Consider the following 51,468-nt stretch of genomic DNA (forward strand, 5'->3'; position numbering starts at 1 on the left):
CGCTCAGCCGGAAGACGCCCTTTGCCATGCCTTACCCCTCGAGATTGAGGCGGATCGCGACCGACCGCGCATGTGCATCCAGCCCTTCGGAATTGGCAAGCGCGATCGCCGCCGGCCCAAGCGCGCGAAGCTGCTCCGGCCCAAGCCGCAGGATCGAGGTGCGCTTGACGAAATCGAGCACCGAGAGCCCGGACGAGAAACGCGCCGAGCGGGCCGTCGGCAGCACATGGTTTGAGCCGCCGACATAATCGCCGATCACTTCGGGCGTATGACGGCCGACGAAGATCGCGCCGGCGTTACGAACACCGGCCAAAAGCGGCTCGGGATCATCGACCGCAAGTTCCAGATGCTCGGCCGCGATTCTGTTGGCAAGCGGTATCGCCTGCTTCAGATCGGAGACCAGGATAACGGCGCCGAAATCCCGCCAGCTCGCCGCCGCCGTCTGCGAGCGGCTCAGCCGCTTCAGCTGCCGCTCGACCGCCGCCTCCACCGCCCTGCCGAATTCGGCATCGTCGGTGATCAGGATCGATTGCGCGCTTTCGTCATGTTCAGCCTGAGCTAGCAGATCGGCGGCGATCCAATCCGGATCGTTATTCTTGTCGGCGATGACAAGCACTTCCGACGGGCCGGCGATCATGTCGATGCCGACGGTGCCGAACACCTGGCGCTTGGCTGCCGCCACATAGGCGTTGCCGGGCCCGGTGATCTTGTAGACCGGCTTGATCGTCTCGGTGCCATAGGCAAGGGCCGCGATCGCCTGCGCACCGCCGATACGGTAGATTTCCTCGACGCCGGCCATGCGGGCGGCGGCAAGCACGGCCGGATTGACGGCGCCGCCCATTGTGGGGACGGCGATGACGATACGCTCGACGCCGGCGACCTTGGCCGGCACGGCATTCATCAGCACCGAGCTCGGATAGCTCGCCGTGCCGCCCGGCACGTAGAGGCCGACGGCCTCGATCGCCGTCCAGCGCGACCCCAGGCCGACGCCGAGATCGTCCTCATAGATATCGTCCTTCGGCAGCTGCCGGCGGTGATGCGATTCGATGCGGGTAGCGGCAACCTTCAGCGCGCCAAGCACTTCAGCCGGAACGGCCGCGATCGCAGCGTCGATCTCGGCTTCGGTGACACGCATCGGCGTTACGGCAAAATCGACGCCATCGAATTTTTTGGAATAGTCCGCAAGGGCTGCATCGCCGCGCGCCCGCACATCATCGATGATGCCGCGCACGACCGCATTCACATCCTCGGACACTTCCCGCTTGGTCGTCAGGAATGCGGCGAACTGCTGCTCGAACCCTTCCGACGCCTGATCCAGCCAGATAGCCAAACTGATATTCCTCTTTCACTGCGGCCGCCTGCGGCGGCAAAAATCCAACCGTTGCTATCTATTCGCCCGCGTCGGGATGTCGAGGCTTATGGGCCGTTTCCCACGCGCCGCCAATATCCGCGAGCTGGGCCTCGATGCATTCGACATCGAGCGCAATCGTAGCGTTGGCGGCAAGGGCAAGCTCGATCGTGCCGTCCGGGCCCTCGCCCTTCTGCTCGAAGCGGATTGCGAGCAGCGACAGAACTTCGTCGCGGTTACGCCGGTCGAAGCCGTTGGAACGCACGGCCTGCACACGCTTGAACACCAGCGCGGAGCGATGGCGTTCGTAGGGCTTGCTGCGCTGGTCCGACTGCTCCCAGACGAAACGATTGGCCGCGAGCGAAAACTGCTCCTGCTTCGGCGCAAAGGACATGTCGCCGACCTTGAAGACGCTATCCTGCATATAGGCAGAAATGACATCCAGGTCCTCGGTGTCGAGTGCCATTAGCTTGAGATCGCTCATTCGTCCTTTTATCCCTAATCACGCCAGTCAAACGGCCGGCAAGTGCCATTGCCGAGAATTCCTTGTGATGGACATAAAATGCGAGCGCAAAAGACGCAACCGAAGAAAGCGGGCTTGCCGGCTCTCTTCGCGCCGACGGATGGAAATAAGCCCGATCATCCAAAATGCTGTCGCGCTTTTGCGACAGCGGAATGCTGAAAACCGGAGAACTGTCCGGCGAGAACGCGACGAACTTAGTCGCTGATGCGCTCGACGATGGCGCCGCAGCGCGTCAGCTTGTCTTCCAGCCGCTCGAAACCGCGATCCAGGTGATAGATGCGCGACACCAGCGTCTCGCCTTCGGCGGCAAGGCCGGCAATGACGAGCGAGACGGAGGCGCGAAGGTCGGTCGCCATCACGGGCGCGCCCTTCAGCTTCTGCACGCCTTCGACGCGGGCGGTCTGACCGGAAAGAGAGATCTTGGCGCCGAGGCGGGCGAGCTCCTGCACATGCATGAAGCGATTTTCGAAGATGGTCTCGGTGATGTTCGAGACGCCCGACGAGCGGGTCATCAGCGCCATGAACTGTGCCTGCAGGTCGGTCGGGAAGCCGGGGAATGGATCGGTGACCACGTCGACCGGCTGGATGCCACCGCCATTGCGCATGACGCGGATACCGTTGTTGGTCGGCGAAACCGTAGCACCGGCGCGGCGCAGGCTTTCGAGCGCCGTGTCGAGCAGCGCCACATCGGTATTTTCGAGTGTGACGTCGCCGCCGGCCATGGCGACGGCCATGGCATAGGTGCCGGTCTCGATACGGTCGGGCAGCACGCGGTGACGCGCGCCGGAGAGCGAGGTGACGCCCTCGATGGTGATCGTGCTCGTGCCGGCGCCGGAAATCTTGGCGCCCATGGCGATCAGGCAGTTGGCGAGATCGACGATCTCGGGCTCTCGAGCCGCATTGCCGATGATTGTGGTGCCGCGGGCAAGCGTGGCGGCCATCATCAGCACATGCGTCGCGCCGACGGAAACCTTCGGGAAGTCATAGCGGGCGCCGATGAGGCCGCCCTTCGGCGCCGTGGCATTGATATAACCGCCGTCGATTTCCATAGTGGCGCCGAGCGCCTGCAAGCCTTCGATGAAGAGATCGACCGGACGCGTGCCGATGGCGCAACCGCCGGGCAACGACACGCGCGCCTGACCTTCACGGGCGAGCAGCGGCCCGATGACCCAGAAGCTCGCGCGCATCTTGGCGACGAGCTCGTATGGTGCTGTCGTATCGACGATGGTGCGGCAGGTGAAATGGATCGTGCGGGAATAGCCGTCTTCCTGGCGCTCGCGCCGGCCGTTGACGGCGACATCGACGCCGTGATTGCCGAGAATGCGCATCAGGAGCTCGACATCGGCGAGATGCGGCACGTTTTCGAGCGTCAGTGTATCGCTTGTCAGCAGCGAGGCGATCATCAGCGGCAGGGCGGCATTCTTGGCGCCGGAGATCGGAATGATACCGTTGAGCTCATTGCCGCCGACAATCCTGATACGATCCATATAAGCAATACGGGCGAAGCCCGCCTTTCCTGATAGTTCCGAGCGCCCAGGTTGCGGGCGCCAAGTTTCGTGCACCTTGGTAAAAGGCGCTCTTTAGACGAAATAGATTAACGCATCAATTCGTTTGATGATGGGCGACATCAATCATTGCGATTCGTCCCTTTTTACGGCGGTTTCAGCACTATCCACAGGCTTTGCGGCCGACAAACCATCCGTCTCGTCCGCCTGGCCTGCGCGCCGCGCCCGCACCTGCTGCTTGCGCCGAGACAGATTCTCCCGCAGCTTCTGCGCCGCCCGCTCGCGCCGCCGATCCGCTTCCGTGACCTGCCTGCCGCCCACGGGCTCGCCCGCCTCGTCGCCGACCCCGCTTGGAGCAGAACCACCCTGCAAAGCCTGCCCGTCATCGATTTTCGTCTTGTCCGCACCCATGGCTTCCTCATAGCGGAAAACCTTAGGCGCCAAAAGACCGACACATTTTTTCCAACGATCTTTCAAAGAACTTTCAATTTGCGGCTTGCACTCGGCCCCGACCTATGGCAATAGCCGCCTCGCCCAATATGGCGCACCAAGCGGCGCCACGGATTGCTGCTATAGCTCAGGGGTAGAGCACTCCCTTGGTAAGGGAGAGGCCGAGAGTTCAAATCTCTCTAGCAGCACCAGTTTTTTCTCCGCTACTTTTCATCACTCAAGGCTCTTTGGCTTTTCAGACACCGGTTTGCTACAGCCGTTACCCGAGGCTCTAACGTTCCGCTTAACAACCGAGAACTTTAGGGCGGTACAAATTGCTGAGACGCTACCACCTTACGGTTAGTTTGGTATAACCTTGCGCAAGCGGACCAGCCGCTTGTAGCAGACAGGAGTGACCGGGCATGGCCTTGGAGATTGTGGTAACTACCAGCCGTTGGAAGAATGATCCGACATCCCGAGCGCTGGTCGGCTATCTTCAAGAAAATCAATCCGTATTAGGCCTCAACGATGCCGTTATTTATTACGATTTTCCAGCATATGTTGACTATGAGGCCTCTCTTTTTCGACCGGATGTGCTCATTCTTTCGCCCTCACATGGCTTTGTTGCAGTGCGGGCTTTGGACAACTCAATGTTCCAACGATCGAAGGAGACACTTAATGAGATCGATGCCGCACTCGATGACTTTTCAAGTAACTTGCATTCTCGCCTCATCCGTAGCCGCGAACTTCGTCGCAGCCGAACATCGTCCGTTGTCGAGATCCACACAATAATACTCCTTAGTCCTGACATTGGGGTATCAACCGCTGAAAGCGACAGTATAGAATCCACAGTCTGCGCGAGTTTGGAATCCCTTGCTGAGGTTCTCAAACGCGTCAGAGGAGAGCCGCTCGATGCTCCCATTGTTGCAGAGGTACGCTCTGTCGTAGAGGGAGCAAAGGCTCTAACGAAACCGTCAAAGCGGATCATCGAAGATGCAGTAAAGCAGCCGCTTGCAGCAGCGTTAGCTAGGCTGGAAAATGAGATAACGAACTTCGATGAGAAGCAACGGCGTATTGCGCTGGTGGACGTTGGCGGGCCTGCGCGCATAAGAGGGCTTGCGGGTTCAGGGAAGACGGTCATCCTAGCGATGAAAGCCGCTCACATCCATCTCACTAATCCCGACAGCTTAATCCTCATTACTTTTTATACGAAAAGCCTCCGAGCGACCATCAAGACGTTGGTCACCAAGTTTTATAGACTCTACTCTGACAGCGACCCGGATTGGAAAAAAGTTCAGATTCGTCACGGATGGGGTGGTGCTAGCGTACCCGGCGTTTATTCAGATGCCTGTATGCGGAGCGGGCGACCAGCTCTAACATTGCCCGAAGCGAAACGCCTAGCAAAACGTGGCGAGACCGCATTTGGAGCCGCTTGTGCGGACCTCTTGAACAGCAATGCGGTTCGCCCATACTACGACTACGTCTTGATCGATGAGGGACAAGATTTTCCCGACAGCTTCTATCGGCTCGCGTTTCACCTCGCGAAGGGAGAACGAGACAAAAAATCGGTTATTTGGGCTTATGATGAACTTCAGGACATCTTGAATGTGAAGATTCGCCAGCCGATCGATCTATTTGGGCGGGATGAGAATGGCATACCTCTAGTTGATCTAGACAGAACATCTAACCAGGTTCCGCCTGGCGCAACTAACGACGCCGTGCTTAGCAAAGCATATCGAAATCAACGGGACGTTCTGGTTTCGGCACACGCCTTGGGGTTTGGCGTTTACAGCAATAGCGTCGTACAAATGCTAGAAAGCGCTGAGCATTGGGAAGATGTCGGGTACGAAGTACTATCCGGTCCTCTCCAAACCGGTAAGCCCGTTGAAGTCCTCAGGCCCGATCGAAATAGCCCTCTCAACATCGCAGACATTCCTGGCTGGCCTACTATTGAAACCTTCGTTGCAAGAAACCTCGAAGAAGAAGTTGATTGGGTTCTTGCACAAATCGCTTCATTCATTGGCGGAGGCCTAGAGCCTGATGAGATTCTGGTGGTTGCCCTCGATGACCGTCATGCGCGAGGATACCTCACTCGGATCGCCGAGGGATTATCATTAGTCGGCGTGTCGTCAAACAACGTAATTGCAGACCCTTACAATGAACCACCCTTTACAATTTCAGGCAAAATCACGCTATCGACTGTTTATCGAGCGAAAGGCAACGAAGCTGCGGCTGTGATTGCGGTCGGTATTGACGCCGTCGAAACGAGATTAAGAGATGGGCGAAACAAAATCTTTACGGCCTTTACACGGTCAAAAGCGTGGCTACGTGTCAGCGGCGTGTTTCGGGCAGGGGCACCGATCATAACGGAGCTGCAAACCGCCATCGCGAACGCTCCGAAAATAAGCTTCGTTATGCCTGACTTGAACGAAATCGAAACAATTCAGAGAGGATTCAGTAAGAAGCAAACTGCTGCACGGGCAGCGAGAGAGCAATATCTCAAAAAGCTTAGAGATGCCGGATTCTCCGATGACGAGATAGAGGAGGAAATGCAGCAAGGGCTTATAAATGAATAAAGCAGAATGGATGGCGCAAATCCGCAAGGTCTGGGACTATACAAAAGCCTTGCATGTTGACGAGATTTTTTCTGGCCCCGTAGCTCTTGAAGTGTCTGAAGACTTCAAAAGGGTAGCCGTCGATCCAAACTCGACTTACGAAGACCTTTATCTGATCGGACTTCGCGAATCCCAGTATAATATTCTGCTCAGGGATTACTCCTTCTTTCAATTCGGAGTTGGTGGTAACGACGGGGTTCGATTTGCGTACTATCCTAATCCGTTTTTCGGCGCATCCAAGACTGCGGTAGCTGAACTAACGGAAATGCAAGAATTCGTAGCAGAAGGGATCATCGACGTTGATGAGTTTCTTCACCGTGCTTCAGAAGTTAGGCGCCCCCAACATCCTCCTTTGGTCCGGTATGATTATGCGTTGGATCAATATGTCGAAGCAACGCATCCTTGTTCACATCTCCATCTCGGATTTCACGGGGAAAACAGATGGGCGGTCCGGCGGTACCTCACGGTTACCGCCTTTGCGCTGCTCGTATTTCGGCTTTTCTATCTCGAGCACTGGATGACGGCCGAACTGGTGCGGAGCGGTGAACAGGAATTAACGATGGATAGGCTTCTTGAAATCGCTAAGACCGAATCCCGACTGCTTTATGCCAATGAATTTTCCGAAGCTGAGGGACGTCGTTTTCATCTAGCTTAACGTCTTCCAAAAGGTCGTTAACACGATCGCCGAGCCGTGTCTTATCTTCGTGGCAATTGAAGCGATATTCAGCGCAAACAAAGATGTTGTTGGCACTGGGCAGATTCTCCACCCCAATTCCGCTGCAATCCCCCGTTTACCCTTCTCCCATCACATCCATCCTGGCCCGGGAGAAAAGCCTCAATGTCGAAACTACGCGTCGCCGTTCTGTTTGGCGGTCAGTCCAGCGAGCATGAGGTTTCCGTCATGTCGGCCCGCAATGTCGTCAAGGCGATCGATCGCGCGAAATATGAGATCGTGCCGATCCTGATCGATCGCGCCGGGCGCTGGCTGCTGGTCCAGGAAAAGGGCGGCGTGCTGCCGGAGCCGATTGCCTATGAGGGCACAGAAGTCTGCCTGGTTCCGGGCGGCAAGGGCCGGCTGATGGCGCTGGAAGGTGCCGGGGCGCGCGAGCTGCCGGCGGTCGACGTGCTGTTTCCGGTGCTGCATGGGCTGAACGGCGAGGATGGCTCCATTCAGGGCCTTGCCCAGATCGTCGGCCTGCCCCTCGTCGGCTGCGGCATTCTGGGCTCGGCCAATGCGATCGACAAGGATATGGCAAAGCGCCTGCTGCGCGAGGCCGGCCTGCCTGTTGCCCTCTCGGTTACGCTGACGCGTGGCGAAAAGCCCGATTTCGATGAGATCGTGAGCGCGCTCGGCTCACCCGTCTTCGTCAAGCCCACGCGCCAGGGCTCGTCGGTCGGCGTCAGCAAGGTGCAGGATGCCGCAGCCTTCGAGAGCGCGCTGGCCGAGGCCTTCCGGCATGACTGCAAGGTGCTGGTGGAAGAATTCGTGCGCGCCCGCGAGATCGAATATGCGGTGCTGGAGCAGCCGGATGGCACGCTCTTCGTCTCCGTGCCGGGCGAGATTGCGACGGCCGCGACCCACGGCTTCTATTCCTACGAGGCGAAATATCTCGACCAGCATGGCGCCGTCGTCACCGTGCCGGCGGATATTCCGGCCGGGACGGCGGAGGCGATGAAGCGCATGGCGGCGGATGGTTTTCGCGCGCTCGGATGCGAAGGGCTGGCGCGCGTCGATTTCTTTTTGCGGCCGGATGGCAGCGCCGTCATCAACGAGATCAATACCATGCCCGGCTTCACCAATATCAGCATGTATCCCAAGGCCATGAGCGCCTCGGGCATTTCCTATCCGGAGCTCATCAGCCGCCTGATCGAGCACGGGCTTGCGCGGGCGCGGCAGGGCTAAATCAGGTAACACTGCCCGCCGTCAGACCTTTTCCGTCTTCTTCACCTTGACCTTCGGCTCCACCGGCGCATCCGGCGTCGGCGCCAGGAGCTTTCTGAGCGAGGCGATCTTATCCTTGACCAGCGGGCGGAAGCGGCTGGCGCGATAGGGCATGTCGGCGGCGCCATAGCCTTCCGGCCCGTCGTCATTGCCGCGATGGATTTCCTCCAGCTTCACGCCGATGAAGGTGCCGTCGACATAATGCGTGTACTCGCCGACCCAGCGGATGGTGTAGATCGTCCCCTTGCGGATCAGCTGATCGATGCTGACATGCTTGAATTTGTCGTCGATGCAGACGACCTTCTGGCCCACATGGAAATCGTAACTCACCCTGCCCTCCTTGAAGCGACCGAAGCGATCCGCCGCGCCGTTCACTTACAAGCATATCCGCATATGCGCCAGTGGGTAAACGCGGGCAGACGTCGCAGCCCGGGTGGATGAAATGGCAGGCAGTTGCATATGGACAGATGAGCCCCTCATCCGTCCTCTCACAGTTTCGCTTCGCTCAACTGCTCTAGTCCACCTTCTCCCCGCCCCTTCGACAGGCTCAGGACGGGGCGAAGGGGCTTGGCGGGATCGCCCCCTCTCCCTGTCAAAACGGGGAGAGGGTTGGGGTGAGGGGCATTTTTATATTTCATATCCGACGGCCCGACATGACTCGGTGACAAAGCAACCCGTTGACATCCTTCATGGAAGGCTGAAGATTGCGCTTCGTCCGAGCCGCCGCAAGGTCTCACGTCCATTTCCATATCCGATACCCGCAAGGCCCGCTGAAGGCTTTTCCGCCAATGCCCACTCTCCGCCTCATTGCCGACGATTTGACCGGCGCGCTCGATACCGCCGTCGAATTCGTCGGTGTCTACGGGCCAATCGCGGTCGAGCGCAGCGATGCTCTTTCCGCGAAGCTGCCGGATTGCCTGGCGATCGACAGCGGCACCCGAGAGAAAACAGCCGCCGAAGCAGCTGATATCGTCGCCGGCATTGCGCCGCTGCTGCAAGGCGCCGATCTTGCCTTCAAGAAGGTGGACAGCCTGTTTCGCGGCCCCTGGGCGGCGGAATTGGCCGCCTGCTTCCGGCTCGGCCACTGGCGGCATTGCATCCTCGCGCCGGCCTTTCCGCATCACGGGCGGCATACACGCGGCGGCCGGCAGGTGCTTTATGCCGGCAAGGACGCCTGGCGCGACATCAGCGGCGATCTCGTCACGCATTTGCGAGCCGAGGGATTGCCGGCCTTCAACACGACGCTCGATAACCTCGAAAACCAGCCCATTCCGGATGGCATCCATGTTTTCGATGCACATACGGATGACGATCTCGATGCCGTCATCGCATGGGTATCGTCGCAGATGGAAGGGCCGGTCCTCTGGAGCGGCACCGGCGGTCTCGCCCGCGCTCTGGCACGCAATATCGACCGGGCAATGCACCACCGCTCTCACGCCAGGAAGAACGAGAGCAAACGCTACCCAACGCTATCGGTCCCCATCTCGCGCAAGCTGCAAAGGCCGGTGCTTGGCCTGTTCGGCTCGGATCAGCCGATCACGTTGGCGCAGCTCCAGGCTTGTGGCCCCAATTGGTTGAAGCTCGGCGAAGGCGCTGATGCCGACGCCATCGACAATCAAATTCAGCAAAGTGGCGTCGCCATGGTAAGCCTCGATCTGCCGACAGGGCTTGAGCGCGATGATGCTGCAAGACGGATCGCGGCGAGCTTCGGCGGCATGGCCAAGACGCTGCCGGCCCCAGGCACATTGATCGTCGCCGGTGGCGAGACCCTGCGCAATCTCTGCTCGGCGCTCGATGTGGCAGCCCTCAGCATCACCGGCCAGGCCGCACCCGGCCTCCCCCGCTCGACGATTGTCGGCGGTGCCTGGGAAGGAACGACCGTCATCTCCAAATCGGGTGCCTTCGGCGGCCCGACCCTATGGCGCGACCTCCTGAATGAAAACGGGCTGATTGCCGGAGGAGAAGAACCATGACGCGGCATCTGGCGATCACCATGGGCGACCCCGCCGGCATTGGCCCGGAAATCATCGTCAAGGCAGCAGCCCGCTTGAAGGATCGGCTTGGACAAGGTAAGTTAAAACTTACAATTATCGGCAGCGGCCCGGCCCTGCGGCTCGCCGAGCAGCAGCTTGGCCTCGATATCGAGATTCCCGAGACTGAGATGCAGGGCGACTGGCCGAACCTCTGCTTCATCCAGGCCGATGCCGAAGGAGAGCCGATCCTGCCTGGCCGGCTTTCCAGCGATGGTGGCCGCATGGCGTTCAAGGCAATTGAGAAGGGCGTCCAACTCGCCATGTCAGGCAAGGTCGGCGGCATCGTCACGGCGCCGCTCAACAAGGAAGCGCTGAACAAGGCCGGCTTTCATTATGCCGGTCATACCGAGCTGTTGGCGGAACTGACCGGCGCGCGCGGCTCTGTCATGATGCTCGCCCATGGCAATATGCGCGTCAGCCACGTCACCACCCATGTCGCGCTGGAGGATGTGCCGAAGCGCCTGACGCCCGAGCGACTGCGGCTCGTCATCGATCTCACGCACAAGGCCCTCAAAAACCTCGGCATCGCCAGCCCGAAGATCGCCGTTGCCGCGCTTAATCCGCATGCCGGCGAAGGCGGTCTCTTCGGCCGGCAGGATATCGACATCTCCGCGCCGACCATCGCCAAGGCAGTCACCGACGGGCTCGATATTGTCGGTCCCGTCCCCGGCGACACCGTCTTCGTCAAGCTGCGTGCCGGCCAATATGACGCCGTCATCGCCATGTATCACGATCAGGGCCATATTCCGGTCAAGCTGCTGGGTTTCGAGATCGATCCCGCGACGGGCAAATGGATGGATCTTTCCGGCGTCAACATCACCCTCGGCCTGCCGATCGTGCGCACCTCGGTCGATCACGGCACCGCCTTCGACATCGCCGGCAAAGGCATCGCCAATGAACGCAGCCTGATCGAGGCGATCGAGTTCGCTGAGAGGTTGGCGATGAACGATTGAGCTTGGTGCCGCATCGGCCAAATACCTCTCTCGCCTATCGCACCCCTGATACCCCCCTCTGTCCCCTTCGGGACATCTCCCCCACATGGGGGGAGATCGTTCGGAGTATGTCGCCCCGTTTCAGCTAAAACAACAAGAACACAGCAATCAGCAAATTTAATGCTTGCTTGAGGCAGGAAAGTGCAGCGAGTTACCAATCTCCCCCCTTGTGGGGGAGATGTCCCGAAAGGGACAGAGGGGGGCAGCGCGCCCTCCGCGAGTTCACAATCGATATCTAAAAGACAATTCTGCCCGCCTGCATCGCGTTGAAAGGCATTTTTCAGAGCTCGGTGTCGGCATCCTGTTTCCTCAGACGTCCTCCGGCAGCTTAGCTGGAGAAGTCCATCCGAGAGAGGAGCACCCAATGTCCAAGATTGCCCCATGCCTGTGGTTTGCGCGGGAAGCCGAGGAGGCTGCGAATTTCTATGTCTCGCTCTTCCCCGATTCCCGGATCGACCACGTGCAAAAGAACATTGTCGACATGCCCTCCGGCAAGTCCGATGAGATTCTGGTCATTACTTTCACGCTCGCCGGCCAGCGCTTCATGGCATTGAACGGCGGCGACCGCATCGAATACAATCATGCGATCTCGCTGGAGGTGGATTGCGCCGACCAGGCTGAGGTCGACCGCCTTTGGGACGGTCTTGTCGATGGCGGCACTCCGGTGCATTGCGGTTGGGTGACGGATCGCTACGGTGTCTACTGGCAGATCGTGCCGGCGGTGCTCCGCAAGTATATCGCCGATCCGGATCCGGCAAAGGCCGCTCGCGTCATGCGGGCCTGGATGGGCATGGTCAAGCTCGACATTGCCGGGCTCGAAGCCGCCTATCGCGGCTGAGCATCTTCGCTGCCGGGAGGCTGCCCAAGTATGGCCTTCCGACAATACCGTGAAAATCCCTGCAATTTCAGCGGTTCAGACCAATGCCGACGCCCGTAAGACTTGCAGCAACTCGAAGCTTGGAATACCGTCCGTTATAGGCTCGTCCAAGGCGGGTTTCTCGACACCATTCAAGCGATTGGACTGCCGCGCCGTTGAGGCACGACCCGGCAGGAAACGGCGGATTCCATGCAGCAGCAAAGAGACCGCATCGATCTCACCGGACGCGACTATGCCGCGATCTATGCGCTGAGCGACATCCACGGCTCCTATGACGAAATGGTGGAGGCGGAAAGGCGCATCGTTTCGGACGCCCGCAATCTTCCCGGCCGAAAGCTCCTGATGTACCTCGGCGATTACGTCGATCGCGGCCCGCGCTCCGGCGATGTGCTCGCGCATCTCAGCGCGCCGCCGCCCGAGGGCTTCGACCGCTACGCGCTTTGCGGCAATCACGACGATGTCTTCCTGCGCTTTCTCGATGATCCCGAGACCAACAGCCACTGGCTCGAATTCGGCGCGCTGCCGACATTCGCATCCTACGGCATAGACGCCAGACATCTTCTCTTCGATCTAGGGTATAGTATCCGGCAATTGCGCGACATGACGCTGAACGCGATGCCGCCGGCGCATGTCGATCTGCTGCGTTCATTGGCTGTAGCCGTCATTTTAGACTCGACGCTCTTCGTGCATGCCGGCATCAAGCCCGGCATCCCCTTAAGCATTCAGACGGACGAGGATCTGATGTGGATCCGCGAACCCTTCCTGTCGGAAGGGCCGCAACTGCCGCTGCTGGTCATCCACGGCCACACACCGCATTCGCACGCCACCTTCGGCTTGGGCCGCATTGGCATCGACACCGCCGTTTCCATGGGCGGAAGCCTGACGATCCTCAAGATCGCCGACGGCAGGCCGACAATCCTGCAGTCGATCTGAACGGTTCAAACAAATATCCCGGCTCGAAGCCGGGATATTTGTTTCTTTCAGGCGCCCTACTCCGCCGCCACCGCCGGCGGCAGCTGAACCGTATTGCCCTCTTCCTCGTCGGCCTGCTCGCTGACAACCGGCTCCGCCGATTTGCTCTTGGGATCGCGGCCGAAGAACAGGGCATAGCCGGCGGGCAGCACGAAGATCGTCAGCACGGTCGCAACCAGGATACCGCCCATCATGGCGTAGGCGAGCGGCCCCCAGAAGACACCGCGCGAGATCGGGATCAGCGCCAGAACGGCCGTCAGCGCCGTCAGCATGATCGGCCGGAAACGACGCACGGCCGAGCCGATGATCGCTTCCTTCCTGTCCATGCCTGCCGCGATATCCTGGTCGATCTGGTCGACGAGGATGATCGAGTTGCGGATGATGATGCCGAGCAGTGCGATGACGCCGAGGATCGCAACGAAGCCGAAGGGCGCACCGCTGATGAGCAGAGCCCCTGCCGCGCCGATGATGCCGAGCGGGCCGGTGGCGAGCACCAGCATCGCCTTGCCGAAATGCTGCAGCTGCGCCATCAGGAGCACGACGATAATGACGAGCATGATCGGCGCCTTGGCGGCGATCGAGGCCTGGCTTTCGGCGCTATCTTCGGCACCGCCCTGGATTTCGATCTTGTAGCCGGCCGGCAGGCTGCTCCTCAGATCGGCCATGTCGTTGTAGAGCTTGGCTGTCACGTCGTTCGACTGCACGTTATCAGGCAAGGTTGCCCGCACTGAGATGGTCGGCAGGCGGTCACGGCGCCATTCGATGCTCTGCTCCATGACGGGCACGATCTTGGCGACCTGCGACAGCGGCACGAACCCGCCGCTATCGGTCGGAATGTAGACCGAGTTCACCGAGGTCAGCAGATGACGGCTCGCGTCCGGTTCGCGGGCAACAATGCCAACGGTTTCCTCGCCTTCGCGATAATTGTCGAGGGTGAAGCCGGACATCGAGGCCTGCAGCATCTGGCGGATGCGCTGTGAGGTGACGCCGAGAGCGCGGGCACGGTCCTGATCGATCACCAGTTTCATGGCCGGCACCGGCTCGAGCCAGTCGTCATGGATGGCGCCGAGCAGCGGGTTTTGGGTAAAGCGCTGCTTCACCTCGTCGGCAATACGGCGAACCTCCTGCCGGTCGGGACCCATCACGCGCAGCTGTACGGGCCAGCCGGTGGGCGGACCGAGGAACAGGCGGTCGACCTTGCCACGGACGGAGGGGAAATCCGCCGCCAGGATACCGCGCATCTTGGTGATCAGCCGCTCGCGGGCCGGCTCGTCCTTGGCCATGACCAGCATCTGGGCATAGTTCGGGTTGGTCAGCTGCTGATCGAGCGGCAGGAAGAAACGCGGCGCGCCCTGACCGACATAGGTGGCGATGAAGCGCTTGTCCGGATCATCGGCCATGCGTGCCTCGAGCGCCTGCGCCTGGCGCTCGACTTCCTTGATGCTGGTGCCTTCGGGCAGCCACAGGTCCACGAGGATTTCCGGCCGCGAGGACTGCGGGAAGAAGTTCTGCGGAATGAACTGGAAGGACCAGAGGCTGCCGACGAAGGCTGCAAGCGTCAGAAGCAGAACGATAACGCGGTGGCGTACGGCCCAGGCAACGGAAGAATGCAGACGGCGATAGAATCGCGTGTCGAACACATCATGATGCTCACCGGCATGATGCCGCTGCTTGAGGATCATGTAGCCGAGCCATGGCGTGAAATAGACGGCCACGAACCAGGAGACCACAAGCGCGATGCCGACAACGTAGAAAAGCGAACGGACATATTCGCCTGCTGTCGATGCCGCAAATCCCACCGGGATGAAGCCGGCGGTGGTGATCAGCGTACCCGTCAGCATCGGGAAGGCGGTCGAGGAATAGGCGAAGCTGGCGGCATCGAGCTTCACCAGCCCCTCCTCCAGCTTGCGCTCCATGAGCTCGACGACGATCATGGCGTCGTCGACGAGCAGGCCGAGCGCGATGATGAGGGCGCCGAGCGAAATGCGCTGCAGGTCGATGCCGAGCTCGTACATGATGGCGAAGGTCGCGGCCAGCACCAGCGGAATGGCGATGGCGATCACGAGGCCGGAACGCCAGCCGATCGACAGGAACGAGACGATCAGCACGATGACAAGAGCTTCGCCGAGCGCGTGCATGAATTCGCTGATCGCGTCGGTGACGACATCAGGCTGATTGGCGATCTGATCGACCTGAACGCCGACCGGCAGCGAGGCTTCGAAGCGCTTATAGGTTTCCTCGACAGACGTACCGACATCGGTCACCTTGAAGCCTGGAGCCATGACGACCCCGAGCTGCACGCTTGGATGGCCGTTGTAGAGAAACTTGGCCGTATAGGGGTCCTGCAGCCCGGCGGTGACGGTGGCGATATCGCCGAGACGGGTCACCTGGCCACCGGCGTTGAGCCGCAGGTTCTTGATATCCTCTATCTTGTTGACATCGCCCTCGACCGAGATGCGCACGGAGCGGGTGCTCGTATCGACATTACCGGCCGGATCGACGTTGTTCTGCCCGATAATAGCGTTCTTCAGGTCGTTGAGCGTCAGCCCACGCTCGGCCAAGACCTTGGACGAGACGTCGATATAGATCTGCTCCGCCTGGTCGCCGATGATGGTCGCCTTCTCGACACCGGGCGTCGAAAGCAGCATGTCGCGGGCCTGAATGGCGAATTTCTTCAGCTCGGGATAGGTATAGCCGTCGCCGCTGATCGAATGCAGCGTGATGAAGGTATCGCCGAATTCATCGTTGAAATAGGGACCAAGCAGGCCAGACGGCAGCTCGTTGCCGATATCGCCGACCTTCTTGCGGATCTGGTAGAAGGCGTCCTTCACCTCGGCCGTATTGGTATCGCCCTTGATCTGGATTGTCGTGATGGCAAAGCCGGCGCGGGTATAGGATTTGACCCAATCGAGATGCGGCGTTTCCTGCAGCTTGCGCTCGATCTTGTTGACCACCTGGTCTTCCATGTCCTGCAGCGAGGCACCGGGCCAGACGGTCTGCACGACCATGACGCGGAAGGTGAAATCCGGGTCTTCCTTCTGACCCATATGGGTCAGGCCGAGCGCGCCGGCGATGATGATGAGCCCGAACAGAAAACGAGCGATGCTTGGATGGGCGATCGCCCACCGCGACAGGTTGAAACGCTTCCTCTCACCGGAGGTGCTATTGATGGACATAATCTCGTCCCCCTCGATCCGGGTCAGCGTACAATATCCGCCGAGGCGGCGTTGATTTCTGCGGAAGCCTGCTGGGCTGATGCAGCCGGAAGCTTGACCTTCATGTTCTCGGTCATGAATTGCGTACCGGCAGCGACAACGACATCGCCGGCTTTCAGGCCATCGGCGACCCTCACGCCGTCATCGGCGAAATCGGCAACCTGGATGGCGCGGGAATGAACCGTGCCGGCACTGCGATCCACCAGCCAGACGATCTGCTTTCCGTCCTTCTGCGCGAGTGCGCTCAGCGGAATGGAAACATAGGACTGGGTATTATCGGCAAGCGCCTCGATCGTCGCAGTCATGCCGAGCAGCACCCGCGGATCGTTCGGAACGCTGACCCGTACGGCGAAGGTGCGCGATTGATCGGCACTGCCGGACACTTCCCGCACCTTTCCATTGAGCACGAGGGCGGCGTCGGACCAGAAGCGCGCCTTGACGTCCTTGCCGACCTTGAATTGGGCGATGTCCATTTCCGGGACAGCGACTTGCACTTCCTTCTCGCCATCGACGGCAACCGTGATGACGGGTGTGCCGGAACTGACCACCTGGCCGACATCGGCATTGATTGCGGTCACGATACCGTTCATGTCGGAGGTCAGATCGGCATAGGCGACCTGGTTTTTGGCTTCGGTCAGGGCCGAGACAGCAGAATCCCGGGTCGAGACGGCCTGTTCATAGGAAAGCTCCGCTTGCTCGAGCTGCGACTTGGAGGTGACATTCTTGCTGAAGAGCGTCTGCGCACGCGTGCGAGCAAGCTCGGTCGTCTGCACCTGCTTTTCGGCCGCATCCAGATCCGCCTGCGAGCGACGCACCGCGAGAATATAGTCGGTAGCATCCATGCGGGCGATCACATCGCCGGGTTTTACCCTCTGGCCGATATCCACCTTGCGCTCGACGATCTTACCGTTCACGCGAAAGCCGAGATTCATGTCCGTCCGCGCACGGACGGCTCCGGAATAATCAAGCTTGCGCGTCGTGTCGGCTTGAGCGATTTCAACGACCTTGACCGGCCGGACCACCTCCGCCGTCTCTTCTTTCTTCTCATTGCAGCCTGTGAGCCCAAGTCCGAAAGCGGCAAAGAGTGCCGCACCGGCAATGGTCCGTAAGGTGTTGGTCGTCAGCGAAACCATGTCGCTCTCCTAAAGTCGAACAAAAAGTGAGCGCACGCCGGGCATCCGGAGCGCGTTGTTATTTCTTCAAAGCCCTGATGACGAATTCGATGATATCTTCGGGATCGGCCTGGTAGGACTTGGCAAGGCATTGTGCTACCATCTGCGGATGGCAGAGATCGACGGTGGTCGCAGCGAAGCATTTGGCCGCGAGATGCGGGTCCTGCTCCGCAAATTCGCCGGCAGCAATTCCTTCGGCAATGATTTCGGCGACCAGCGCCTGCGTACGTTCGATATGCTTTTCAATGACATGCCAGTCGCGCTCGATGGCGACGATGACCATCTCGTGAACCTTCTGCTCATCGAGCATGGTCTCCACTATCATCTTGTACTGGGATAGCGCGTAGGTCCGCAGCCGCTCGGTCGCGCTGATCGGCTGATTGCGGATACCAAAGGCCATCTGATAGCTCAGCTCCAGCATGCGTCCGCAAAGAGCCTGGTGGATCTCCACCTTGGAGCCAAAGAAACGATAGATATTCGCCGTCGACATGCCGAGATCGCGCGCGATGTCGGCTACGTTCGTCTTGCTGTATCCGTAGTGGCGAAACAGCCTTTCAGCGGCATCGAGAATGCGCGTGATGTTTTCCTGACGGGCAGGATCGGCGTTGACATCGGAAAGCTCGAGCATAAAGGAAGCCTGATAGATTACGAGTGACGATTTTCAATTTTCGTCACTCGTAATCTATCAGAGTGCCGATGTCAAGAAGCCGCCCACAACCGTAGGCAGCTTCAGATGCTACTGAATAAACCGATGATGCGGCGAAGAACTTGAAACAACAGTTAAACCTTCAACAACGCTCCTTGCGGAACGGGCTGAAAGTGTCCGGCATTTTGTCGCAGGCGGATCGCGGTGCGATCAGGCACCCACCAGTGTCGGATGGAAACGACGAAGGCTCAAAAAGCCGACGAAGACAATGACCACCAAAAGCGCCACCTGCGCCGCAAGGATCGGCGGCTCGTTACCGGTAGGCGCCAGCGCATTGAGTGCCGGTATCTTCTGGAACGATTGGATGATGAGCACCAGGCAGTTGAAGAACAGCAGCACGAGCGCACCGATCACGAAGACGGCACGCCATAAGCCGGCAAGGTGGAATGTATAACGCGCCAGTGCCGTCGGAATGAAGATCAGCAGACAGATGATGCCGACGATGATCGCCGGCGTCACGCCATGAAACGGGAACAGAAAACCCGTCAAGCTGGTGAGAGCCGTCGTCAGCATATAGACGAGCGTCGAGCGGTTATGACGGTCGGCGGTGAGAAAGCCGTAGGCTACCACGATGCCGCTGATGATGGCGACCAAGCTGATGACGACGTGAATCAAGAGAATTCCAGACATTCGCCCCTCCAAGGGGCATTGCATTCCGATTGAAATGACAGCCCAACGCCCCGAATGCGGAATATATACGAAACGCGCCGCGCCAGCCAGCGCGACGCGAAGGCCTGAAAAGGCCACTTAGGCGGCGTGAACTTCCAGAGAAATCGGAACGGAGGCAAGCGCCTTGGAAACCGGGCAACCGGCTTTCGCCTTGTTGGCAAGCTCAGTGAATGTGGCCTCGTCGGCGCCGGGGATCTTGCCCGTCAGCGTCAGGTGGATGGCGGTGATGGCGAAGCCGCCTTCGACGCTTTCGAGCGTCACCTTGGCCGTCGTCTCCATGCTTTCGGCGGTGAAACCGGCCTCGTTGAGGATCAGCGACAAGGCCATGGTGAAGCAACCCGCATGAGCCGCGCCGATCAGCTCTTCCGGATTGGTGCCAGCAACGCCTTCGAAACGGCTGGCGAAGCCGTAAGGATAGTGATTGAGTGCGCCGCTTTGAGTCGAGATCTGACCCTTGCCGTCCTTCAGACCGCCCGACCATTGAGCCGAACCCGTACGATTGATCTGCATGTCGTTCTCCTTGTCGTTGAATGAACTTGGGGAGGCGGTCCCGCCTCCCGATAATGATCGACGGCAGGCGGAATGGCCGCCTGCATCGTCACCATAATCCTTCTATCTCTCGAAGACGACGCCGCAGTAACAGCAGGGGCGCCGACTTTGAAAAGCCTGGTGGCGGCGGCTTGTTCCCAAACGGCTGGAACGCAGTAGCCTAAATCATCATACAAGAATATTGCCAATGTATGATGATTAGCGTATCTTCACCTCAATGCGAAAAGGGAAGGGGCCAATACGCCCAGCTCCTTCGCAGCGAGAGGTTTCCGCAGAGAATGCGGATGATGCGGAGGAAAAAGCGTGGAATCGCTGCAACGGCAGGAGCATGGCGCGTCGGTCAAGCCCGAGCGTCGTCCGCGTGTGCGTAAGAATGTGACGGCGGCAATCGCCGAAGACATCTGCGCCGAACGCTATCCCTCCGGCTCGACCCTGCCGCGCGAAAACGATCTCTGCGAAATGTACGGCGTCAGCCGCACGGTCATCCGCGAATCCCTCAAGGTGCTGGAGTCCAAGGGCCTCGTGCGCGGCAAGCCACGCATCGGCACCACTGTCTGCGATAGGGATGACTGGAACATTCTCGACCAGGATGTGCTGGAGTGGATGGGCCCTTATATCGCCGATTTCGATATTCTCGGCTCGATCCTCGAAGCACGCCGCACCATCGAACCCGCTGCTGCCGAATATGCGGCGGAACGAGCGACAGCACGCGAGATTGCCGATCTGGAAAACGCCTGGGAGCGCATGCGCGACAGCGGCGATGATCCGGAAGGCTTTACCGAAGCCGACGTGACCTTTCACAAGCTGCTGCTCAGCGCCAGCCACAACCAGGTGTTCCGGCGCCTCTCCAGTGCCATGCACGCCGGCCTCAAATATGCGCTGCACGCTTCCAACGTCGCCGCCGACAGCCGCGACGAAGCAATCGCCGTGCACGGCGAACTCGTGGAAGCGCTGCGCCTTCGCGACCGCGATGCAGCGCGCGCCTGCGCTCACCGTATGCTCGATCTTGCCGCCCGTGATCTCGCCGTCGAACGACGGCTGGACAAAGGCCGGAAAACAAATCCCGAAACCCCGAGATCTGCGGTCTCACGCCGCTGACACAACCCAAAGCCAAACGGAATCATTCCCATGAAAATCACCAAGCTCACGACCTATATCGTTCCCCCGCGCTGGCTGTTCCTGAAGATCGAGACCGATGAAGGCATCGTCGGCTGGGGTGAGCCCGTGGTCGAGGGCCGTGCGCTGACCGTACAGGCGGCGGTGCACGAGCTGGAAGATTATCTGATCGGCAAGGATCCGTTCCTGATCGAAGATCACTGGAACGTCATGTACCGCGCCGGCTTCTATCGCGGCGGCGCCGTCCACATGTCGGCCCTGGCCGGCATCGACCAGGCGCTCTGGGACATCAAGGGCAAGGCGCTGGGACAGCCGATCCATTCGCTGCTCGGCGGCCAGGTGCGCGACAAGATCAAGGTCTATTCCTGGATCGGCGGCGACCGTCCCTCGGACGTTGCCAACAATGCCAAGGACGTCGTCGCCCGCGGCTTCAAGGCGATCAAGCTCAATGGCTGCGAGGAAATGCAGATCGTCGACACCTATGACAAGGTGGAGAAGGCTGTAGAAACCATCGCCATCATCCGCGAGGCGATCGGCCCCTGTATCGGCATCGGCGTCGATTTCCACGGCCGCGTCCATCGGCCGATGGCCAAGGTACTCGCCAAGGAACTCGAGCCCTACAAGCTGCTCTTCATCGAAGAGCCGGTGCTGTCGGAAAACCGCGAGGCGCTGAAGGAAATCGCCAATCATTGCTCGACGCCGATTGCGCTCGGCGAGCGCCTTTATTCTCGCTGGGACTTCAAGTCGGTCCTGTCGGACGGCTATGTCGACATTCTGCAGCCCGACCTGTCGCACGCCGGCGGTATCACCGAGTGCCGCAAGATCGCGGCCATGGCCGAAGCCTATGACGTGGCGCTTGCCCCGCATTGCCCGCTCGGCCCGATCGCGCTTGCCGCCTGCCTGCAGGTCGATGCCGTCAGCTACAATGCCTTCATCCAGGAGCAGAGCCTCGGCATCCACTACAACAAGGGCAATGACATCCTCGACTACATCTCCAACAAGGAAGTGTTCCAGTATGCCGACGGCTTCGTTTCGATCCCGCAGGGTCCCGGCCTCGGAATCGAGGTCGACGAAGCCTATGTCATCGAACGCGCCAAGGAAGGCCATCGCTGGCGCAATCCGGTCTGGCGCCACGAGGATGGCAGCGTCGCAGAGTGGTAAGACCACGCTCGTCCCGTGACGGACGAGAAACCGCATATCTCCAATGATGAAAGGCCCGATGGCAGCAGATCTGCGCTATCGGGCCTTTTCTTTAGATGGCGCTCTCTTAATCCGGCACCCTCCCCTTTGCCGCCAGGCGGCGAATAGCGCGGCACATCCGGTGTGCCGCTCTCCTCAAAAAAGTTGCGCCTGCAGTATCGGCGCAGATACTGCAGGCGCGTCATGCGTCTCAACAAGCCCCCAGGGAGACGCATTACCGGAGCATGATCACCAAAGGCGTGGAGTGCCCTTCAGCTCAGACCATGCTCAAGCGTAATTCCAACTACTCCCGCTCGCCGGTGAAGTTCAGCAGCAGCTGGAAGATGTTGACAAAGTTCAGGTAGAGCGACAGGGCACCGAAGACGGCAAGCTTCTGCTGCGATTCCTGATCATGGTTTTCGGCATACTGTTCCTTGATGTTCTGCGTATCCCAGGCGGTCAGGCCGACGAAGACCACGATACCGATGACCGAGATGGCGAACTGCAGCGCGCTCGAACCCAGGAAGATATTGACAATGCTGGCGATGATCACGCCGAAGAGGCCCATCATCAGGAACGAGCCGATGTTGGAAAGGTCACGCTTCGTCGTGTAGCCATAGAGGCTCGTCGCGCCGAACATGGTCGCGGCAATGAAGAAGGTGCGTGCAATGCTCGTGCCGGTGAAGACCAGGAAGACCGAGGCCAGCGACAGACCCATGACCGCGCAGAAGGCCCAGAACATCATCTGCGCCGTTCCCGCCGACATCGACTGGATGCGGAACGAGAAGAAGAATACGAAGGCAAGCGGCGCCAGCATGACGACCCACTTCAGCGGGCTCTGGAAGATCGGCACATAGAGCGCCGGCGTCGTACCGACGATCAGCGCGACGATTCCCGTCACGACAAGGCCGATACCCATGTAGTTGTAGACGCGCAGCATATGCCGGCGCAGCCCCTCGTCGAAGAGCGCCTGAGAGCCGGCGCCGGCTCCGTAGCCGTATCCCGGATTGGTCTGGTTCATGGTCGTTCTCCTTCAATCCAAACTAGTAGAGGCTGCGGGCAAGCTTTTCGGCATCGCCGTCAAGCTGACCCGCCTTGCCGTTGCCGATCAGCGCATAGGCGACTTCACCGATCTGCCAATAGGCAGCCTGGACATCGTCACGCTTGATGTGACTGACATCCTGGACGGCGAAATTGCCCGGGCGGACGGCAAACAGTGACAAATGTCCGTCTTCGCCGGCATCGACCATCATTTCGACGCTCGGACCGAATTCGGACGGATAGATTTGCGCATCGGTGACGCGCCAGCCACCCGGCAGCTCCGGCAATATGATTGCCGTGGATGCGCGGATTTCATCCGGATTGTAATTTGCAGCCGCCGACTGCGGCTTGAGCTCCTCGCGCACGGCCGTCGCCTTGTAGGCGCGTACCGCGTCATCGACGAAGGCCGGTGGCCGTGTCGACGCACTAACCTCGCTCGCCGTGAAGGCGCCGAAGGACGTATGCGCAACCCAGCCGGTGGTCACCAGCACGGCGATGGCGGCGGCACGCTGAAACGAGCCCAGCACCCGGCCATAGGCCAGCCCGCGCTCCAGCCGCCGTGCGGCCTCCCGCGTTTCGGCCCGGACTACATGGCCTTCTCCGGCCAGAGCCATGCGCAGCTCGCCGCGGATGCTCATGTCAGCCATTACTTTCGCGGCAATCTCCGGATGCTCCGAAAGATAGGATTCCACCTCGACACGGCGCGCAAGCGTGAGCTCGCCGTCGACATAGGCGTCGAGATCGGTATCGATGATCGGATCAACGATTTTCATTGCCGCCTCCCTCGATAAGCCTGAGATGCGAAACCTTGGAGGCGGTCTCCTCGAAACTACGCAACGTCGCGCGAGCCCGCGCGATGCGGGACATCAGCGTGCCGACGGGAATGCCAAGCGCTGATGCCGCCTCCTGATAGGAGAGGTCCTCGATCGCCACGAGATGCAGCGCCTCACGCTGCTCCTCGGGCAGACTGAAGAAAGCTTCGCGGACCTGGTTCAGGCGAACTGTGTGATCCTGCGATGCCGGCAACGCCGTTTCGAGGTCGGCCGCAGCCTCCTCGTGACGACGGCTCAGCGACTTTTTCTGGCGCAGGCGGTCAATATGCACATTGTGCAGGATCGATAGCAGCCAGGTGCGCAGATTGCCGTCGCGCCTGAAAGAGGCCTTACGCTCATACGCCTTGACCAGCGCGTCATGCACCAGATCCTCGGCCTCGTCCGCATTGCGCACAAGCGAGCGGGCATAGCGTCTCAGCGAACCGAGCTGCCCCAAAACATCGAATGTGCGTCCTTTGCGTTCCATACACCTATATACGGAAGCACTCCGGATTCTATTCCATCGCCCGGCGAATATTTTTTGCAGATTTTTTACATCAGCAGGAAATCCTTGGGCTGTGGCAGCGGCGGCAGATCGGTTTCCCCAAGCGCTTCGCGCAGATTGATCTCGATCGTATCGGCAAGCGCGCCGATGGCGAGCGCATTGGGGCGCTTGCCGAAAGGGTCTTCCAATTCGTCGCCCAGCGCATCGAGGCCAAAGAAGGTGTAGGCGATGAGCGCCGTAACAAAGGGCGAGCCCCAGCCGAGCGTATCGACATAGCCAAAGGGCAGCAGGAAACAGAAGAGATAGGCGGTGCGATGCAGAAGCAGCGTATAGCCGAAGGGCAGCGGCGTGTTGCGCAGCCGCTCGCAGGCCGCCTGCACCGCACCCATCTGGCCGATCGTGATATCCAGCATCTGATATTGGATATCCGAGATCGTGCCCGATGCCTTCAGTCGCGCGAAATCCGCGGACATGAGACGCAGAATGAGATCGGGCTTGTTGCGGGCCGCATGATAGAATTCCGCCTCGCTCGGGGTCAGCAGCCGTAGCACCTTGCTCTCGTCGCTGCCGGGTCGCAGAAGACAGACGAGCGCCTGTGTGAAGGCGATGGTCAGGCGCAGCAGGTTGTTGCGCGCCTCGATACCGGCCTCCCCTGCACTCTCCAGCACCAGCGTCTGCCGGGCGAAGCCGCGCGCGAGATGAACTAGCTGCCCCCAGTCACGCCTGCCCTCCCACCAGCGGTCGTAGCAGGCATTGTTGCGGAAGCCGAGGAAGATCGAAAGCGCGATGCCGAGCAGCGAAAGCGCCGAGCCGTTGAAGGAAACGATGAGGTTCGGCCGCGCCTCATGACCCCAGACGATCAGCGCCGACAACAAGAAGATCGCGATGATCTGCGGCAGGATACGCCGGATGATCGACCCGCGGACGATGAAGAAAAGCTGGAAGAGATTCGGCCGGTCGCGGACGATCATGACGAAGGACACTCTCGATGACTATCTGGTGAGGCAGCAATACACCAGACGCGCCGGGAGTAACGAGCATTTCTTGCAAGGCGGTCCTGACCGGCTGAATCGCTCGCCGGGCCAGGGCAGGCCATCATTTCACACTGGCGCTTGCCGTCACCAGAATCGGGTCGGCGCGATAATCGCCGGGAAAGAGATGTTGCAGGTTTTTGATCTTGGGCAGGTCGTTGATGACGATATAGGGGTAGTCCGGATGCGTCGTCAGGAAATCCTGATGATAGGCCTCGGCCGCATAGAATTGCCGCGCCGGCTCGATCTTGGTGACAACAGCCGCGTCGAAGACCTTGGCGTGGTTGAGCTGCTCGATATAGGCCTTGGCAATGTCGGCCTGCGACTGGCTGGTCGGGAAGATCGCCGAGCGATATTGCGTGCCTGTATCCGGCCCCTGATAGTTCAGCTCCGTCGGATCATGCGCCACCGCGAAATAGATCTGCAGCAGATGCCCATAGCTGATCTTATGGGGATCGAAGACGATACGTACGGATTCGGCATGGCCGGTATCGCCCGTACTCACTACTTCATAATGGGCCGCATCTTTGCTGCCACCGGTATAGCCCGAAGTCGCGCTGATCACGCCGTTAACGTGCTGGAATACGCCCTGCACGCCCCAGAAGCAGCCGCCAGCAAGCACCGCTGTCTCCGTGCCCGATGAACCTGCCTTTTCATCCATACCCGGCGGCGGGATGACACGCGCATCCTCGGCCGATGCGCGGCCGACAAATTGCAGTGCGATGGCGCCGACCAGCACTGCGGCCGCCGTGAGTCCGGCAAGGCGCGCAACCCGCGCTGAACCGATGCGGATCATATCTGTCGATGACGTCTTCATGACACTCTCCTCTCGACCGCCATTCTAAACTCTTCGGTCACAAGGAGATACGGGAAGGCGAGGCTCAATGTTACATACGGCCGCGTGTAACACCGAAACGTGAACGACGTGGCGACCTTATCAGTAGTGCGGCGGCTTGGTGATGGCCGGTGCGTCGAGCGACTGCTCCTCCAGCGTCAGAAACCGCTCGGTCAGCCGGTCGAGCTTCTGCCTGGTCTGCTCGACCACCTTCCATTGCTCGGCAAGCTGATCGGAAAGCTCCTCGATCGTCTTGGCCTGGTAGGCGACCGTTTCCTCAAGTTTGGTGATGCGGCTCTGTTCGTCTGACATGTCTGATCCCTTTCGCAACGATCTACAGCACCGGTACCGCCGCGTACAGCCCTTCCATTCCGCATGAGGCGAGCTGCAACGTCGTTTGACGGTAATGTGACAAAACTGAAAAACAGCTGAAAAGACCCGTTACCTAAATGACATGGCGGCCTTCTAAAGAGAGCGCAGAGACGCGCCGGTTTTGAAGGCCATTCCTTCCGCGGCGCACCCTTTCTGAAGACTGCGGAGAAGCGCCTTGAAGATCATCCAGATCACCGACACGCATTTGAGCCCCAACAAGCCGCATTTCAACGGCAATTGGGAGCCGTTGGCGAAATGGATCGAGGCAAGCGGCGCCGATCTCGTCGTTCACACCGGCGACCTCAGCGTCGATGGTGCCGACAAAGACGAAGATCTCCTCTTTTCCATGGATCTGATGCGACAGGTCTCCGTGCCGATGCTGATCGTTCCCGGCAACCATGATGTCGGCCACCTGCCCGGCTCCTATCAGCCCGTCAATCCCGAGCGGCTGGCGCGCTGGCGCCGCCTCGTCGGCCCCGATTATTGGGCGAAGGATATCGGTAACTGGCGACTGATCGGCCTCAACAGCCTGCTGATGGGCTTCGAGGATGCCGAGGAGCAGAGGCAATTCGACTGGCTGCAGGATATGCTCGAAAGCCGCGGCGACCGCCGTGTCGCCATTTTCGCGCATAAGCCGCTCTTCGTTGATGCGCCGGATGAGGGCGATACCGGTTACTGGAGCGTTCGTCCGGCACAGCGCCGCAGGCTCTATGATCTGATCGCGGCCCATGACGTGGCTCTCCTCGGCAGCGGCCACCTGCACTGGACCTGGGAAGGCCGCCTCAACGGCACCAGTCTCGTCTGGGCGCCACCCGCAGCCTTCATCCTCGGCGAGATGGAGCGCGAAATGCCGGGCGAACGCCTGATCGGCGCAGCAATTCACGAACTTGGCGAGACGGTATCGACCGAACTCGTCGCGGTACCCGGCATGACCGCCTACTTCCTCGATGACGTCGTACTGGAAGTCTATCCGCAGGCCGCCCCCAAGGCAAAGGAGCCGACAGAATGAGTGCGCTTTCGCTTCGCGGCATCGCCAAATCCTTCGGCGGCAACGCCATTCTCAAAGGCGTCGATCTTGATGTCCAGCCGGGCGAATTCATCGCCCTCGTCGGCCCGTCCGGCTGCGGCAAAAGCACGCTTCTGCGCATCCTCGCCGGCCTCGACCATGCCGACAGCGGCGAAATCATCCTCGGCGGCAGCGACGTATCGGGCGTCGCGGCGGCGGACCGCAACATCGCCATGGTCTTCCAGTCCTACGCGCTCTATCCGCATCTGACCGCCTCGGAAAACATTGCCGTGCCGCTCGCCATGCGCCGCCTGTCGCGTGTCCAGCGTCTGCCCTTCATCGGCTCGCTGATCCCCGGCCAGCGCGCCGCCCGTTCCGGCATCATCCGCGATGTCCGCGAAATGGCCGTCTCGCTGAAGATCGACCACCTGCTCGACCGCAAGCCCGGCCAGATGTCCGGCGGCCAGCGTCAGCGCGTGGCGCTTGCTCGCGCCATGGTGCGCCGCCCCGCGGTCTTCCTGATGGACGAGCCGCTCTCCAATCTCGATGCTAACCTGCGCGTCCATGCCCGTGGTGAGATCGTCGACCTGCACCGCCGAGCCGGCGTGCCAACGGTCTACGTCACTCACGATCAGGCCGAGGCGCTGTCGATGGCCGACCGCGTCGCCGTCATGATCGGCGGTCAGCTGCTGCAGCTTGCCTCTCCCCAGACGATCTATGACGACCCGGCCCATGTCGAAGTGGCCCGCTTCGTCGGTCAGCCGCGCATCAACCTTTTGCCGGCGCTCGCCGAAAACGGCATCGTCGCTTTCGGCGGTATCCGGCTTGCGCTGGAAGACGGCAGCTTTGCCGGCAACAACGTCACGCTCGGCATCCGTCCGGAATTCGTGACCCTCACGCAGAACCGGCAGGATGCGCTTGCCGCCCATATCGAGCGGATGGAGTTCCTCGGCTCCGAAGTCATCCTCTACGCTAAGCTCGACGCTATCGGCGAAACCATGGTCGTGAAGCTCTCGCCGGCCGAAGCTACCGGTCTCTCCGCCGGCATGCCCGTTGCGCTGACGCTCATGGCCCAACAGGCGATGGTCTTCGCTGAAGACGGTCGCCGTTTGCGCGCGAGCCCGACGACCGCAGACGCCACGCGGGAGAAGGCGCATGGCTAGTATCGCTGCCACCTCCCTGCCGATGCGGGCGGCCGCAGCCCGCGAACGCAGTGAAGCCCGCACGGCCCTGCTCTTCGCCCTGCCCGCCATCATCCTGATCGTGCTCTTCATCATCGTGCCGATCATCGCCGTCGTCGTGCTGGGTTTCACGGATTTCCAACTCGGCGACAAGAGCCTGCGCTTCGTCGCCTTCGAAAACTACGCGCATCTGCTGCGCGACCGCGCCTTCGTAAAATCGCTCTGGAACACGGCGACCTATACCGCCATCGTCGCACCCGTCTCGATCGCGCTCGGCCTCGGCGTCGCATTGCTGATCGAGAGCGAAGGAATCGGCCGCAGCTTTTTCCGCACGGCCTATTTCCTGCCCGTGGCCTCGCTGATCGTGGCGATGGCGACCGTCTGGCAGTATCTCTTCCATCCGACGATCGGCCCGATCAACGCCCTACTTGGCGAGATCGGCGTGCACGGTCCGAACTGGCTCGGCTCGTCGGCAACAGCGCTCTATAGCCTGTCTATCATCGGCGTCTGGCAATCCGTCGGCTTCAACATGGTGCTGTTTCTCGCCGGCCTTACCGCCATTCCGCGAGAACTCTACGCGGCGGCTGAAGTCGACGGCGCGAAATCGGCATGGGACCGCTTCTGGCTCGTCACCTGGCCGATGCTCGGGCCGACGACGCTCTTCGTGACCACGATCAGCATCATCAATGCGGTGAAAGTGTTCGACACGGTGAAGGCCCTGACCGACGGCGGCCCGAACCATGCGTCCGAGGTGCTGCTTTTCACCATCTACCAGGAAGGCTTCGTCTATCTCCGGGTCGGCTATGCCTCGGCGATGACGACGGTGTTCCTCGCCATCCTCGTGGTGCTGACCTTCCTGCAATATCGCGTCCAAGACCGGCAGGTGCATTACACATGACCCCGACAGGCTTCACTCCTGGCCGCATCCTGCGCCTCTCGCTGCTGATCCTGGGCTCACTCATCTTCCTCGCGCCCTACATCTTCATGATCTCAACCGCCGGCAAGGCGCAGGACGATATCTTCACCTCGGCCCTGAAGCTGATCCCGACGCATTTCTTCTACGTCGAGAACATCGCCAAGGCGCTTAGCAAGGTTTCGATGGGCACGCTGTTGTTCAACGGCGTCCTCGTCTGCGGCCTGATCTTCTTCTTCCAGGTGCTGATCGCCATTCCCTGCGCCTATGCCATGGCGAAGCTGAAGTTCCCGGCGGCGCGCACCATGATGGTGCTGGTGATGCTCGGCCTGCTGGTCCCGATCCATGCGACGGCGCTGCCGCTCTATGTCGGCTTCAACAGCCTGTCGCTCCTGAACAGCTATACGGCTCTCGTCGCACCCTTCTCGATCTCGGTCTTTGCGATCTTCATGTTCCTGCAGTTCTTCCGTTCCATGCCCGATGATCTGATCCATGCCGCGCGCCTCGACGGCATGTCGGAAATCGGCATCGTCGCCCGTGTCATCGTACCGAATGCTTGGCCGGCAGTCACCGCTTTTGCGATCTTCTCGGTCGTCGCGCACTGGAACGACCTCTACTGGCCGCTGATCGTCATCACCAAGCAGGAATATTTCACGCCGCCATTGGGCCTCATGTATTTCCGCGCCGCCGAAGCCGGCGACGACTACGGCGCGCTCATGGCGGCAACCCTGATCATCACCCTTCCCCTCGTCGCGGCGTTCCTTCTGGCACAGAAGCGCTTCGTCGAGGGCATCACCATGACCGGTCTCAAAGGCTGATCGGTTCCCTAGAACGGATGATTTTAGATCGAAGCGATCTAAAATCTAAATCCGCTCTAGAATCAAAGAAGTAGAGCATGATGTCGTCCGAAAACCGCGTACGCTTTTCGGCATCATGCACGACAACGGAGAACGAGCGATGAAGCATATCACCCAGATTCTCGCCGCTGCGGCCATTTCTATGGTCGTGACGGTCCCGGCCTATGCCGAAACCACCCTGACGGTTCACTATCCCATGCCGGGCTTCTTCAAGAACGTGATGGACACGATCTCGAAGAAGTTCATGGAAGAAAATCCCGACATCAAGATCCAGTTTGCCGCTCCTTCGGCCACCTATGAGGAAGGTATCCAGACCATCCTGCGCCAGGCCGGCACCAGCGAAATGCCCGATGTCACCTTCATCGGCCTCAACCGCCTGCGCATGATGGACGAGCGCAACGTCGCCGTCGACCTCGGCCCCCTCGTCAAGAAAGAGGGCAATATGGCCGAGAAAGGTTTCTCGGACACGATCCTGAAGCTCGCCCAGGTCAAGGGCAAGCAGGTCGGCCTCGCCTTCGCGACATCCAACCCGATCATGTACTACAACGCCGATCTGGTGAAGGCTGCCGGCGGCAACCCGGACAACCCGCCGAAGACCTGGGACGAAGTCATTGCGCTCGCCGGCAAGATCAAGGCGCTCGGCAACGGCGTCGATGGCATGGACTTCCGCTGGCAGGGCGACGACTGGATGTTCTCCGCCCTCCTCTTCGGCGCTGGCGGCAAGATGCTGAGCGACGACGAGACGAAGGTTGCCTTCAACGGTCCCGAGGGGCAGAAGGCGGTCGAACTGATCCAGCGCTTCGTCAAGGAAGGCGGCATGCCGGTCTTCACCAAGGCTGCCGGCGAGCAGGCCTTCGCTGCCGGCAAGGTCGGTTTCGAATTCCAGACGACCGGCGCTCTCGTCAACACCATCAAGAATGTCGGTGCGAAGTTCGATCTGCGCACCGCCAAGCTGCCGCTGATCGACCCGGTCAACGGCCGCCTGCCGACAGGCGGCAACGCCGTCGTCATCCTGACTCATGATCCGGTCAAGGAAGAAGCCGCCTGGAAATTCGCCAAGTTCGCCGCCGGCCCCTATGGCGCCTCGGTCGTCGTTCCCGGCACCGGCTATGTTCCGAACAACGAGCTTGCCGCCAAGTCGGCCGAATATCTCGGTGACTTCTACAAGAAGAACCCGCTGTTCCAGGCTGGCCTCAGCCAGATGTCGATCATGGTTCCCTGGTATGCCTTCCCGGGCGCGAATGGCGTCAAGGTCACGCAGACCATCGTCGATAATCTCTCGCGCATCGTCGACGGCTCGGCCGCTCCGAAGGAAGCGCTCGATGATGCCGCTTCGGACATAGAAGGCCTGCTGCCGCGCAGCTGATCTTTCGAACCGATCTGAACAATCCGCGCCGCCTCCCAACAAGAGGCGGCGTTTTCATTCGCAGGCAGAGTCAGCATTGAATGGCAAGGTCGCGCACTGTACCGCCCGCACGCATCCGATAGGGGACGGTCAGATGACGCGGCGGCGCGGCATTTTCAGCCATATCCAGCAGCAACGAGGCGGCAGCGGCCCCCATGGTTCCATCCGGAATTTCCACCGTCGTCAGGGACACTTCACCCAGAAAACCGAGGGAAATCCCGTCAAAGCCGGCGACCGAGATATCGCGCGGAATCGAAAGGCCCTGACGCCGAAGCGCGCCCATGACGCCGAGCGCCAGAAGATCGTTGGAAGCAATGATCGCCGTCGGGTCGAACCGCGAAATCGCATCCGAAAGATCGAGCTGTTCCAGGCTGTTTACAAAGGAAATTTCGAGCGCATCGAGAGGCTGTTGCCCCGCCGCTTCCATTGCCTTGAGATAGCCGAGATAGCGCAGTTTTGCCCGGTCGGATGCCGCGAAATGGCCGGATATGAACAGGATACGGCGGTGACCCTTGCATAGGAGATGCTCAGTCAGATCCCGGCCCGCGCCGAAATTGTCGGTCGCGACCGCGGCGGTAAAGCGGGCTGTTGGCAGGTTTCCGAGCAATACGGTCGGCGGCAGGGCAGAGGACAGAACAAGACTGCGCTCGGGATCGCAGAGCGTCAGGATCAACCCAGTCGGCTGCTGCTGGAGCAGCGAGGCGACGGCATCGACCTCCTGTGCCGGATCGTAGTTCGATTGGGCGATTAGCACGCTATGCCCCGCGTGAAGAGCTCGGTTCTGGATGCTGGAAAGCGAAGCCGCGAAAACCGGATTCGTGATGCTCGGAATGAGCACGCCGATCGCCGGCCGGCCGGTGCCGGTACGCCCACCTGCCCGATAGCCGAGCTCCGCCGCCGCCCGGCGCACGCGCCGCACCATCTCGTCGCTGACCGGACCGCTGCGATTCATCACCCGGCTGGCGGTCGCAACCGAACAGCCGGCGCGAAAGGCGATCTGCTGGAGCGTCGACATGATATCAATCACCTCCGGCTTCGGTTTCAGCCCTCGACTGGCGCAGTCTTATGGGAATGTCGGGGATTTATATCAGGCCGATGACACTTATTTGACAGCCCTCCCCGCACACCGCGACATTCCGGCCCTTGATCTTTGCTGCAGCGCAGCAGATGCTCGCTCCGATCGCAGCGGCGAATGATGCTGTCATCAACCGATGCCATGATTGCCGCGCTGTGATCCGCAGATCCGCCCCTCGAAAGGATGCTCTCATGTCAGAAGCACGGACGCCTGCCACCACCACCGACAAGACCGAAAGACTGTTTTTCCTCGATATCAACGACGGACGAATCCTCTCCTCCGCCATCGACGGCACCGATTTGAAGCTCATCGTCCAGCGGGCGGGCCGCAGCCCGGACGGCATTCTCGTCGATAGCGAGAACCGCTGGATCTACTGGACGGAGATGGGCAACGACTACAACGCCCATGACGGCTCCATCGAGCGTATGGACCTCGACGGCGGCAACCATATCACGCTGATCCCGCCGGGCAGCACGCTCGTCACGCCGAAGCAGATCCAGCTCGACCGCGACAACGGCAAGCTCTATTGGTGCGACCGCGAAGGCATGCGCGTCATGCGCGCCAATATCGATGGCAGCAACATCGAAACTCTGGTGCAGAACGGCGACAGCCCGGGAGACAGCGCCGATATCGAACGCTGGTGCGTCGGCATCGCCCTCGACCTGCCGCTCGGCCAGATCTACTGGACCCAGAAAGGGCCGCCGGATGCCGGCCTCGGCCGCATCTTCCGCGCCGGCATCAATATCCCGGCCGGCGAAACCGCAACAAACCGCAGCGATATCGAAATTCTGCTGGATAAGCTGCCGGAGCCGATCGATCTTGAGCTGGATCTCGCCACCCGCGCGATCTACTGGACCGACCGCGGCAATCTCCCCCGCGGAAATACCGTCAATCGCGCAGCGATGGACGATATCGCCGCAACGTCCGAAGTGGTCCTCGAAGGTCTCGATGAAGGCATCGGCCTCTCGCTCGACCTTCCGAACAACCGCATGTTCTTCACCGACATCGGCGGCAATCTCTATTCCGCAAGCCTCGATGGTTCAGGCGAGCGCGAACTGCTGCACCATGCCGGCTCCTTTACGGGGATTGTTTACGCGGAGGTTTGAGGTTTGAAAGGCGCTTTACGTGCCGGGATAGCCCCTCACCCTAGCCCTCTCCCCGCACGCGGGGCGAGGGAATGACCTCTGTTCTCTCGCATGAGAAGGCGAGTGGAAGGAAGGCTGCAGGTGCGGCTATCCCCTTCTCCCCGCAAGCGGGGAGAAGGTGGCCGAAAGGCCGGATGAGGGGCTCCTCAGTGATCAGTTACCCTTGCGCACGCCATCCAGCAGATGCGGCAGCGACTTGACGCCGTCATCGCGCAATTCCGCCGGCAGCAGCCCCTCCGGGAGATCCTGATAGGAGACCGGACGCAGGAAGCGGCGGATGGCAAGCGTGCCGACCGAGGTCGTACGGCTGTCCGAGGTTGCCGGGAAAGGCCCACCATGCACCATGGCGTGGGAAACTTCGACGCCGGTCGGCCAGCCATTGGCGAGGATGCGCCCGGCCTTACGTTCCAGCACCGGCACCAGCTTGGCGGCCGTGGCATAGTCATCCGCTTCGATCTGCAGAGTCGCGGTCAGCTGGCCCTCGAGCTTTTCCGCAACGGCAATCATCTGGTCGACATCCTTGCAGCGTACCAGAAGGCTTGCCGCACCGAAAACTTCGTGGCCCAAGCGCTCGTCCGCCAGGAACTCCTCCGCTTCTGTCTCGAAGAAGATGCCCGGGCTGCGATTGACGCCTTCGGCCGGAGCGCCATGAGCGACGGTCTTGACAGATTCATGTTCCGCCAATGCGGCAACGCCCTTGTCGAAGGCGGCGTGAATGCCGGGCGTCAGCATCGGCGCCGGCGCGCGGCCGGTCAGGGCACCGCTGGCCGCCTGAACGAAACGGTCGAGATCAGGGCTCTCGATCGCAAAAAGCAGGCCCGGATTGGTGCAGAACTGGCCGGCACCGAGCGTCAGGGAATCGATGAAGCCGGTCCCGATCGCCTCGGCGCGTGCTGCGAGAGCGGCGGGGAACAGGAAAACGGGGTTGACGCTGCTCATCTCGGCGTAGACCGGGATCGGCTCCGGACGAGCCGCGGCAATGGCGCCGAGCGCCAGGCCGCCGCCGCGCGAGCCGGTGAAGCCGACGGCCTTGATGCGGGGATCGCGCACCAGCGCGGCACCCGTCTCGTTGGCACCGGTCAGCAGCGAGAATGTGCCCTCCGGCAGGCCGCATTGGGCGACGGCGGCACGGATGGCGCGGCCGACAAGCTCGCCCGTGCCGGGATGGGCAAGGTGGCCCTTGACGACGACCGGGCAGCCGGCGGCAAGTGCCGAAGCCGTATCACCGCCTGCAACCGAGAAGGCGAGCGGGAAATTGCTGGCACCGAAGACGGCGACCGGGCCGAGCGGGATCTGGCGCAGGCGCAGGTCCGGCCGTGGCAGCGGCTTGCGCTCCGGCAAAGCCGGATCGACGCGCAGATCGAGCCACTCACCGGAGCGAACGACCTGTGCGAACAGCCGGAGCTGACCGACGGTACGGCCGCGCTCGCCCTGCAGGCGCGCCACCGGCAGGCCGGTCTCCTCCGTCGCGCGCTCGATCAGGACATCGCCAATCTCCATGATGTTGTCGGCAATCTTTTCGAGAAATGCTGCGCGCTGCTCGGGGCTGGTCGCACGGTAGACGTCGAACGCCTGAGCGGCCAGTTCGCACGCTTTGGCAACGTCGCTCTCGCCGGCGATCGCAAAGGCTGGTTCCAGATTTGCGCCGGTTGCCGGATTGATGGCACGCACGGTTCTGTTGCCGCCGGTAGAATCTGAGCCGATCAACAGATCGCCGCGAATCTCGAAAGACTGTGTCATGGGTATTCCTTAAGGATGTCGGAGCGCTAGGGCGTTGCGCTGCGAGAGCAGATAGCAGGGTGGGATGACAGATATAAGATGATAATCGTCATCTAATTATCAAGGTGCAGGTCCTGAGATCAAGGCGGCAACGTCAATTAATCATACTTTTTCTGCATATGGCGCTGCGGCCTCTTTCATGCCAATTTAGCACCTATCCGAAAGACCGAGTGCGACCGAGTCCCCATGTCCATTGCGCTTCTTGGCGATCCGATCGTCCAGTTCTTCATTCTGGTTGTCGTCGGCACATTCGTCAGCCGCGTCGTGCTGCGTCATCAGCGGGCCGGCCGTCTGATCGGTCAGATGGCCTTCTTCGTCTGCCTGACCGCACTTTTATTCTATCACGGCATCGTCCCCTATGAGCCGAGCCCGCCGCAGGACTCGGTAACGCTGCGCACCTTCACGGGTTTTGCCAAGATCGTCTGGTGGATCAACGGCGCCTGGGTGCTCATCGCCTGCGTGCGGCTGTTCCTGATTTTCGAGCGCAAGCCCCGCGAGGGCCGGCTGCTGCAGGATCTGATCGTCGGCGTCATCTATCTCGGCGCCATTCTCTCCATCGTCGGTAATGTCTTCAGCGTTCCGATCGGTACGCTGATCGCAACATCGGGCGTCTTCGCCATCATTCTCGGCCTTGCCTTGCAGAGCACTTTGAGCGACGTCTTCTCCGGCATAGCCCTTAATCTCGGCCGTCCCTACTCCGTCGGCGACTGGATCGTCCTCGAAAATGATGTCCAGGGCCGCGTCGTCGAAACCAATTGGCGCGCCACGCAACTGCTGAGCGGCACCAACGATCTGATCGTCATTCCGAACAGTATCCTTGCCAAGACGCGGCTGACCAATCTTTCCTCGCCTGACGAAAGCCACGGCGCAACCGTCACCGTACGCATTCAGCCCACCGCTCTGCCACGCATCATCGCGGATGTGATGCAAAACGTCTTGATCAGCTGCAACTCGATCCAGAAGAACCCGGAACCCAGTGTCACCATCACTTCCATCGATGGGCAGGCGATCGAACTGCAGCTGTCCTTTCGCGTGCGCGATATGTCGCTGACACAAGCCGCAAAGAACGAGATTTATGATCTGCTAGTTCGTCACACCAAGGCGGCAAACTTGAAACTCGCCGATCCGCCCGGCACGATCATGCTTCCGATGCAGCAAAAGACTGAGACGGCCGACGAGAAGCAACATGCCCCCGGAACGCCCTGGCGACTTGTCAGCAATATCCCTCTGTTCTCTTCGCTGACCGAGGATGAAAAGGAGCATTTGGCATCGCATATGCAGCGGCGGACCTATCGCAAGGATGCTGTCATCGCCGAGCAGGATGCCCGCATGCGGGCGCTCACGATCGTCCGCTCGGGCGTCGTCAGCATCACCCGCCGCGAAGGGCATCGCCAGATCGAGCTGACGCGCCTTGCGCCAGGCGATTATTTCGGCGAGAACGGGCTGCTGATGGGATCCGGTGAAGTCGGCACGGTTCGCGCCCTCACCTTCGTCGTCACCTACGAAATCGGCGATGAGTGTCTGGCGCCGCTGCTGCACGACCGGCCGACTCTTGCCGAAGAGCTCGGCGTCATCCTGGCAAAACGCATAGAGGAGGAGGAGCATCTCTTCGCCAATGCCGACATGCTGGCTCACGGCAATCCGGTCAGCACGCTGAGCTCGCGCATCAGGCATCTCTTTCAGCTATAGAGCAATTCCAGGAAGAGTGCCCAGCGGTTTTCCGTCCGGAATTGCGAGACAACAAAGAGATGGAGCGGTTCAGAGATTCCCTGAAAAACTGAACCGCTCCAGCAGCACCATTAGGCCGCATCCACCGCCTTCTCTGATCGTGAAGTGGCAAAGAGATTTTGCCCGATGGCGCGGGCGGTATCGAGATGGGAAGTCATATCCTGTGCTTCCGTCAACAGCAGTTCGGAGGTCGCGACGGGAGCGCCGCAATATCCGAAAATTCCATGATCGATCTGCATCTTCATGGCGCCGAAATAACCATGGCGCGCATAGGTGCGCATGGTCGCACCGCCGATAGCGACCAGATGGACGCGAAGATGGCGTAATCTCTTGATCGGCCTGTCACCGGGCATGTCGTCATAGGCCCAGCCATTGGTAAACACCCGATCGATCCACCCCTTGAGCAGGCCGGGCATGGACCACCAATAAACGGGATAGACCAGCACCAGCGCATCGGCACGATCGATTCGCGCTTGCTCGGCAACGACGTCATCAGGCGATGGGCCTTCTCTGAGATGAGCGGCGATATCGGCGACGCTGAACCTCGGATCAAAACCTTCCGCCGTAAGATCCGCGATTTCAAACGTGGCGCCCGAAGCCGTTACACCTTCGGCGACTTTGGTCGCAACGCTGTGGCTGAACGAATCAGGTTTTGGATGGGCGAGGACGATAAGCGCATGCATGTGAAAAACTCCTGCTGACATATTGTGAGCGGCGGCCCAGTCTTATATACTTTTAGTAAGTTACTTTTGGTATATAGCGATGTCAAGCGTGCAAACGAAGAAAACGGAACCCCGCAGCCGACTGACGCGGGAGGGGCGCTATCGGCAGCTCATCCACGTTGCCTGGCAAATCATCGGCGAAGAGGGAACGGAAGCCCTGACATTGGGACGGCTTTCGGAGCGTGCCGGCGTGACGAAACCCGTGGTCTACGACCACTTCACAACTCGTTCCGGCCTACTGGCTGCGCTCTATCGCGAATACGATATCAGACAGACAGCAGTGATGGACAAGGCGCTTGATGCAAGCAGCCCGACGCTGGCAGGCAGGGCTGAGGTGATAGCCGCCTCCTATGTCGATTGCGTGCTGCTGCAGGGGCGCGAAATACCCGGCATCATCGCCGCACTCGCGGGCTCGCCGGAGCTCGAAAAAATCAAACGCGAATACGACACGGCCTTCATCGAGAAGTGTCGCGCGCTGCTCGCTTCTTTCGCCGACGCAGGCTCCATCAAATCAGCAGGCCTCTGGGCGATGCTGGGTGCGGCCGAAGCGCTGTCCTATGCCGCCACGACGGGCGACATCAGCCCGCAGCAGGCAAAGGACGAGCTCTGCGAAACCATCAAGGCCATGGTTGCGAGAAACAAGTAAATACAGGTCTCGCACCGCGCCTTCCAGGTGGCGCATCGAGGCCAGCCAGTCAGTTCGATTGCGCTGCCGGCGCTGCCTTGATCTGCCCGGCATAAAACGCCTTGGCATCACCCGTGAACTGCTCGCGCGACATCGGTCGCGTGTAGAACATATGGCCGCCGCGATAGAGCTTAATCGCCACGCGATCAGCAAAGGCGGGGGGCATGTGGTCGAGCACATATTTGTTCACGCCGAAGGGGATGACGAGATCGCTGTAACCCTGCCCGATCATCACGCGGAAGGATGGCGAGAGCGATAGCAGCTCCTTGAGATCGTCGCCAACACCGGCGGTCCCGCGCGAGCCGCCATTGCGCCCGCCCCATTTCCACTCCCTGTTCACCGATGTCGACAGAAGCGTGTAGGTCATGTCGGTATGAAAGCCCAGCTCGTCACGGGCATAGCCTGAAAAGGCACCGCCATAAGCACGAACAAAGCCATCCAGGATCGGGTCGCCGCCATGCTCGGCCTCCGACTGCGGATAGGGGTCCGGCGCGAGGAACGAGGCGTCATAAGCACTCGCCACGTCCGCGCCGTCACCATCGGAATGTTTGCGGTAGACCCCGCCGAGAAAACCTTGGTTCTTGGCAACGACATCCTGCGGTATGCCGGTCAGCTTCGCGACGCGTCCGTAGAAGGCCTGGCCTGCATCTCCCGACGGCGGCCGTCTGGCAAGGGTCGGCAAATATTCGTTGAAGGCGAAGGCCTCGGCATCCTGCACCGCTTTCTCGCTGAAGGCGTTTTGACGCTCCAGTTCGGCCGCCGCCAGCGACGGCAGTTGCAAGGCTGCACCAAGAGCATCCTCACCGCCCCCGAAGACGAACCGGCCCTCCAGCAGCGGCGACAGCATGACGATGCCGGAAATCAGAATGCCCTGATCCTCACGCAGGCTGTTGGCAATCTTGACCGAACGAAACCCGCCATAGCTTTCTCCGAGAATGTACTTCGGCGACGACGTCCGGCTGTTATGGGCGATGTAGAGGGCGATCGCCTTGGCGAGGCTTTCGGCATCGCTGTCGACACTGTAGAAATCATTCTGGTCATCTGGCTTGGCCGCTCGGCTCCAGCCGGTGCCCGTCGGATCGATCAGCACGAGATCGGTAAATTCCAGCCAGCTTTGCGGATTGTCGACCAGCTCGGCGTGGGCGCCATCGCGGCCGTCTGCGCCGAAATCGACGATGCGCGGACCGACAAGCCCGAGATTGAGAAAGGCCGAAGCAGCACCCGGCCCACCATTGAACACGAAGGTCACAGGCCGGCTCGCATCCCGGTTCTTGGCAACATAGGCGGTGTAGAAGATCGCGGCGCTGCGCTGGCCATCCTGGCCGAAAAGATCGAGCGTACCCGCCGTCGCCGTATAGGGAATGGTCTTGCCATCCGTTGTCAACACATGCTCGCTCACCGCATCGGGCGGCAGGAGCGAGAGCACGCCGCTCGCACTGGCGGGCGCGCCATGGCCTTGCTCGGGCGGAGCGGCGGATGCCGTTGCCGATATCAGCGAAAGGGCCAGGGCCAGGCCAGGAACCATCTGGCGAAAAGACATGAAACGCATCCTCCAAAGGGATCATCGCATAGCTGTCGTTGCCGGCGATACTATGTCACAGACGACAAGCGCCGAAACTCAAGAGATGTTGATCGACGGATTATCGGGCACGGCACTTCTGGAGAATGGCGCGCTTGTGGGCGTGCTGGCCGGCGGGCTGCAGCAAATCAGAACTTGATCCTGTCTATGCTGGTCAGTGTCGTCTTCTGCGAAACGCCGGGCGCATTGACCATGTGCCAGGCCACATATTGCTCACCGTAAAGCTCTGTCGATGACATGCCGTCGACGGGCAGGACAATGTTCATGCCGTTGAGCGCCGCATCCGTCGCCGTATCGAGCACCGCGCCTTCCGAGGCCGTGCCTGTCACGATGATGGTCTTGATGCCCTTGTCCGAGAGAATGCTGCGCAGATTGGTGCCGATGAATTTGTCCGCCCCGGATTTGACAATCGGCTCGCTTTCCAGGGGCGCCAGAGCCGTTGCGATATCCTGCGGCTCGCCAACACCGGCCAGGCTGAAGACGACGAGCATCTCCTTGGCGCGCGCCTGATCGAGCAGAGTTCTCATCTTGGGGACGGACGCCAGGCAACGGGGCTTGGTCTTCACGTTGCACGGTCCCTTGGTCGGGTCCTGCGCGCCGTTGAAATCGAGGACCAGCAATGCCGTCGTCTTCGGATCGACGGTAACGGTCTTCAGCTCCGGCGCCGCCGGCGGCTTCACCTTCTGCCAATCATCGATGATGGTCTGCGCTGCTGCCGGCGAAGGCAGCGCGAGGCCAAAGGTCCCACAAAGAACCGAAAAGCCGAAGCCGAAAGCGAGGCCCGATTTCCGCCTCGCTCCATTTGTCTTCCTGATCAGGCTCCTCTCCCGCATCGGCACATCCCTTCGCTTGACGGTCGTGGAGGAGAGATAGGCCATAAACCAGGACGGAGTAACGAAACTCTTCGTGATAGCGCTCCAAAGTGCGGCCGACATATCTCTGGCAGATCACCCGAACTCCTATGTCGCCGCCTCGTCCATCGGCTCTGCGGAATCCCGGTCGCCGCGGAGCTTGCCGAGCACCCCCTGCAAAGCCTGCTTCAGCATATCGATTTCCTCAGAACCGGCGATATCGGACCAGCGCTGATCCACAAGCCGACCGGTTGCCGCTGCTATTGGCCGCACGCCTCTGCCACGCTCGGTCAGAAACACAAGTCTTGCACGTCGATCGTCAGGGTCCGGTCGGCGCTCGACATAACCCAGGCGCTCCAGCTCCTCCACCGCCTGCGTCATCGTCTGCTTGCGGACATGGGCAAGCCGAGTGAGCTCACTCACCTGAATTCCTTCCGGACGCATGAAGGTGAACACATTGGCGTGCGGTGGTCGGATATCGCCATAACCGGCCTCTTCCAGCGCGGCTTCGACGTCCTGTGTCCAATGTTGATGCACGAGCCGCAGCAGCAGGCCCAGGGACGGGCGAGTGGGAACACAATCTTTCATGGTGTAGACAGGCACCTGACTATTATGTTAAATAGACAGGTACCTTACCATTTTATTTCACGAGAGGATACCCACATGCCCTCCCTGAATGTGCTGGACTCGACGACCTTCTACGAGGATGCCGGAACAGGAACACCCTTCGTCTTCCTGCATGGCAATCCGACCTCATCCTATCTGTGGAGGCATATCAGCCCGGCCCTTGCCGTGCGTGCCCGCTGCCTGGCTCCCGACCTCATTGGCATGGGCCGCTCCGGCAAACCCGATGTTGCTTATTCATTTGACGACCATGCACGCTATCTCAAAGCTTGGTTCGACAAACTCGCGCTCGATGATGTCGTATTGATCGGCCATGATTGGGGCGGCGCACTCGCATTCGACTGGGCCGCCCGCCATCCGGAACGCGTGCGCGGCATCGCCTTCATGGAAACGATCATCAGGCCTTTGACCTGGAACGACCTGCCGAATGCACGGGCTCGCTATGAACTGCTGCGCTCACCGGGCACGGGCGAAGCGAAGGTTCTGGACGAGAATTTCTTCATCGAGCAGGCATTGAAAGCCACGGTCCTGAACGAATTGAGCGCCGAGGATCATGCCGTCTATCGCGCGCCCTACCCGACGCGCGAAAGCCGCCGTCCGCTGCTTGCCTGGCCGCGCGCGATGCCGATCGAAGGCGAACCGGCCGATGTCGTCGCGCGCATCGAAGCCTATGATGCCTGGCTTGCCCGCAGCGAAGATATCCCGAAACTGCTGCTGACTTTCGATGGTCCGGCGGAGACGCTGCTGGTCGGCGAAAGGATGATAGACTGGTGCCGCGAGAATATTGCCGGATTGGAGATCGAAAATTGCGGACCGGCAAGGCACATCGCGCCGGAAGATCAGCCTCAAGCGATTGCGGCCGCCATCTCCAGCTGGGCCGCGAGTCATAGTCTGTCTCGCTGAAAAGCCGATCTTCGAGACAGGAAAGGCCGCCACCTCTGCTCGACGGCAGGCGATCAAGGACAATCCATCGTTGACAAAAAGCCGTCAGGCCATAATCTGCGCCTAAGCCTTTGCGATTGCCCAATTTTCTTTTGGAGATCAGGATCATGCCGGCACATTGCATGAGACGACTGGTTCTGGCAGGCATTATCCTCGGCATATCCGCCTACACGGCTACGGCCGCGCAAACGCTGGATCTTATCGCCCAAAAGGGCACGATCCGGATCGGCTACATCAGCGACGAAGCACCCTTCTCCTTCAAGAAGAAGGATGGCAGCCCGGCGGGATATGCCATCGATCTCTGCGGCAAGGTCGCCGATGCCGTCGGGCGCAAGGTCACCGATCTCAAGCGCGACTATATCGAAACCACGCTTGCCGATGGCTTCGACGCAGTCAAAAGCGGCCAGGTCGACCTTCTCTGTGGCGCGCTGACCATCAGTCTCGGCCGACGCCAGAATGTCGATTTCTCCCAGCCGATCTTCATCACCGGTGCCAGCGCTCTACTGCGCAGGGATTCGCCCGATTATCTAATGGCTTTGTTCCTCGACAAGCGGCTGGCGCAGGTTTCGGCCAAGCCGGCCCCCGCGACGAACACGATCGGCGTTCGCGCCGACACGACGACGGGCGCGACGCTGCGCGAGGCACTAGGTTCCGACGTGCCGAAGACGCGGATCGCCGATTTCGCCACGCATCAGGACGGCTTGGCCGCGCTCGAAAACCATAAGATCGATGCCTATTTCGCCGATCGCGCCCTGCTCTTCGATCTCGCTTCCCATGCCCATACTCCGTCCACGCTCGCGATCGGCAACCGCCTCTTTACGCATGAGCCCTATGGTATAGCCCTCCGGCAGGATGACTCCACCTTCCGCCTGCTCGTCGATCAGACGCTGACCGAAACCTACCAGTCCGACGATTTCGCGAAGTTGCTGACGACCTATTTCGGCCAGGAAGGCCCGATCCTGCGCCGCGAGATCATGATGCAGTCGATCCCCCAATAAGCCGTCGCCTTTGCGACATCTCCGATTAGCATATGTCGCCGACAAACCCAGCCATTTCCTGATAGGACAGCGTGATGATCGTCGTGCAAGCATCTTGAATATGTCGTAGACAGGCTCTGGTCGCCGCCGCACACATCATAAAATCCGTTTTCAGTATCAATCAGGGTCGCACGCAATGGCAGTATTTCCTCAAAAGGCGAAGGTCGTCATCATCGGGCTTGGCGGTATCGTCGGCGCATCGATCGCCCACCATCTGATCGAACGCGGCTGGGACGATATTGTCGGCATCGACAAATCAGGCATCCCGACTGATATCGGCTCGACGGCGCATGCTTCCGATTTCTGCTACACGACCAGCCATGATTTCCTCTCCTGCTGGACGACCCTCTACTCCATCGATTTCTACGATAAGCTCGGCCACTATGCCCGCGTCGGCGGCCTGGAAGTCGCCCGCGTCGGCGATGACGACCGCATGGCCGAAATCAAGCGCAAGGTCACCTCGGGCAAGGCCTTTGGCACGCGCGTGAGCTTGATCGACCCCGCGGAGATCAAGGAAAAATTCCCGCTGATCGAAGAAAGCATGGTGCAGGGCGGCATGTGGGACCCGGATGCCGGCCTCGTCATTCCCCGTTCGCAGACGGTTGCCGGCAAGTTGATCGACCAGGGCGAGAAGAGCGGCAAGCTGCAGTCTTTTGCCAATACACCGGCTCAGTCGCTGATCGTTAAGGATGGCCGCATCTCCGGCGTCGTCACCCATCGCGGTACGATCGAAGCCGAATACGTGATCGTCTGCGCCGGTCTCTGGGGCCGCCTGATCGCCGAAATGGTCGGCGAAGACCTGCCGGTCATGCCGGTTGATCACCCTCTGACCTTCTTCGGCCCCTATAACGAGTTTGCCAATACCGGCAAGGAAATCGGCTTCCCGCTGATGCGCGACCAGGGCAATTCCGCCTATATGCGCGATACCGGTGATCCGAAGACGGCGGAAGGCGGCCAGATCGAATGGGGTTACTACGAAGAGAAGAACCCGCGCCTCTGCCATCCCCGCGATCTCCTCGAAAAGCACGAGGCTCGCCTTTCGCCTTCCCAGCGCGATCTCGACATGGAGCAGATAATCGAGCCGCTCGAACGCGCCATGGAATTGACGCCGATCCTCGGTGAACTCGGCTACAATGAAGGCCATTCCTTCAACGGTCTGTTGCAGGTCACCACCGATGGCGGTCCGTCCGTCGGCGAAAGCCAGAAGGTCCGCGGCCTCTGGTATTGCGTCGCCATCTGGGTGAAGGACGGCCCCGGCTTCGGCAAGCTCGTTGCCGACTGGATGACCGACGGCCGCACGCCGATCGATCATAATAGGATCGATTATTCCCGCTTCTATCCGCACATGCTGGAAGAAAAGTTCATCGAAGGACGCTGCACCGAGGCTGCGCAGAAGATCTATAATCCCGCTGTCCACCCGCGCGAACCCTATGCGACCGGCCGCAATGTCCGTCGCTCGCCTTTTTATGAGCGAGAAAAAGAGCTCGGCGGCTACTTCATGGAACTTGGCGGCTGGGAGCGTGCTCATGGCTATGCCGCCAACGAGCACCTGCTCGAGAAATACGGCGATCGCATACCGGTGCGCGAAAACGAATGGGACAACCGCCATTTCTGGCGCGTCTCCAATGCCGAGCACCTTGCGCTGAGCGAGGATTGCGGCATCATCAACCTCTCGCATTTTGCCATGTACGACATCGAAGGCCCTGACCATGTCGAACTGCTGGAATGGCTTTGCGCGGCCAAGATCGGTGGCGACGCCAATATCGGCAAGGGCATCTACACCCACTTCCTCGATGACGAAGGCATGGTGCGCGCCGACTTCACCGTCATCCGCATGGCCGATCGTTGCCGCCTGATCGACGGCGCCGATGCCGGCCCGCGCGATTTCCACTACATGCGCCGCGTTGCCGAGGACAAGGGCTTCGACGTCACCATCACCGACGTCACCGAACGCTATGTCACGATCGGCATCTGGGGGCCGAATGCCCGCACCAACCTGCAGAAGGTGGTCGAAAGCCCGGAAAGCCTCTCGCACGAGAACTTCCCCTTCGCCGCGATCAAGCAGATCCGCATCGCCGGCAAGAACGTCACGGCATTCCGCATTTCCTACGTCGGCGAACAGGGCTGGGAACTGCACATGGCCTATGGTGACGCGCTGGCCGTCTGGGATGCGCTGCGTTCGACGGGCGCCATCGCCGTCGGCGTCGAGACCTATGCCAATAGCCGCCGCATGGAAAAGAGCCTGCGCCTGCAGAATGCCGACCTGCTGACGGAATATAACCTGCTGGAAGCCGATCTCGCCCGCCCGAAGGTCAAGGAAGCCGATTTTCGCGGCAAGGCGAAGCACCTCGAATATCGCGCCCGCGAGCATCAGCCTGCGATGCTCTGCACGCTCGTCGTGACCGATAACATCGACTCCAACGGCGTTGCCCGCTACCCGGTCGGCATCTTGCCGGTCATGGACCCCGAAACCGGCGAAACCATGGTCGACGACCTCGGCCGCCGCTCCTTCACCACCTCGATCGCCTATGGCCCGACCATCGGCAAGAATATCGCACTCGCCTACCTCCCCTGGTCCTATGCTCAGGAAGGCCGGAAGCTGAAGGTCGAATATTTCGGCGAGACCTACCCGGTCGAAGTCGCCGGCGTCGGCTACAAGCCGCTATACGATCCAGAGAACCTGAAGCCGAGAAGCTGATTTCTAACGAACCGGAAAGCGAGGTCATGCCTGGCTTTCCGGTTGTCTGTCGGACCGGTCGTCTGTCAGGCTGTATGATCGATGATGGCCTGTGCGATCTCGTCAATGTCGCGCTCGTGGATTTCGTGCCCTCCACCTTCGACCCGGTGCAACCGCGCGTCTCGGACGACCTTTGTGAAGGCCTCCCCGTGCTCTATGGGAAACAGCGGATCGGCTGTGCCGTGGATCGCAAGGACCGGCAGCTTGATATCGGAGGCCTGAAGCCTCGCAGGCCTTTCCTCGCTCACGAGCGTGAAATGGTTCGTAGCACTGGCAAATGACGGCGCCCGTGCCATGTCGCGGGCGATCATGGCACTTGCAGCGTCAGGATCGTATGGATGCCTGGTGCCGGCAAGCATGGCCGTGTCGCGACGCAGGAAATCGGCAATAGCTTCGAGGTTCGACCAATCGATTGCTTCGGCCGACCTGGAATGCTCCTGATAGCCCTTTGTCGAGGAGGGCAAGCCCTCCGCGCCGAGCGGCGATGTGCTGATCAGCGTAAGCGTGCGCACACGCCGGGGATGGCGCAACGCGACTTCCTGTGCAACGGCGCCCCCCATCGACATGCCCGCCACATGCGCCGTTTCCAATCCGTAGCCGTCGAGAATTGCGATGGCATCGTCAGCCAGATCGGTGAACGAATAACGGGGTTCGCCCTGCGGATAATGTGTCGAGAGGCCTGTGTCGCGCTGGTCGTACCGGATCACATAGCGCTGGCGGGCGGCAAATGCCTCGCAGAACCTGTCCGGCCACCACAGCATCGAAGCCATCATTCCCATGATCAATATGATGGGCGGGCTGGAGGGATCACCGAAAGCTTGGGTCTGCAGTTTCGCTCCCTTGACTTCGATTGACGTCTCGGCAGCGGCGAATGATTCCGTTCGTTCCATGACAAATCCATCCGATTGCAAATTGCAACTGGAATCCATATTGCATAACCGATCTCATTATGCAATCAGTTTATGAGGAGGCCGCAACAAGTGGTATCGACTTCCGTCAAAGAAATTCCGAGATGAGGGAGGCTTGTAGTGCTGCAATGTGCTGATTTTTACGACGCTGAACTATCACGGCATAACCGGCATTTGCGAGCCACCGCCAGCGTCCGGACGCATGACCGGATACTCGACATTGGCTGCGGCGCCGGGCAAACCACCCGGCAAGCAGCTCTTGCCGCAACACAAGGCGGCGCGGTCGGCGTGGATATTTCCACCGAGATGCTTGAGATTGCGCGCCAACGTAGCGCTCAAGCGGGATTACGCAACGTCAGCTTCGAGTTGGGCGACGCGCAAACCTACGCCTTTCCAGCTGCTGCCTTTGATCTATGCATCAGCCGTTTTGGCGTCATGTTCTTCGCCGATCCGCCGGCGGCATTTGCCAATATCGCCCGCACGATGCGTCCGGGTGGACGCATTGCCTGGATGGTATGGCAAAGCGAAGAGCACAACAAATGGTCCGGCGCTATCAGGCAGGCGCTGGCGCCAGGAAGCACAATCTCTGAAAAAGCCGGCAAGGCGTTTTCACTCGCAGATCCCGCCATTGCCACGAAGCTACTGAGCAATGCCGGCTTCACCGCGATCGACTTCATCGATGTGCGCGAACCGGTCTTCTATGGACCTGACGTCGATTCCGCCGTCGATGCCTTGAGCCACCTGTATATGGTAAAGGACGCGCTCTCGCATACAGACGGGACAGCCGACCAATCACTGCAGCGTCTGCATGATCTGCTGGAGGCGCATATGACCTCCGAAGGTGTGCTCTTCCACTCCCGCGCATGGATCATTACCGCCGATCGGGCCGAAGGATAAGTGGCTCCCACCTCTCTCCGCGAATGCGCTACGGCACGGATCCACGAGCGCCCGCTTTTAGGTTTGCGCCCGAGATTTTGGCATGAGTTCTGTATCGGTCTGTAGGGAAGTTTTGGAAAGTTTGGTTGCGGGGGCAGGATTTGAACCTGCGGCCTTCAGGTTATGAGCCTGACGAGCTACCGGGCTGCTCCACCCCGCGTCACCAGCGTAAACCGCAGAGCGGTTTATCGCGCGTGAGCAAACTCGCAGAGTTTGTCTCACCACAGCAAGTTGGTTTACCAACTTGCGTCATCCGAGCAAATCCGCAGGATTTGTCTCGTGTTAGGCGGGTACCTTTTCGGGGTTAACCCACCTTGAACATCTGTTTTCAGAAGCGACAAAGGCCGCGTTAGCGGCCTATTGTAACACGGCTTGGCCGTATTTCAGAGTGTGACGAGAAGATTTTGTGACGCATAAACCGCTGAAGCGGTTTAGCGTGGAGGCATAAATTGCTTGGCAATTTAGCCCGGAGGCATAAATCGATTTCATCGATTTAGCCTGAGTTGCGTTTGGCAGACCTGGCAGCGACCTACTCTCCCGCGTCTTAAGACGAAGTACCATGGGCGCAGGGGCGTTTCACGGCCGTGTTCGGAAAGGGAACGGGTGCAGCCACCCCGCCATAACCACCAGGTCGGCAAAGCGCAACTTGTTAGTCCATGCGGAACGCATGGACTAACAAGTTGCTCTTTCTGGGCTGATATGCCTTTCCTTCTCGCTCGTCGCTCGAAGGGGACATCAGCCGCCCATACGGAGGCCTGTTGTTCATGCTTATGCATGGACATTTTGAGAAGCTGGATTTTTTTATTTGAACACGTCTTGGATGCTACGCAGAGGCGACTATTGCCTACTGCCTACATCCTATTGCCTCATCAAACTTGTTTGATGAGCACTGGCAATGGGAACGATCAAGCCAATCGAGCTATTAGTACCGGTAAGCTTCATGCGTTGCCGCACTTCCACACCCGGCCTATCAACGTGGTCGTCTTCCACGGCTCTGATAGGGAACACTCGTTTCCAGGTTGGTTTCCCGCTTAGATGCCTTCAGCGGTTATCCATTCCATATATAGCTACCCTGCTATGCCCTTGGCAGGACAACAGGTCCACCAGAGATATGTCCATCCCGGTCCTCTCGTACTAGGGACAGATCCTGTCAATATTCCTACACCCACGGCAGATAGGGACCGAACTGTCTCACGACGTTCTGAACCCAGCTCACGTACCGCTTTAATTGGCGAACAGCCAAACCCTTGGGACCTGCTCCAGCCCCAGGATGCGATGAGCCGACATCGAGGTGCCAAACAACCCCGTCGATATGGACTCTTGGGGGTCATCAGCCTGTTATCCCCGGCGTACCTTTTATCCGTTGAGCGATGGCCCTTCCACACGGGACCACCGGATCACTATGACCGACTTTCGTCTCTGCTCGACTTGTCAGTCTCGCAGTCAGGCGGGCTTATGCCATTGCACTCGACGACCGATTTCCGACCGGTCTGAGCCCACCATCGCGCGCCTCCGTTACTCTTTCGGAGGCGACCGCCCCAGTCAAACTACCCACCATACACTGTCCCGGATCCGGATAACGGACCGCGGTTAGACATCCATGACGATAAGGGTGGTATTTCAAGGATGGCTCCACAAGAACTGGCGTCCCTGCTTCAAAGCCTACCACCTATCCTACACATGCCGACACGAATGCCAGTGTAAAGCTATAGTAAAGGTGCACGGGGTCTTTCCGTCTGACCGCAGGAACCCCGCATCTTCACGGGGAATTCAATTTCACTGAGTCTATGTTGGAGACAGCGGGGAAGTCGTTACGCCATTCGTGCAGGTCGGAACTTACCCGACAAGGAATTTCGCTACCTTAGGACCGTTATAGTTACGGCCGCCGTTTACTGGGGCTTCGATTCAGAGCTTGCACCCCTCCTCTTAACCTTCCAGCACCGGGCAGGCGTCAGACCCTATACGTCGTCTTGCGACTTCGCAGAGCCCTGTGTTTTTGGTAAACAGTCGCTACCCCCTGGTCTGTGCCACCCTCACATGCTTGCGCATATAAGGGTCACGCTTCTTCCGAAGTTACGCGTGCAATTTGCCGAGTTCCTTCAACATAGTTCTCTCAAGCGCCTTGGTATACTCTACCTGACCACCTGTGTCGGTTTCGGGTACGGTCTATACGGTGGAGCTATTTCCTGGAACCGCGTCCCCGCCCACACAATCCAATAAGTGTGAACAAGTTAAGCAATCCGTCACTACCACCAGGCCCACGAATATTAACGTGGTTCCCATCGACTACGCGTGTCCGCCTCGTCTTAGGGGCCGGCTAACCCTGCTCAGATTAACTTTAAGCAGGAACCCTTGGTCTTTCGGCGAGAGGGTCTCTCACCCTCTTTATCGTTACTCATGTCAACATTCGCACTTCCGATACCTCCAGGGCCCCTCACGGGTACCCCTTCATCAGCTTACGGAACGCTCCGCTACCACTCCTCAAAGAGGAATCCTCAGCTTCGGTGCATGGCTTCAGCCCCGTTACATTTTCGGCGCAAAGACCCTTGACTAGACCAGTGAGCTGTTACGCTTTCTTTAAATGATGGCTGCTTCTAAGCCAACATCCTGGTTGTTTTGGGATCCTCACATCCTTTCCCACTTAGCCATGACTTGGGGACCTTAGCTGGAGGTTAGGGTTGTTGCCCTTTTCACGACGGACGTTAGCACCCGCCGTGTGTCTGCCTGATAGTACTCCCCGGTATTCGGAGTTTGGTTAGGATCAGTAAGACGGTGAGTCCCCATAGCCCATCCAGTGCTCTACCCCCGGGGGTATTCGTCAGACGCTCTACCTAAATAGATTTCGCGGAGAACCAGCTATTTCCGAGTTTGATTGGCCTTTCACCCCTAGCCACAAGTCATCCCAATCTATTGCAACAGA

Annotated in this window: 47 protein-coding genes, 2 tRNA genes and 2 rRNA genes (2 of these 51 running past the window's edge); 24 read left to right on the forward strand and 27 right to left on the reverse strand. The window is 60.0% G+C overall.

Features of this window, described 5'->3' with window-relative positions:
- From RTCIAT899_RS15720 to RTCIAT899_RS31670, 5 genes are all read right to left on the reverse strand, one after another.
- Positions 1-28: the start of a UPF0262 family protein gene (locus RTCIAT899_RS15720; protein ID WP_015341224.1), read on the reverse strand. It extends 446 nt beyond the left edge of the window; the window shows 28 of its 474 coding nt (coding positions 1-28); the start codon lies at positions 26-28; its stop codon lies beyond the left edge, outside the window.
- 3 nt (positions 29-31) lie between these two features.
- Positions 32-1,330, reverse strand: coding sequence for a histidinol dehydrogenase (gene hisD / locus RTCIAT899_RS15725; RefSeq protein ID WP_015341225.1), 1,299 nt, complete (start codon positions 1,328-1,330; stop codon positions 32-34).
- A 58-nt stretch (positions 1,331-1,388) separates the two neighbouring features.
- Positions 1,389-1,832 carry a DUF2948 family protein gene (locus tag RTCIAT899_RS15730; protein WP_015341226.1) on the reverse strand — a complete coding sequence of 148 codons (444 nt, stop codon included), beginning with the start codon at positions 1,830-1,832 and terminating at the stop codon, positions 1,389-1,391.
- A gap of 233 nt (positions 1,833-2,065) precedes the next feature.
- Positions 2,066-3,358, reverse strand: a complete 1,293-nt coding sequence (murA, locus tag RTCIAT899_RS15735) for a UDP-N-acetylglucosamine 1-carboxyvinyltransferase (RefSeq protein ID WP_015341227.1) — start codon at positions 3,356-3,358, stop codon at positions 2,066-2,068.
- Between the two features lie 144 nt (positions 3,359-3,502).
- Entirely contained in the window at positions 3,503-3,787 is a 285-nt protein-coding gene (locus tag RTCIAT899_RS31670) for a hypothetical protein (protein ID WP_244441421.1), read from the reverse strand.
- A 155-nt stretch (positions 3,788-3,942) separates the two neighbouring features.
- Here RTCIAT899_RS31670 and RTCIAT899_RS15745 point away from each other — a divergent pair.
- The 4 genes from RTCIAT899_RS15745 to RTCIAT899_RS15760 all read left to right on the forward strand — a co-directional run bounded on the left by RTCIAT899_RS15745 (position 3,943) and on the right by RTCIAT899_RS15760 (position 8,323).
- Positions 3,943-4,017: transfer RNA gene (locus RTCIAT899_RS15745), tRNA-Thr, on the forward strand.
- Between the two features lie 210 nt (positions 4,018-4,227).
- Entirely contained in the window at positions 4,228-6,381 is a 2,154-nt protein-coding gene (locus RTCIAT899_RS15750) for a DEAD/DEAH box helicase (RefSeq protein WP_015341229.1), read from the forward strand.
- Positions 6,374-7,075 (forward strand): DUF2290 domain-containing protein, encoded by a 702-nt coding sequence (locus RTCIAT899_RS15755; protein WP_015341230.1) that lies wholly within the window; start codon positions 6,374-6,376, stop codon positions 7,073-7,075. The genes RTCIAT899_RS15750 and RTCIAT899_RS15755 overlap by 8 nt, the downstream gene beginning before the upstream one ends.
- Positions 7,076-7,258: 183 nt before the next feature.
- Positions 7,259-8,323, forward strand: a complete 1,065-nt coding sequence (locus RTCIAT899_RS15760; protein ID WP_015341231.1) for a D-alanine--D-alanine ligase family protein — start codon at positions 7,259-7,261, stop codon at positions 8,321-8,323.
- 21 nt (positions 8,324-8,344) lie between these two features.
- Here RTCIAT899_RS15760 and RTCIAT899_RS15765 read toward each other — a convergent pair whose 3' ends face one another.
- On the reverse strand, positions 8,345-8,692 hold the full coding sequence (locus tag RTCIAT899_RS15765) for a CAP-Gly domain-containing protein (protein WP_041677988.1): 348 nt from the start codon (positions 8,690-8,692) through the stop codon (positions 8,345-8,347).
- A gap of 458 nt (positions 8,693-9,150) precedes the next feature.
- Between RTCIAT899_RS15765 and RTCIAT899_RS15770 the strand changes: the two genes are divergently transcribed.
- From RTCIAT899_RS15770 to RTCIAT899_RS15785, 4 genes are all read left to right on the forward strand, one after another.
- A complete protein-coding gene (locus RTCIAT899_RS15770; RefSeq protein ID WP_015341233.1) occupies positions 9,151-10,335 on the forward strand; it encodes a four-carbon acid sugar kinase family protein in 1,185 nt (394 codons plus the stop codon).
- Positions 10,332-11,348 (forward strand): 4-hydroxythreonine-4-phosphate dehydrogenase PdxA, encoded by a 1,017-nt coding sequence (pdxA, locus tag RTCIAT899_RS15775; protein ID WP_015341234.1) that lies wholly within the window; start codon positions 10,332-10,334, stop codon positions 11,346-11,348. Before RTCIAT899_RS15770 ends, pdxA begins: the two co-directional genes overlap by 4 nt.
- A 403-nt stretch (positions 11,349-11,751) precedes the next feature.
- Positions 11,752-12,225, forward strand: a complete 474-nt coding sequence (locus RTCIAT899_RS15780) for a VOC family protein (RefSeq protein WP_015341235.1) — start codon at positions 11,752-11,754, stop codon at positions 12,223-12,225.
- Positions 12,226-12,453: 228 nt separating this feature from the next.
- Positions 12,454-13,197, forward strand: coding sequence for a metallophosphoesterase (locus RTCIAT899_RS15785; protein WP_015341236.1), 744 nt, complete (start codon positions 12,454-12,456; stop codon positions 13,195-13,197).
- Positions 13,198-13,253: 56 nt separating this feature from the next.
- On the opposite strand, the gene RTCIAT899_RS15790 is transcribed toward RTCIAT899_RS15785, so the two are convergent.
- The 5 genes from RTCIAT899_RS15790 to RTCIAT899_RS15810 form a co-directional block, all read right to left on the reverse strand.
- Positions 13,254-16,412, reverse strand: a complete 3,159-nt coding sequence (locus RTCIAT899_RS15790) for an efflux RND transporter permease subunit (RefSeq protein WP_015341237.1) — start codon at positions 16,410-16,412, stop codon at positions 13,254-13,256.
- Between the two features lie 23 nt (positions 16,413-16,435).
- Positions 16,436-17,584: an efflux RND transporter periplasmic adaptor subunit gene (locus RTCIAT899_RS15795; RefSeq protein WP_015341238.1), complete on the reverse strand. Its 1,149-nt coding sequence runs from the start codon at positions 17,582-17,584 to the stop codon at positions 16,436-16,438.
- Positions 17,585-17,642: 58 nt separating this feature from the next.
- On the reverse strand, positions 17,643-18,251 hold the full coding sequence (locus RTCIAT899_RS15800) for a TetR/AcrR family transcriptional regulator (RefSeq protein WP_015341239.1): 609 nt from the start codon (positions 18,249-18,251) through the stop codon (positions 17,643-17,645).
- Positions 18,252-18,479: 228 nt separating this feature from the next.
- Positions 18,480-18,959, reverse strand: a complete 480-nt coding sequence (locus RTCIAT899_RS15805; protein ID WP_015341240.1) for a hypothetical protein — start codon at positions 18,957-18,959, stop codon at positions 18,480-18,482.
- 117 nt (positions 18,960-19,076) lie between these two features.
- Positions 19,077-19,508, reverse strand: coding sequence for an OsmC family protein (locus RTCIAT899_RS15810; RefSeq protein WP_015341241.1), 432 nt, complete (start codon positions 19,506-19,508; stop codon positions 19,077-19,079).
- A 342-nt stretch (positions 19,509-19,850) separates the two neighbouring features.
- On the opposite strand from RTCIAT899_RS15810, the gene RTCIAT899_RS15815 reads away from it, so the two are divergent.
- Positions 19,851-20,645 carry a FadR/GntR family transcriptional regulator gene (locus RTCIAT899_RS15815; RefSeq protein WP_015341242.1) on the forward strand — a complete coding sequence of 265 codons (795 nt, stop codon included), beginning with the start codon at positions 19,851-19,853 and terminating at the stop codon, positions 20,643-20,645.
- Positions 20,646-20,675: 30 nt separating this feature from the next.
- On the forward strand, positions 20,676-21,824 hold the full coding sequence (dgoD, locus tag RTCIAT899_RS15820) for a galactonate dehydratase (RefSeq protein WP_015341243.1): 1,149 nt from the start codon (positions 20,676-20,678) through the stop codon (positions 21,822-21,824).
- Between the two features lie 322 nt (positions 21,825-22,146).
- Here dgoD and RTCIAT899_RS15825 read toward each other — a convergent pair whose 3' ends face one another.
- From RTCIAT899_RS15825 to RTCIAT899_RS15850, 6 genes are all read right to left on the reverse strand, one after another.
- The gene (locus tag RTCIAT899_RS15825; RefSeq protein ID WP_015341244.1) at positions 22,147-22,863 is read right to left on the reverse strand and encodes a Bax inhibitor-1/YccA family protein; all 717 of its coding nucleotides are present in this window, start codon (positions 22,861-22,863) and stop codon (positions 22,147-22,149) included.
- A gap of 22 nt (positions 22,864-22,885) precedes the next feature.
- Positions 22,886-23,656 (reverse strand): anti-sigma factor family protein, encoded by a 771-nt coding sequence (locus tag RTCIAT899_RS15830; protein WP_015341245.1) that lies wholly within the window; start codon positions 23,654-23,656, stop codon positions 22,886-22,888.
- Positions 23,643-24,182, reverse strand: coding sequence for a sigma-70 family RNA polymerase sigma factor (locus RTCIAT899_RS15835; protein ID WP_015341246.1), 540 nt, complete (start codon positions 24,180-24,182; stop codon positions 23,643-23,645). Before RTCIAT899_RS15835 ends, RTCIAT899_RS15830 begins: the two co-directional genes overlap by 14 nt.
- A 65-nt stretch (positions 24,183-24,247) precedes the next feature.
- Positions 24,248-25,171 carry a bestrophin family protein gene (locus tag RTCIAT899_RS15840; protein ID WP_015341247.1) on the reverse strand — a complete coding sequence of 308 codons (924 nt, stop codon included), beginning with the start codon at positions 25,169-25,171 and terminating at the stop codon, positions 24,248-24,250.
- 124 nt (positions 25,172-25,295) lie between these two features.
- On the reverse strand, positions 25,296-26,048 hold the full coding sequence (msrA, locus tag RTCIAT899_RS15845; RefSeq protein WP_015341248.1) for a peptide-methionine (S)-S-oxide reductase MsrA: 753 nt from the start codon (positions 26,046-26,048) through the stop codon (positions 25,296-25,298).
- 120 nt (positions 26,049-26,168) lie between these two features.
- Complete coding sequence (locus RTCIAT899_RS15850; protein WP_015341249.1) at positions 26,169-26,378, reverse strand: SlyX family protein; 210 nt, start codon at positions 26,376-26,378, stop codon at positions 26,169-26,171.
- A 235-nt stretch (positions 26,379-26,613) separates the two neighbouring features.
- Here RTCIAT899_RS15850 and RTCIAT899_RS15855 point away from each other — a divergent pair, with 235 nt between their 5' ends.
- The 5 genes from RTCIAT899_RS15855 to RTCIAT899_RS15875 all read left to right on the forward strand — a co-directional run bounded on the left by RTCIAT899_RS15855 (position 26,614) and on the right by RTCIAT899_RS15875 (position 31,761).
- Positions 26,614-27,447, forward strand: coding sequence for a metallophosphoesterase family protein (locus tag RTCIAT899_RS15855; protein WP_015341250.1), 834 nt, complete (start codon positions 26,614-26,616; stop codon positions 27,445-27,447).
- Positions 27,444-28,607 carry an ABC transporter ATP-binding protein gene (locus RTCIAT899_RS15860; RefSeq protein ID WP_015341251.1) on the forward strand — a complete coding sequence of 388 codons (1,164 nt, stop codon included), beginning with the start codon at positions 27,444-27,446 and terminating at the stop codon, positions 28,605-28,607. The genes RTCIAT899_RS15855 and RTCIAT899_RS15860 overlap by 4 nt, the downstream gene beginning before the upstream one ends.
- Positions 28,600-29,523 (forward strand): carbohydrate ABC transporter permease, encoded by a 924-nt coding sequence (locus RTCIAT899_RS15865; protein ID WP_015341252.1) that lies wholly within the window; start codon positions 28,600-28,602, stop codon positions 29,521-29,523. Before RTCIAT899_RS15860 ends, RTCIAT899_RS15865 begins: the two co-directional genes overlap by 8 nt.
- Positions 29,520-30,356 (forward strand): carbohydrate ABC transporter permease, encoded by an 837-nt coding sequence (locus tag RTCIAT899_RS15870; protein WP_015341253.1) that lies wholly within the window; start codon positions 29,520-29,522, stop codon positions 30,354-30,356. Before RTCIAT899_RS15865 ends, RTCIAT899_RS15870 begins: the two co-directional genes overlap by 4 nt.
- Positions 30,357-30,495: 139 nt before the next feature.
- Entirely contained in the window at positions 30,496-31,761 is a 1,266-nt protein-coding gene (locus RTCIAT899_RS15875; protein ID WP_015341254.1) for an ABC transporter substrate-binding protein, read from the forward strand.
- A 70-nt stretch (positions 31,762-31,831) separates the two neighbouring features.
- Here the strand turns inward: RTCIAT899_RS15875 and RTCIAT899_RS15880 are convergent, their stop codons facing one another.
- Complete coding sequence (locus tag RTCIAT899_RS15880) at positions 31,832-32,815, reverse strand: LacI family DNA-binding transcriptional regulator (protein ID WP_015341255.1); 984 nt, start codon at positions 32,813-32,815, stop codon at positions 31,832-31,834.
- Here RTCIAT899_RS15880 and RTCIAT899_RS33105 point away from each other — a divergent pair.
- Positions 32,814-32,996 carry a hypothetical protein gene (locus RTCIAT899_RS33105; RefSeq protein WP_132717658.1) on the forward strand — a complete coding sequence of 61 codons (183 nt, stop codon included), beginning with the start codon at positions 32,814-32,816 and terminating at the stop codon, positions 32,994-32,996. The genes RTCIAT899_RS15880 and RTCIAT899_RS33105 overlap by 2 nt on opposite strands.
- A 70-nt stretch (positions 32,997-33,066) precedes the next feature.
- The gene (locus RTCIAT899_RS15885; RefSeq protein WP_015341256.1) at positions 33,067-33,981 is read left to right on the forward strand and encodes a YncE family protein; all 915 of its coding nucleotides are present in this window, start codon (positions 33,067-33,069) and stop codon (positions 33,979-33,981) included.
- A 192-nt stretch (positions 33,982-34,173) separates the two neighbouring features.
- On the opposite strand, the gene RTCIAT899_RS15890 is transcribed toward RTCIAT899_RS15885, so the two are convergent.
- The gene (locus RTCIAT899_RS15890; protein WP_015341257.1) at positions 34,174-35,760 is read right to left on the reverse strand and encodes an aldehyde dehydrogenase (NADP(+)); all 1,587 of its coding nucleotides are present in this window, start codon (positions 35,758-35,760) and stop codon (positions 34,174-34,176) included.
- A 225-nt stretch (positions 35,761-35,985) separates the two neighbouring features.
- On the opposite strand from RTCIAT899_RS15890, the gene RTCIAT899_RS15895 reads away from it, so the two are divergent.
- A complete protein-coding gene (locus RTCIAT899_RS15895) occupies positions 35,986-37,488 on the forward strand; it encodes a mechanosensitive ion channel family protein (protein ID WP_015341258.1) in 1,503 nt (500 codons plus the stop codon).
- Positions 37,489-37,598: 110 nt separating this feature from the next.
- On the opposite strand, the gene RTCIAT899_RS15900 is transcribed toward RTCIAT899_RS15895, so the two are convergent.
- Positions 37,599-38,210 (reverse strand): NAD(P)H-dependent oxidoreductase, encoded by a 612-nt coding sequence (locus RTCIAT899_RS15900; RefSeq protein WP_015341259.1) that lies wholly within the window; start codon positions 38,208-38,210, stop codon positions 37,599-37,601.
- Positions 38,211-38,289: 79 nt separating this feature from the next.
- Between RTCIAT899_RS15900 and RTCIAT899_RS15905 the strand changes: the two genes are divergently transcribed.
- Entirely contained in the window at positions 38,290-38,895 is a 606-nt protein-coding gene (locus tag RTCIAT899_RS15905; RefSeq protein WP_015341260.1) for a TetR/AcrR family transcriptional regulator, read from the forward strand.
- 49 nt (positions 38,896-38,944) lie between these two features.
- Here the strand turns inward: RTCIAT899_RS15905 and RTCIAT899_RS15910 are convergent, their stop codons facing one another.
- Positions 38,945-40,474 (reverse strand): S10 family peptidase, encoded by a 1,530-nt coding sequence (locus tag RTCIAT899_RS15910; RefSeq protein ID WP_015341261.1) that lies wholly within the window; start codon positions 40,472-40,474, stop codon positions 38,945-38,947.
- Here RTCIAT899_RS15910 and RTCIAT899_RS15915 point away from each other — a divergent pair.
- Positions 40,473-40,652 carry a hypothetical protein gene (locus RTCIAT899_RS15915; protein ID WP_041677684.1) on the forward strand — a complete coding sequence of 60 codons (180 nt, stop codon included), beginning with the start codon at positions 40,473-40,475 and terminating at the stop codon, positions 40,650-40,652. The genes RTCIAT899_RS15910 and RTCIAT899_RS15915 overlap by 2 nt on opposite strands.
- Here RTCIAT899_RS15915 and RTCIAT899_RS15920 read toward each other — a convergent pair.
- Together RTCIAT899_RS15920 and RTCIAT899_RS15925 are read right to left on the reverse strand one after the other, a co-directional pair.
- On the reverse strand, positions 40,642-41,448 hold the full coding sequence (locus tag RTCIAT899_RS15920; RefSeq protein ID WP_244441422.1) for a cysteine hydrolase family protein: 807 nt from the start codon (positions 41,446-41,448) through the stop codon (positions 40,642-40,644). The genes RTCIAT899_RS15915 and RTCIAT899_RS15920 overlap by 11 nt on opposite strands.
- A 24-nt stretch (positions 41,449-41,472) precedes the next feature.
- Positions 41,473-41,952: a MarR family winged helix-turn-helix transcriptional regulator gene (locus tag RTCIAT899_RS15925; RefSeq protein ID WP_041677685.1), complete on the reverse strand. Its 480-nt coding sequence runs from the start codon at positions 41,950-41,952 to the stop codon at positions 41,473-41,475.
- Between the two features lie 75 nt (positions 41,953-42,027).
- On the opposite strand from RTCIAT899_RS15925, the gene RTCIAT899_RS15930 reads away from it, so the two are divergent.
- The 3 genes from RTCIAT899_RS15930 (at position 42,028) to RTCIAT899_RS15940 (ending at position 46,665) form a co-directional block, all read left to right on the forward strand.
- Complete coding sequence (locus tag RTCIAT899_RS15930) at positions 42,028-42,891, forward strand: haloalkane dehalogenase (RefSeq protein ID WP_015341264.1); 864 nt, start codon at positions 42,028-42,030, stop codon at positions 42,889-42,891.
- A gap of 146 nt (positions 42,892-43,037) precedes the next feature.
- Positions 43,038-43,928 (forward strand): amino acid ABC transporter substrate-binding protein, encoded by an 891-nt coding sequence (locus tag RTCIAT899_RS15935; RefSeq protein WP_015341265.1) that lies wholly within the window; start codon positions 43,038-43,040, stop codon positions 43,926-43,928.
- A 175-nt stretch (positions 43,929-44,103) separates the two neighbouring features.
- Positions 44,104-46,665 carry a GcvT family protein gene (locus tag RTCIAT899_RS15940; protein WP_015341266.1) on the forward strand — a complete coding sequence of 854 codons (2,562 nt, stop codon included), beginning with the start codon at positions 44,104-44,106 and terminating at the stop codon, positions 46,663-46,665.
- A gap of 65 nt (positions 46,666-46,730) precedes the next feature.
- On the opposite strand, the gene RTCIAT899_RS15945 is transcribed toward RTCIAT899_RS15940, so the two are convergent.
- Positions 46,731-47,594, reverse strand: a complete 864-nt coding sequence (locus tag RTCIAT899_RS15945; protein WP_015341267.1) for an alpha/beta fold hydrolase — start codon at positions 47,592-47,594, stop codon at positions 46,731-46,733.
- A 138-nt stretch (positions 47,595-47,732) separates the two neighbouring features.
- On the opposite strand from RTCIAT899_RS15945, the gene RTCIAT899_RS15950 reads away from it, so the two are divergent.
- Positions 47,733-48,509, forward strand: a complete 777-nt coding sequence (locus RTCIAT899_RS15950) for a class I SAM-dependent methyltransferase (protein ID WP_015341268.1) — start codon at positions 47,733-47,735, stop codon at positions 48,507-48,509.
- A gap of 122 nt (positions 48,510-48,631) precedes the next feature.
- Here the strand turns inward: RTCIAT899_RS15950 and RTCIAT899_RS15955 are convergent.
- From RTCIAT899_RS15955 to RTCIAT899_RS15965, 3 genes are all read right to left on the reverse strand, one after another.
- A tRNA-Met gene (locus RTCIAT899_RS15955) sits at positions 48,632-48,708 on the reverse strand.
- 356 nt (positions 48,709-49,064) lie between these two features.
- Positions 49,065-49,179, reverse strand: a 5S ribosomal RNA gene (gene rrf / locus RTCIAT899_RS15960).
- A gap of 270 nt (positions 49,180-49,449) precedes the next feature.
- Positions 49,450-51,468: ribosomal RNA gene (locus RTCIAT899_RS15965) — 23S ribosomal RNA — on the reverse strand (it continues 875 nt past the right edge of the window).

Origin of the sequence: Rhizobium tropici CIAT 899 (assembly GCF_000330885.1) — a bacterium.
Taxonomy (GTDB): domain Bacteria; phylum Pseudomonadota; class Alphaproteobacteria; order Rhizobiales; family Rhizobiaceae; genus Rhizobium; species Rhizobium tropici.

Excerpts from the sequence above, each read along its gene's own strand:
- RTCIAT899_RS15730 (WP_015341226.1), bottom strand. The coding sequence starts at position 1,832 with ATGAGCGATCTCAAGCTAATGGCACTCGACACCGAGGACCTGGATGTC.
- murA (WP_015341227.1), bottom strand. The coding sequence starts at position 3,358 with ATGGATCGTATCAGGATTGTCGGCGGCAATGAGCTCAACGGTATCATT.
- RTCIAT899_RS31670 (WP_244441421.1), bottom strand. The coding sequence starts at position 3,787 with ATGGGTGCGGACAAGACGAAAATCGATGACGGGCAGGCTTTGCAGGGT.
- RTCIAT899_RS15750 (WP_015341229.1), top strand. The coding sequence starts at position 4,228 with ATGGCCTTGGAGATTGTGGTAACTACCAGCCGTTGGAAGAATGATCCG.
- RTCIAT899_RS15755 (WP_015341230.1), top strand. The coding sequence starts at position 6,374 with ATGAATAAAGCAGAATGGATGGCGCAAATCCGCAAGGTCTGGGACTAT.
- RTCIAT899_RS15760 (WP_015341231.1), top strand. The coding sequence starts at position 7,259 with ATGTCGAAACTACGCGTCGCCGTTCTGTTTGGCGGTCAGTCCAGCGAG.
- RTCIAT899_RS15770 (WP_015341233.1), top strand. The coding sequence starts at position 9,151 with ATGCCCACTCTCCGCCTCATTGCCGACGATTTGACCGGCGCGCTCGAT.
- pdxA (WP_015341234.1), top strand. The coding sequence starts at position 10,332 with ATGACGCGGCATCTGGCGATCACCATGGGCGACCCCGCCGGCATTGGC.
- RTCIAT899_RS15780 (WP_015341235.1), top strand. The coding sequence starts at position 11,752 with ATGTCCAAGATTGCCCCATGCCTGTGGTTTGCGCGGGAAGCCGAGGAG.
- RTCIAT899_RS15785 (WP_015341236.1), top strand. The coding sequence starts at position 12,454 with ATGCAGCAGCAAAGAGACCGCATCGATCTCACCGGACGCGACTATGCC.
- RTCIAT899_RS15790 (WP_015341237.1), bottom strand. The coding sequence starts at position 16,412 with ATGTCCATCAATAGCACCTCCGGTGAGAGGAAGCGTTTCAACCTGTCG.
- RTCIAT899_RS15795 (WP_015341238.1), bottom strand. The coding sequence starts at position 17,584 with ATGGTTTCGCTGACGACCAACACCTTACGGACCATTGCCGGTGCGGCA.
- RTCIAT899_RS15800 (WP_015341239.1), bottom strand. The coding sequence starts at position 18,251 with ATGCTCGAGCTTTCCGATGTCAACGCCGATCCTGCCCGTCAGGAAAAC.
- RTCIAT899_RS15805 (WP_015341240.1), bottom strand. The coding sequence starts at position 18,959 with ATGTCTGGAATTCTCTTGATTCACGTCGTCATCAGCTTGGTCGCCATC.
- RTCIAT899_RS15810 (WP_015341241.1), bottom strand. The coding sequence starts at position 19,508 with ATGCAGATCAATCGTACGGGTTCGGCTCAATGGTCGGGCGGTCTGAAG.
- dgoD (WP_015341243.1), top strand. The coding sequence starts at position 20,676 with ATGAAAATCACCAAGCTCACGACCTATATCGTTCCCCCGCGCTGGCTG.
- RTCIAT899_RS15825 (WP_015341244.1), bottom strand. The coding sequence starts at position 22,863 with ATGAACCAGACCAATCCGGGATACGGCTACGGAGCCGGCGCCGGCTCT.
- RTCIAT899_RS15830 (WP_015341245.1), bottom strand. The coding sequence starts at position 23,656 with ATGAAAATCGTTGATCCGATCATCGATACCGATCTCGACGCCTATGTC.
- RTCIAT899_RS15835 (WP_015341246.1), bottom strand. The coding sequence starts at position 24,182 with ATGGAACGCAAAGGACGCACATTCGATGTTTTGGGGCAGCTCGGTTCG.
- RTCIAT899_RS15840 (WP_015341247.1), bottom strand. The coding sequence starts at position 25,171 with ATGATCGTCCGCGACCGGCCGAATCTCTTCCAGCTTTTCTTCATCGTC.
- msrA (WP_015341248.1), bottom strand. The coding sequence starts at position 26,048 with ATGAAGACGTCATCGACAGATATGATCCGCATCGGTTCAGCGCGGGTT.
- RTCIAT899_RS15850 (WP_015341249.1), bottom strand. The coding sequence starts at position 26,378 with ATGTCAGACGAACAGAGCCGCATCACCAAACTTGAGGAAACGGTCGCC.
- RTCIAT899_RS15860 (WP_015341251.1), top strand. The coding sequence starts at position 27,444 with ATGAGTGCGCTTTCGCTTCGCGGCATCGCCAAATCCTTCGGCGGCAAC.
- RTCIAT899_RS15865 (WP_015341252.1), top strand. The coding sequence starts at position 28,600 with ATGGCTAGTATCGCTGCCACCTCCCTGCCGATGCGGGCGGCCGCAGCC.
- RTCIAT899_RS15870 (WP_015341253.1), top strand. The coding sequence starts at position 29,520 with ATGACCCCGACAGGCTTCACTCCTGGCCGCATCCTGCGCCTCTCGCTG.
- RTCIAT899_RS15875 (WP_015341254.1), top strand. The coding sequence starts at position 30,496 with ATGAAGCATATCACCCAGATTCTCGCCGCTGCGGCCATTTCTATGGTC.
- RTCIAT899_RS33105 (WP_132717658.1), top strand. The coding sequence starts at position 32,814 with ATGATATCAATCACCTCCGGCTTCGGTTTCAGCCCTCGACTGGCGCAG.
- RTCIAT899_RS15880 (WP_015341255.1), bottom strand. The coding sequence starts at position 32,815 with ATGTCGACGCTCCAGCAGATCGCCTTTCGCGCCGGCTGTTCGGTTGCG.
- RTCIAT899_RS15885 (WP_015341256.1), top strand. The coding sequence starts at position 33,067 with ATGTCAGAAGCACGGACGCCTGCCACCACCACCGACAAGACCGAAAGA.
- RTCIAT899_RS15890 (WP_015341257.1), bottom strand. The coding sequence starts at position 35,760 with ATGACACAGTCTTTCGAGATTCGCGGCGATCTGTTGATCGGCTCAGAT.
- RTCIAT899_RS15895 (WP_015341258.1), top strand. The coding sequence starts at position 35,986 with ATGTCCATTGCGCTTCTTGGCGATCCGATCGTCCAGTTCTTCATTCTG.
- RTCIAT899_RS15900 (WP_015341259.1), bottom strand. The coding sequence starts at position 38,210 with ATGCATGCGCTTATCGTCCTCGCCCATCCAAAACCTGATTCGTTCAGC.
- RTCIAT899_RS15905 (WP_015341260.1), top strand. The coding sequence starts at position 38,290 with ATGTCAAGCGTGCAAACGAAGAAAACGGAACCCCGCAGCCGACTGACG.
- RTCIAT899_RS15915 (WP_041677684.1), top strand. The coding sequence starts at position 40,473 with ATGAAACGCATCCTCCAAAGGGATCATCGCATAGCTGTCGTTGCCGGC.
- RTCIAT899_RS15910 (WP_015341261.1), bottom strand. The coding sequence starts at position 40,474 with ATGTCTTTTCGCCAGATGGTTCCTGGCCTGGCCCTGGCCCTTTCGCTG.
- RTCIAT899_RS15920 (WP_244441422.1), bottom strand. The coding sequence starts at position 41,448 with ATGTCGGCCGCACTTTGGAGCGCTATCACGAAGAGTTTCGTTACTCCG.
- RTCIAT899_RS15925 (WP_041677685.1), bottom strand. The coding sequence starts at position 41,952 with ATGAAAGATTGTGTTCCCACTCGCCCGTCCCTGGGCCTGCTGCTGCGG.
- RTCIAT899_RS15930 (WP_015341264.1), top strand. The coding sequence starts at position 42,028 with ATGCCCTCCCTGAATGTGCTGGACTCGACGACCTTCTACGAGGATGCC.
- RTCIAT899_RS15935 (WP_015341265.1), top strand. The coding sequence starts at position 43,038 with ATGCCGGCACATTGCATGAGACGACTGGTTCTGGCAGGCATTATCCTC.
- RTCIAT899_RS15940 (WP_015341266.1), top strand. The coding sequence starts at position 44,104 with ATGGCAGTATTTCCTCAAAAGGCGAAGGTCGTCATCATCGGGCTTGGC.
- RTCIAT899_RS15945 (WP_015341267.1), bottom strand. The coding sequence starts at position 47,594 with ATGGAACGAACGGAATCATTCGCCGCTGCCGAGACGTCAATCGAAGTC.